This window comes from Caballeronia pedi (assembly GCF_001544915.2).
Lineage (GTDB): Bacteria > Pseudomonadota > Gammaproteobacteria > Burkholderiales > Burkholderiaceae > Caballeronia > Caballeronia pedi.
In genome coordinates this window covers 1-57138 of record NZ_FCOE02000030.1, presented here as the reverse complement: position 1 = coordinate 57138, position 57138 = coordinate 1, and the positions used below count along the sequence as shown (strand labels likewise).

At 58.6% G+C, this 57138-nt stretch carries 51 protein-coding genes and 9 pseudogenes (1 of these 60 only partly in view); 33 read left to right on the top strand and 27 right to left on the bottom strand.

Translation table 11 applies throughout. From position 1 onward, the window contains the following. The 12 genes and pseudogenes from AWB80_RS31285 to AWB80_RS31225 form a co-directional block, all read left to right on the top strand. Positions 1–124: the end of a flavin reductase gene (locus tag AWB80_RS31285; protein WP_061178557.1), read on the top strand. It extends 830 nt beyond the left edge of the window; 124 of the gene's 954 nt are visible here — the last part of the coding sequence; its start codon lies off the left edge, out of view; the stop codon is at positions 122–124. Between the two features lie 90 nt (positions 125–214). Then, entirely contained in the window at positions 215–1258 is a 1044-nt protein-coding gene (locus AWB80_RS31280; RefSeq protein WP_061178556.1) for an LLM class flavin-dependent oxidoreductase, read from the top strand. Between the two features lie 40 nt (positions 1259–1298). Next, complete coding sequence (locus tag AWB80_RS31275) at positions 1299–2771, top strand: aldehyde dehydrogenase (RefSeq protein WP_087131743.1); 1473 nt, start codon at positions 1299–1301, stop codon at positions 2769–2771. A gap of 58 nt (positions 2772–2829) precedes the next feature. After that, a complete protein-coding gene (locus AWB80_RS31270) occupies positions 2830–3957 on the top strand; it encodes a zinc-dependent alcohol dehydrogenase family protein (RefSeq protein ID WP_061178555.1) in 1128 nt (375 codons plus the stop codon). After that, positions 3954–4751: a poly(R)-hydroxyalkanoic acid synthase subunit PhaE gene (locus AWB80_RS31265; RefSeq protein ID WP_061178554.1), complete on the top strand. Its 798-nt coding sequence runs from the start codon at positions 3954–3956 to the stop codon at positions 4749–4751. The genes AWB80_RS31270 and AWB80_RS31265 overlap by 4 nt, the downstream gene beginning before the upstream one ends. A gap of 8 nt (positions 4752–4759) precedes the next feature. Then, the gene (phaC, locus tag AWB80_RS31260) at positions 4760–5869 is read left to right on the top strand and encodes a class III poly(R)-hydroxyalkanoic acid synthase subunit PhaC (protein WP_061178553.1); all 1110 of its coding nucleotides are present in this window, start codon (positions 4760–4762) and stop codon (positions 5867–5869) included. Further along, positions 5859–6761, top strand: a complete 903-nt coding sequence (locus tag AWB80_RS31255) for an alpha/beta fold hydrolase (protein ID WP_208635717.1) — start codon at positions 5859–5861, stop codon at positions 6759–6761. The genes phaC and AWB80_RS31255 overlap by 11 nt, the downstream gene beginning before the upstream one ends. Before the next feature lie 31 nt (positions 6762–6792). Then, positions 6793–8745, top strand: a complete 1953-nt coding sequence (locus AWB80_RS31250) for an acyl CoA:acetate/3-ketoacid CoA transferase (RefSeq protein ID WP_087131741.1) — start codon at positions 6793–6795, stop codon at positions 8743–8745. Positions 8746–8964: 219 nt separating this feature from the next. Then, a complete protein-coding gene (locus tag AWB80_RS31245) occupies positions 8965–10368 on the top strand; it encodes a purine-cytosine permease family protein (RefSeq protein WP_061178552.1) in 1404 nt (467 codons plus the stop codon). Positions 10369–10420: 52 nt separating this feature from the next. Then, the gene (locus AWB80_RS31240) at positions 10421–10807 is read left to right on the top strand and encodes a carboxymuconolactone decarboxylase family protein (protein ID WP_061178551.1); all 387 of its coding nucleotides are present in this window, start codon (positions 10421–10423) and stop codon (positions 10805–10807) included. Between the two features lie 428 nt (positions 10808–11235). After that, positions 11236–11419: pseudogene (locus tag AWB80_RS45620) on the top strand (hypothetical protein); the annotation flags it as partial. Continuing rightward, positions 11419–11611: pseudogene (locus tag AWB80_RS31225) on the top strand (Tn3 family transposase); the annotation flags it as partial. The pseudogenes AWB80_RS45620 and AWB80_RS31225, both read left to right, overlap by 1 nt. A gap of 288 nt (positions 11612–11899) precedes the next feature. Here AWB80_RS31225 and AWB80_RS31220 read toward each other — a convergent pair. The 3 genes from AWB80_RS31220 to AWB80_RS31215 all read right to left on the bottom strand — a co-directional run bounded on the left by AWB80_RS31220 (position 11900) and on the right by AWB80_RS31215 (position 16183). Next, positions 11900–12271, bottom strand: a complete 372-nt coding sequence (locus AWB80_RS31220; protein ID WP_087131740.1) for a BON domain-containing protein — start codon at positions 12269–12271, stop codon at positions 11900–11902. A gap of 477 nt (positions 12272–12748) precedes the next feature. Next, a complete protein-coding gene (locus AWB80_RS43560) occupies positions 12749–13807 on the bottom strand; it encodes a hypothetical protein (protein WP_143328175.1) in 1059 nt (352 codons plus the stop codon). A 42-nt stretch (positions 13808–13849) separates the two neighbouring features. After that, on the bottom strand, positions 13850–16183 hold the full coding sequence (locus AWB80_RS31215; RefSeq protein WP_143328174.1) for a hypothetical protein: 2334 nt from the start codon (positions 16181–16183) through the stop codon (positions 13850–13852). A 497-nt stretch (positions 16184–16680) separates the two neighbouring features. Here AWB80_RS31215 and AWB80_RS31210 point away from each other — a divergent pair, with 497 nt between their 5' ends. Then, positions 16681–17490 carry an MOSC domain-containing protein gene (locus AWB80_RS31210; RefSeq protein ID WP_087131738.1) on the top strand — a complete coding sequence of 270 codons (810 nt, stop codon included), beginning with the start codon at positions 16681–16683 and terminating at the stop codon, positions 17488–17490. 457 nt (positions 17491–17947) lie between these two features. On the opposite strand, the gene AWB80_RS31205 is transcribed toward AWB80_RS31210, so the two are convergent. Both AWB80_RS31205 and AWB80_RS31200 read right to left on the bottom strand, forming a co-directional pair. Further along, positions 17948–18469, bottom strand: a complete 522-nt coding sequence (locus AWB80_RS31205; protein WP_061178546.1) for an RES family NAD+ phosphorylase — start codon at positions 18467–18469, stop codon at positions 17948–17950. Beyond that, on the bottom strand, positions 18466–18870 hold the full coding sequence (locus AWB80_RS31200; protein ID WP_014253220.1) for an MbcA/ParS/Xre antitoxin family protein: 405 nt from the start codon (positions 18868–18870) through the stop codon (positions 18466–18468). The genes AWB80_RS31205 and AWB80_RS31200 overlap by 4 nt, the downstream gene beginning before the upstream one ends. A 343-nt stretch (positions 18871–19213) precedes the next feature. Here AWB80_RS31200 and AWB80_RS31195 point away from each other — a divergent pair. After that, positions 19214–19988, top strand: a pseudogene (locus AWB80_RS31195) (methyl-accepting chemotaxis protein); the annotation flags it as partial. A gap of 99 nt (positions 19989–20087) precedes the next feature. Then, positions 20088–20975 (top strand): PilZ domain-containing protein, encoded by an 888-nt coding sequence (locus AWB80_RS31190; RefSeq protein WP_061178544.1) that lies wholly within the window; start codon positions 20088–20090, stop codon positions 20973–20975. A gap of 37 nt (positions 20976–21012) precedes the next feature. Here the strand turns inward: AWB80_RS31190 and AWB80_RS44125 are convergent, their stop codons facing one another. Continuing rightward, positions 21013–21168 (bottom strand): hypothetical protein, encoded by a 156-nt coding sequence (locus AWB80_RS44125; protein ID WP_160147489.1) that lies wholly within the window; start codon positions 21166–21168, stop codon positions 21013–21015. 675 nt (positions 21169–21843) lie between these two features. Between AWB80_RS44125 and AWB80_RS31185 the strand changes: the two genes are divergently transcribed. Further along, positions 21844–23835, top strand: coding sequence for a putative bifunctional diguanylate cyclase/phosphodiesterase (locus AWB80_RS31185; protein ID WP_061178543.1), 1992 nt, complete (start codon positions 21844–21846; stop codon positions 23833–23835). A gap of 415 nt (positions 23836–24250) precedes the next feature. Here AWB80_RS31185 and AWB80_RS31175 read toward each other — a convergent pair whose 3' ends face one another. From AWB80_RS31175 to AWB80_RS31160, 4 genes are all read right to left on the bottom strand, one after another. After that, on the bottom strand, positions 24251–24445 hold the full coding sequence (locus tag AWB80_RS31175; protein WP_061178542.1) for a hypothetical protein: 195 nt from the start codon (positions 24443–24445) through the stop codon (positions 24251–24253). A gap of 99 nt (positions 24446–24544) precedes the next feature. Further along, positions 24545–24853: a hypothetical protein gene (locus AWB80_RS31170; protein ID WP_143328171.1), complete on the bottom strand. Its 309-nt coding sequence runs from the start codon at positions 24851–24853 to the stop codon at positions 24545–24547. Continuing rightward, positions 24850–25806, bottom strand: coding sequence for a chemotaxis protein (locus AWB80_RS31165; protein ID WP_061178540.1), 957 nt, complete (start codon positions 25804–25806; stop codon positions 24850–24852). Before AWB80_RS31165 ends, AWB80_RS31170 begins: the two co-directional genes overlap by 4 nt. A gap of 310 nt (positions 25807–26116) precedes the next feature. After that, positions 26117–26512 (bottom strand): hypothetical protein, encoded by a 396-nt coding sequence (locus tag AWB80_RS31160; RefSeq protein ID WP_061178539.1) that lies wholly within the window; start codon positions 26510–26512, stop codon positions 26117–26119. A gap of 410 nt (positions 26513–26922) precedes the next feature. Here AWB80_RS31160 and AWB80_RS31155 point away from each other — a divergent pair, with 410 nt between their 5' ends. From AWB80_RS31155 to AWB80_RS45050, 6 genes and pseudogenes are all read left to right on the top strand, one after another. Next, positions 26923–28641: a methyl-accepting chemotaxis protein gene (locus tag AWB80_RS31155; protein WP_061178589.1), complete on the top strand. Its 1719-nt coding sequence runs from the start codon at positions 26923–26925 to the stop codon at positions 28639–28641. 617 nt (positions 28642–29258) lie between these two features. Then, a complete protein-coding gene (locus tag AWB80_RS31150; protein ID WP_061178538.1) occupies positions 29259–30995 on the top strand; it encodes a methyl-accepting chemotaxis protein in 1737 nt (578 codons plus the stop codon). A 312-nt stretch (positions 30996–31307) separates the two neighbouring features. Beyond that, a complete protein-coding gene (locus AWB80_RS45065; RefSeq protein ID WP_143328170.1) occupies positions 31308–32030 on the top strand; it encodes a PAS domain-containing protein in 723 nt (240 codons plus the stop codon). After that, a pseudogene (locus tag AWB80_RS45060) lies at positions 31916–32791 on the top strand (ATP-binding protein); the annotation flags it as partial. The gene AWB80_RS45065 and the pseudogene AWB80_RS45060, both read left to right, overlap by 115 nt. A gap of 63 nt (positions 32792–32854) precedes the next feature. Beyond that, positions 32855–33364 (top strand): response regulator, encoded by a 510-nt coding sequence (locus tag AWB80_RS45055; RefSeq protein ID WP_244206837.1) that lies wholly within the window; start codon positions 32855–32857, stop codon positions 33362–33364. Next, positions 33331–33654: a response regulator gene (locus AWB80_RS45050; RefSeq protein WP_244206833.1), complete on the top strand. Its 324-nt coding sequence runs from the start codon at positions 33331–33333 to the stop codon at positions 33652–33654. Before AWB80_RS45055 ends, AWB80_RS45050 begins: the two co-directional genes overlap by 34 nt. 177 nt (positions 33655–33831) lie before the next feature. Here AWB80_RS45050 and AWB80_RS31135 read toward each other — a convergent pair whose 3' ends face one another. From AWB80_RS31135 to AWB80_RS31105, 6 genes are all read right to left on the bottom strand, one after another. Then, complete coding sequence (locus tag AWB80_RS31135) at positions 33832–34263, bottom strand: response regulator (protein ID WP_160147488.1); 432 nt, start codon at positions 34261–34263, stop codon at positions 33832–33834. Positions 34264–34385: 122 nt separating this feature from the next. Continuing rightward, a complete protein-coding gene (locus AWB80_RS31130; protein WP_061178536.1) occupies positions 34386–34580 on the bottom strand; it encodes a hypothetical protein in 195 nt (64 codons plus the stop codon). Between the two features lie 272 nt (positions 34581–34852). After that, positions 34853–36247, bottom strand: coding sequence for a sigma-54 dependent transcriptional regulator (locus AWB80_RS31125; RefSeq protein ID WP_061178535.1), 1395 nt, complete (start codon positions 36245–36247; stop codon positions 34853–34855). 911 nt (positions 36248–37158) lie between these two features. Next, on the bottom strand, positions 37159–37326 hold the full coding sequence (locus AWB80_RS31115) for a type II toxin-antitoxin system TacA family antitoxin (RefSeq protein WP_341866843.1): 168 nt from the start codon (positions 37324–37326) through the stop codon (positions 37159–37161). Positions 37327–37428: 102 nt separating this feature from the next. Then, entirely contained in the window at positions 37429–37641 is a 213-nt protein-coding gene (locus AWB80_RS45770; RefSeq protein ID WP_482764099.1) for a CppA family protein, read from the bottom strand. 99 nt (positions 37642–37740) lie between these two features. Then, positions 37741–38043, bottom strand: coding sequence for a DUF7713 domain-containing protein (locus AWB80_RS31105; protein ID WP_061178534.1), 303 nt, complete (start codon positions 38041–38043; stop codon positions 37741–37743). 745 nt (positions 38044–38788) lie between these two features. On the opposite strand from AWB80_RS31105, the gene AWB80_RS31095 reads away from it, so the two are divergent. The 3 genes from AWB80_RS31095 to AWB80_RS31085 are packed head-to-tail and all read left to right on the top strand — an operon-like array spanning position 38789 to position 40233. Next, entirely contained in the window at positions 38789–39061 is a 273-nt protein-coding gene (locus AWB80_RS31095) for a hypothetical protein (protein ID WP_087131731.1), read from the top strand. A 37-nt stretch (positions 39062–39098) separates the two neighbouring features. Beyond that, positions 39099–39287 carry a hypothetical protein gene (locus tag AWB80_RS31090; RefSeq protein WP_143328168.1) on the top strand — a complete coding sequence of 63 codons (189 nt, stop codon included), beginning with the start codon at positions 39099–39101 and terminating at the stop codon, positions 39285–39287. Continuing rightward, positions 39280–40233 carry a tyrosine-type recombinase/integrase gene (locus AWB80_RS31085; protein ID WP_061178530.1) on the top strand — a complete coding sequence of 318 codons (954 nt, stop codon included), beginning with the start codon at positions 39280–39282 and terminating at the stop codon, positions 40231–40233. The genes AWB80_RS31090 and AWB80_RS31085 overlap by 8 nt, the downstream gene beginning before the upstream one ends. A gap of 633 nt (positions 40234–40866) precedes the next feature. Here AWB80_RS31085 and AWB80_RS31070 read toward each other — a convergent pair. The 5 genes from AWB80_RS31070 to AWB80_RS45760 form a co-directional block, all read right to left on the bottom strand. Further along, positions 40867–41091 carry a hypothetical protein gene (locus tag AWB80_RS31070; RefSeq protein WP_061178527.1) on the bottom strand — a complete coding sequence of 75 codons (225 nt, stop codon included), beginning with the start codon at positions 41089–41091 and terminating at the stop codon, positions 40867–40869. A 1637-nt stretch (positions 41092–42728) separates the two neighbouring features. Then, entirely contained in the window at positions 42729–43007 is a 279-nt protein-coding gene (locus AWB80_RS31065) for a hypothetical protein (protein WP_143328167.1), read from the bottom strand. A 1-nt stretch (position 43008) separates the two neighbouring features. After that, positions 43009–43185 carry a hypothetical protein gene (locus AWB80_RS44120; RefSeq protein WP_160147487.1) on the bottom strand — a complete coding sequence of 59 codons (177 nt, stop codon included), beginning with the start codon at positions 43183–43185 and terminating at the stop codon, positions 43009–43011. Between the two features lie 257 nt (positions 43186–43442). Further along, positions 43443–44246 carry a sensor domain-containing phosphodiesterase gene (locus AWB80_RS45765; RefSeq protein ID WP_061178525.1) on the bottom strand — a complete coding sequence of 268 codons (804 nt, stop codon included), beginning with the start codon at positions 44244–44246 and terminating at the stop codon, positions 43443–43445. Then, positions 44182–44574, bottom strand: a complete 393-nt coding sequence (locus tag AWB80_RS45760) for an EAL domain-containing protein (protein ID WP_160147486.1) — start codon at positions 44572–44574, stop codon at positions 44182–44184. The genes AWB80_RS45765 and AWB80_RS45760 overlap by 65 nt, the downstream gene beginning before the upstream one ends. Before the next feature lie 444 nt (positions 44575–45018). On the opposite strand from AWB80_RS45760, the gene AWB80_RS45615 reads away from it, so the two are divergent. Both AWB80_RS45615 and AWB80_RS31045 read left to right on the top strand, forming a co-directional pair. Then, positions 45019–45267 (top strand): HU family DNA-binding protein, encoded by a 249-nt coding sequence (locus tag AWB80_RS45615; protein ID WP_087131726.1) that lies wholly within the window; start codon positions 45019–45021, stop codon positions 45265–45267. A 163-nt stretch (positions 45268–45430) separates the two neighbouring features. Then, positions 45431–46267: pseudogene (locus AWB80_RS31045) on the top strand (helix-turn-helix domain-containing protein); the annotation flags it as partial. 269 nt (positions 46268–46536) lie between these two features. Here AWB80_RS31045 and AWB80_RS31040 read toward each other — a convergent pair. Continuing rightward, positions 46537–47665, bottom strand: a pseudogene (locus AWB80_RS31040) (IS110 family RNA-guided transposase). Positions 47666–47795: 130 nt separating this feature from the next. Here AWB80_RS31040 and AWB80_RS31035 point away from each other — a divergent pair. Further along, positions 47796–48496 (top strand): annotated as a pseudogene (locus AWB80_RS31035) (IS3 family transposase); the annotation flags it as partial. 111 nt (positions 48497–48607) lie between these two features. Further along, entirely contained in the window at positions 48608–49633 is a 1026-nt protein-coding gene (locus AWB80_RS31030; RefSeq protein ID WP_061178522.1) for an IS110 family RNA-guided transposase, read from the top strand. 329 nt (positions 49634–49962) lie between these two features. Here AWB80_RS31030 and AWB80_RS31025 read toward each other — a convergent pair whose 3' ends face one another. From AWB80_RS31025 to parS, 3 genes are all read right to left on the bottom strand, one after another. Beyond that, a complete protein-coding gene (locus AWB80_RS31025) occupies positions 49963–50448 on the bottom strand; it encodes a ProQ/FinO family protein (protein ID WP_061178521.1) in 486 nt (161 codons plus the stop codon). A 165-nt stretch (positions 50449–50613) separates the two neighbouring features. Beyond that, positions 50614–51093 carry an RES family NAD+ phosphorylase gene (locus AWB80_RS31020; RefSeq protein WP_244206831.1) on the bottom strand — a complete coding sequence of 160 codons (480 nt, stop codon included), beginning with the start codon at positions 51091–51093 and terminating at the stop codon, positions 50614–50616. Continuing rightward, entirely contained in the window at positions 51090–51530 is a 441-nt protein-coding gene (gene parS, locus AWB80_RS31015) for a type II RES/Xre toxin-antitoxin system antitoxin (protein ID WP_087131724.1), read from the bottom strand. Before parS ends, AWB80_RS31020 begins: the two co-directional genes overlap by 4 nt. 162 nt (positions 51531–51692) lie before the next feature. On the opposite strand from parS, the gene AWB80_RS31010 reads away from it, so the two are divergent. Both AWB80_RS31010 and AWB80_RS31005 read left to right on the top strand, forming a co-directional pair. Next, positions 51693–51893, top strand: a complete 201-nt coding sequence (locus tag AWB80_RS31010) for a CsbD family protein (protein ID WP_061178519.1) — start codon at positions 51693–51695, stop codon at positions 51891–51893. A 226-nt stretch (positions 51894–52119) separates the two neighbouring features. Further along, positions 52120–52674: pseudogene (locus AWB80_RS31005) on the top strand (transposase); the annotation flags it as partial. A gap of 345 nt (positions 52675–53019) precedes the next feature. Here the strand turns inward: AWB80_RS31005 and AWB80_RS31000 are convergent. After that, positions 53020–53286: pseudogene (locus AWB80_RS31000) on the bottom strand (transposase); the annotation flags it as partial. A gap of 26 nt (positions 53287–53312) precedes the next feature. On the opposite strand from AWB80_RS31000, the gene AWB80_RS30995 reads away from it, so the two are divergent. Beyond that, positions 53313–53504, top strand: coding sequence for a hypothetical protein (locus tag AWB80_RS30995; RefSeq protein WP_061178518.1), 192 nt, complete (start codon positions 53313–53315; stop codon positions 53502–53504). Positions 53505–53528: 24 nt separating this feature from the next. On the opposite strand, the gene hisD is transcribed toward AWB80_RS30995, so the two are convergent. After that, positions 53529–54806: a histidinol dehydrogenase gene (gene hisD / locus AWB80_RS30990; protein ID WP_061178517.1), complete on the bottom strand. Its 1278-nt coding sequence runs from the start codon at positions 54804–54806 to the stop codon at positions 53529–53531. A 345-nt stretch (positions 54807–55151) separates the two neighbouring features. On the opposite strand from hisD, the gene AWB80_RS30985 reads away from it, so the two are divergent. After that, positions 55152–55904, top strand: a complete 753-nt coding sequence (locus AWB80_RS30985; RefSeq protein WP_244206829.1) for a helix-turn-helix domain-containing protein — start codon at positions 55152–55154, stop codon at positions 55902–55904. Positions 55905–57138 lie beyond the last annotated feature (1234 nt).

The following is a 57138-nucleotide window of genomic DNA, read 5'->3' as shown; positions in this document are numbered from 1 at the left end:
GCGCGACAGCGCAGTGAAATCGATGCTTCAACGTTATGTGCGCGAGCGAAGCGAAGACGCATTCGGCATCTATGTGGGCGACTCGGAAACAGGAACGGTTCAGTCGCTTGCGCGCCAGCATTGAACGACGAACGAAGTTATCAGTAAAAGAAAGTCGAGCGCGACACGAGGTGAGTGATTGGGCACGACGTGAACAATCAGTGGAGAAGACGAGATGAAATTTTCTTTGTTTTTGCATATGGAGCGATACGACGCCAAGACGTCGCATCGCGAATTGTTCGACCAGATGACTGAGCTCGTGCAGCTCGCCGAGCGTGGCGGATTCGAGACGGCCTGGATCGGCGAACACCACGCGATGGAATTCACGATCGCGCCGAATCCCTTTGTCAATCTGTCTTATCTCGCCGCGAAGACGGACAAGATTCGTCTTGGAACGGGCACGGTCATCGCGCCGTTCTGGCATCCGATCGCGCTCGCCGGTGAAGCAGGAATGGTCGATGTCGCCAGCAACGGGCGGCTTGATATCGGCATTGCGCGAGGCGCTTACTCGTTCGAATACGAACGGCTCTTGCCGGGCCTCGACGCAATGAGCGCTGGCGCGCGCATGCGCGAACTCGTGCCGGCGTTGCGCAAGCTGTTCAAGGGCGACTACGCGCATCAGGGTGAGTTCTGGTCGTGGCCTTCGACCACGCCTGTGCCGCGTCCGATTCAGCAGCCGTATCCGCCGTTGTGGCTCGCCGCGCGTGATCCGAGTTCGCATGCCTTCGCGGTGGCCAATGGCTGCAACGTGCAAGTCACGTCGCTCGCTGCCGGCGACGCCGAAGTCGCGAATCTCATGGAACGATTCAATGCCGCTTGCGCCGCGCATTCCGATGTTCCGCGTCCGCAAGTGATGATGCTGATGCACACGTTCGTCGGCGAAGATGCGGCGGAAGTCGACGCAGGCGTCGAAGATCTTGCGCGGTTCTATCGCTACTTCAGCAAGTGGTTCAAGAACGAGCGTCCTGTGGAACAAGGTTTTATCGAGCAACTCACGGAAGCGGACGTCGATACGTTCCCGCAATATTCCGCCGAGTCGATTCGAAAGAATCTCGTGATAGGGCAAGCCGCCGATGTCATCGCGCGTTTGAAAAGCTATGAAGAACTTGGCTATGACCAGTACAGCTTCTGGCTCGACAGCCATATGAGCTTCGAGCGCAAGAAGAAGTCGCTGCAACTGTTCATCGACAAGGTTATGCCGGCATTCCAGACGCGATAAGGCGAACGCAATCGTATTCTTCAAATCAGGAGTGGCCGACATGGTGCAGCGGTTTCAGCAATATATCGATGGTGCATTCGAAGACGCGAAGGAACACTTCGATAGCATCGACCCGTCCACAGGCGAAGTCTGGGCGCACATGCCATCCGCAAGCGCGGACGATGTGGACCGTGCGGTGCAGGCGGCGCACCGTGCTTTCATGGACCCGGCGTGGGCGAGTCTGAACGCGACCGCACGCGGCAAGCTGCTATATCGTCTCGCGGACCTAGTGGCGCAACATGCGCCCCGGCTCGCGGAACTCGAAACGCGGGATACCGGCAAGCTTATTCGCGAGACGCGGGCGCAGATCGGCTATGTCGCGGAGTATTACCGCTATTACGCGGGAATCGCCGACAAGATGCAGGGCGCGTGGCTTCCCGTCGATAAGCCCGATATGGAAGTGACGGTGCGTCGAGAACCCGTCGGCGTGGTGGCCGCGATCGTGCCGTGGAATTCGCAACTGTTTCTTTCGGCGGTGAAAGTGGGGCCGGCGCTCGCCGCTGGCTGCACGATCGTGCTCAAGGCGTCCGAAGACGGTCCCGCTCCATTGCTCGAATTCGCGCGGCTGGTCCACGAAGCGGGCTTCCCGAAAGGCGTCGTCAACGTCGTGACGGGTTTCGGCAACGAGTGCGGACGCACGCTTACGAGCCATCCGCTCGTGTCGAAGATTGCGTTCACTGGCGGTCCTGAAACGGCACGTCATGTCGTGCGGAATTCGGCGAATAACCTTGCGGCGATGTCGCTCGAACTGGGTGGCAAATCGCCGGTACTGGTTTTCGACGATGCCGATATCGAAAGCGCGTGCAATGCCGTCGTCGCGGGCATTTTTGCGGCGACCGGGCAAAGCTGTGTCGCCGGATCGCGTCTGGTGATTCAACGCGGCATTCACGCTGCTTTCGTGGCGAAGCTCGTCGAGAAGGCGGAAGCGATTCGAATCGGGGATCCTCAGGATATGGCCACCGAAATGGGTCCGTTGGCCACTCGCCGACAACTCGACCATATCCAGAAAGTGCTGAAGGAAAGCGTCGAAGCGGGCGCCCGCGTGGCAACAGGCGGAAGCCAGCCTTCCGATAAAACTCGCGGCTTCTATTTCCAGCCCACGATTGTCGATTGCCCGAACACGCAAGTGCCGAGTGTGACGAACGAGTTGTTCGGTCCGGTGCTGAGCGTCGTGACATTCGATACCGAAGCAGAAGCCATCGCAATAGCCAACGATACGCGCTATGGCCTTGCATCGGGCGTCTTCACGACGAACCTGACGCGTGCGCATCGGCTCTCGCGTGCACTGCGCGCGGGCATCGTCTGGGTGAATACCTATCGCGTCGTTTCGCCCATCGTGCCGTTCGGCGGTTATGGCTTGAGCGGGCTGGGACGCGAAGGCGGTTTCGATGCGGCGATGGAGTACACGCGAACGAAGTCCGTCTGGATTCGAACCTCCGATGAGCCGATCGTCGATCCGTTCGTTATGCGATGAACGTGCTTGAGCCTCAAGCTCGTCCATGCGCTCGTGACTATCTACTGGAACTAACAGAATGAAGATCAAAGCTGCTGTTTTGGAGGCCATGGGCGCGACGGCTCCCTATGCGGTTTCCCGTCCCCTGAAAATCGAAGAGATCGAGCTTGCTCCGCCCGGACCGGGCGAAGTGTCGATCAAGATCGCCGCGGCGGGGCTTTGCCACTCGGATCTATCGGTGATCAATGGCGACCGGCCGCGTCCGATGCCGATGGCGCTCGGCCATGAAGCCGCGGGCGTCGTCCAGGAACTGGGCGCGGGCGTCACCGATCTTCAAGTGGGCGACCATGTCGTCGTGGTGTTCGTGCCGAGTTGCGGGCACTGCGCGCCGTGTGCCGAAGGACGCCCCGCATTGTGCGAGCCGGGTGCCGCCGCGAACGGCGCGGGCACGCTGCTTTCCGGTTCACGCCGCCTTACTCGCGATGGCGAAGTCGTCAATCATCATCTTGGCTGCTCTGTCTTCGCCGAATATGCGACCGTGTCGCGCCGCTCAGTGGTGAAGATCGATCCGAGCGTGCCGCTCGAAGAAGCGGCGTTATTCGGGTGCGCGGTGCTCACGGGCGTAGGCGCCGTCGTGAACACGGCGCAGGTTCGAGTGGGCGCGTCGGTGGCTGTCATCGGCCTGGGCGGTGTGGGACTGGCGGCACTGATCGGCGCTCATGCGGCGGGCGCGCGGCAGATCATCGCGATCGACCTGTCGGATGAAAAACTGGAGCAGGCCAAAAGTCTCGGCGCTACGCATGTCGTCAATGCAGGCCGCGAAGACGCGGTCGCGCACATTCGCGAGTTGAGTTCGGGCGGTGTCGAATACGCCTTCGAATTCGCCGGCTCGATCCGTGCGCTGGACCTCGCGTACAACATCACGCGCCGTGGCGGATCGACCGTCACTGCGGGCTTGCCGCCTTCGACCGCGCGGTGGCCCATGCCCGCGGTGAGTCTCGTGGCTGAAGAGCGCACCGTGAAAGGCAGTTATATCGGCACGTGCGTTCCGTCACGCGATATCCCGCATTTCATCGAGCTATACAAGCAAGGTCGCTTGCCGGTTGACAAACTGCTCACCGGCCGATTGAAGCTCGACGAGATCAATCAAGGCTTCGACCTCTTGCACGAAGGCCGCGCGATCCGTCAGGTGGTGGTGTTCGAATGAACGACACCAACGCAGGCTGGACCGACGGATGGAACGCCATGCAGCAAGCGTTCTTCAAGTCGATGAATCCTTCAGCGGCAGAAACGGCGAAACCGCTCATGCAGGAACAGTTCGCGGACTTGCAGGAAACGTGGAAAGAGTCCATCGAAAAGTGGACTTCGTTCGTCAAGAGCGGCGCTGACTCCGACGCGTGGACGCCGCAGGCGCTGCGCGAAATGTTCTCCCCTGCGCGATGGAGCGGCCGCGGTGCGGGCGCATTCGACGCCAGTTTGCAGCGCGTGATCGAAGGACCGAAGTACGCGACGCTTTGGGACTTCGATCGAAAGGTCGCTGAATTGCAGACGAAGGCGAGAGCGCGCGACCAGGCCGTGCTGGCGTATCAGGCCATCGTGCAACGCGCCTGGAACACGGCGCTCGAACGCTTGATGAAGTCGATGTCGTCTTCCGAAGAAGGCGCACCGTCGACATGGCGTGGCCTGACCGATCGTTGGTTGAAGGTCGCCAACGAAACGCTGATCGAGGCGCATCGGTCGGACGAATTCGTCGAAGCGCAAACCCGCATGTTGCGCGCGGCGTCGGATCATCGGTTGAAGGAACGCGCGATCGCCGAATCATGGTGCGAGGCTTATCACATTCCGACGCGCACCGAAGTCGATGAAATGCAGCGCACGATAACCGAATTGCGCCGGCAGGTTCGCCTGCTGCAACGGCACAACGCGGCGCAACAAGAGACGACGCAGCCGATTCGAAAGACACGCGCGGCATCGAACGCCACACGCCCGGTCCATTCCTGAGAGAACGTATGGCTGCCACCAAGAAATCGACCGCCGCACGGGCGCTCGCCGAATTCAGCGACTTCAACCTGAAACTCGCCCGCGGACAGCAGATGCTCGACCGGATCAAGGACGAGCACGTAGAGATCGCCACCGCCGACAAGGACGTGGTGTTTCGGGAGGACAAGACGACGCTGTATCGATACAAACCCACCGCCGAACGCACGCTCGGCGTGCCAGTCCTCGTCGCGTATGGACAGATCGGCCGGTACACGATGACCGATCTGCAAGAAGACCGGTCGATGCTGCGCAATCTGCTCGCGCTCGGCGTCGACGTGTATGCGGTGGATTGGGGCAGCCCGACGCGCAGCGATCGCTGGCTCACGTTCGAAGACTACGTCGATGTCTATTTGAACGACTGTATCGAGTTCATCTGTCGCGAGCACGGCATCTCGGCGATCAACCTGCTTGGCATTTGCGAAGGCGGCGTGTTCTCGCTGTGTTATGCGGCGCTTTACCCGAAACGCATCAAGAACCTGATTCTGACGATCACGCCAGTGGATTTTCATCAGGACCAGGCCGAGGGCCGCATCAATCACGGCTTGCTGAACCTCTGGACGCGCGGTTTGGGCGAGGAAGACATCAACCAGTTGATCGAAGCGAACGGAAACTTGCCGGGCGAACTGATGAGCCACGTCTTCTCGCAAATGACGCCGGGCGCGACCTTGTCGAAGTACAACGTAGGCTTGCTTGATACCTTCGACGACGAAAAGAAGCTGCTCAATTTTCTGCGTATGGAGAAGTGGCTGGCCGACCGGCCGCATCATCCAGGTGAAGCGGCCAAACAGTTGCTCGTCAACCTCTACAAGAACAACGAGCTGATACGCGGCGAATTCAAACTCGGCGGTCGTACGGTCGATCTGAAGGACATTCGCATGCCGGTGCTCAACGTCTATGCGAAAGATGACCACATCATTCCGCCAAAGACGACTCAGGCGCTCGGCGATGCAGTAGGCAGCGACGATTATCGTGAGATCGGACTCGACGGCGGTCATGTCGGCGTATTCGTGAGCGGCAAGTCTCAGGGCGTGCTGGGCAAAGGCATCGTCGATTGGTTGCGCGAGCGCGATGATGCGTGAGATCGAGCCGCGCTTCGATGCAATGGCGCCGCGCTTCAGAGAGGTCGATGTAATCGGTCGAGGCGGTTTCCACAAGCTCGCGTATGCGGAATGGGGACCGTCGAAGTCCGATCGAACGGTCGTGTGTGTTCATGGCGTGTCGCGCAACGGACGGGACTTCGATGTGCTGGCCGCGTCGCTCGCGGCGCAGGGCATGCGCGTGATTGTGCCCGACCTGCCCGGACGCGGACGCAGTGAATGGCTCGCGGCGCCGAGTCACTACACCGACCGCGCCTATGTGCGGGCGATGTCGACGCTCATCGCGCGGCTCGATGTCGATCAAGTGGATTGGGTGGGTACTTCGCTGGGCGGCCATATCGGCATGCTGGTGGCATCGGAACGCGGCACGCCGATACGCCGCCTCGTGCTCAACGACTTCGGCGCGCGCGTGTCGGCTGCTTCGCTGCGCAGGATCGGCAGCTATCTGACGCGCTCGTGGCGCTTTGGCTCGGTCGAAGAAGTCGAAGCGCATCTGCGTGAAGTGCACGCGCCGTTCGGCAATTTGAGCGATGCGCAATGGCGTCACCTCGCTCTGCACAGCGCAGTGGATGACGGCGCGGGCGGGCTGCGTTTTCACTTCGATCCGGGCATTGGGACGCGCTTCGCGATACCGATTCTGCTCGACGTGATCCTGTGGCACATCTGGGACAAGATCGAATGCCCGGTGCTCATCTTGCGCGGCGAAGACTCCGACCTGCTGGCGCGCAGCACGGTGGACGCGATGCTCAAACGCGGACCGGCCGCCGACGCGGGCCGGGTAGCCGCGGTCGAGTTCCCCGATTGCGGTCACGCACCGGCATTGATGGACGCCGCGCAGATCGATGTCATCCAGAACTACCTCTTAACCGACTAGCCGACGCTCAACCGGCGCACCCGAGACTGCCATGATTCGAGACAAGATCGTTACCGCCGATGAAGCCATTGCATTGATACGCGATGGCGATGTCGTGAGTTGCTCGGGGTTCGTCGGCATCGGCACGCCCGAGGAGCTGATTGCGTCGCTCGAACGGCGCTTCATAGAAACTGAAGGACCGCGCGATCTTACGCTCGTTTTCGCAGCGGCGCCGGGTGACGGCAAGGAACGCGGGCTGAATCGTCTCGCGCGCGAAGGACTCGTACAACGCGCAATCGGCGGTCACTGGTCGCTGGTGCCGAAGCTCGGTAAGCTCGCGACCGACAATCGCATCCAGGCTTATAACCTGCCTCTTGGAACGATCTCGCATCTGTATCGCGACTCCGCCGCGCATCGCGCAGGCACGCTCACGAAGGTCGGACTCGGCACGTTCGTCGATCCGCGACAGAGCGGGGGCAAGATCAACGCGCGAACGACACAGGATATCGTGCGGGTCATGGAGATCGACGGCGAGGAATGGCTCTTCTACAAGGCGTTTCCGATCAACGTCGCGCTGATTCGCGGCACGACGGCCGACGCCGAAGGCAACATCACAATGGAGCGCGAAGCACTCATGCTCGACGCCCAGGCCGCCGCAATGGCCGCGCGAAATGCGAATGGACTCGTCATTGTGCAGGTGGAACGCATTGCGTCGAGCGGGTCTCTCGACGCTCGCAGCGTGGTCATTCCCGGCGTGCTCGTCGATTGCGTCGTTCTGGCGCCGCCCTCGGCTCACAAGCAGACTTACGCCACCGATTACAACGCAGCGTACTCGGGCGAGATTCGCGTTCCGGTGAACAAGATTCCGGCTTTGGCACTCGACGAAAGAAAGCTGATCGCACGGCGCTGCGCCTTCGAGTTGCCGCTGGGCGGCGTAATCAATCTGGGAATCGGCATGCCCGAGGCGGTGGCGGCCGTCGCCGCTGAAGAACGCGTGCTCGATCATCTGACCTTGACTGCCGAAGCCGGCGTGATCGGCGGCATGCCGCAAGGCGGCCTCGACTTCGGCGCGGGCATCAATACACAGGCGTTGCTGCATCAAAATCAGCAATTCGACTTCTACGATGGAGGCGGGCTGGACCTCGCGTGTCTCGGCATGGCGGAAATCGATCGCATGGGCAATGTGAATGTCAGCCGCTTCGGTTCGCGTCTTGCAGGGGCGGGGGGATTCATCAATATCAGTCAGAACGCTCGCCGGCTTGTGTTTGCCGGGACGTTCACTGCCGGAGGAATCGTCACCGCCGTCGAAGATGGTCAGATGCGAATCGTGACCGAAGGGCGGACCCGCAAGTTTGTCGAAGCGGTCGAGCAAGTCACGTTCAGCGGGCCGCTCGCCGCCGCGAAGGGACAAACGGTGTATTACGTCACCGAGCGATGCGTATTCAGGCTTCGACCCGAAGGCCTGCAATTGATCGAAGTGGCGCCGGGTATCGAGATCGAGCACGACGTGCTGGCGCACATGGCGTTTCGGCCGCTCATCGGCGACGTTGCGGTGATGGACCCGCGCATCTATCGCCCGAAGCCGATGGGACTAGCCGCGGTTCTGCAGGATTTGCAACTGACGGACCGCCTGAGTTACGACGAGGAGCGCAATATCCTGTTCGCCAATTTCGAAGGCATGGCGATTCGCGCTGAGAGCGACATCCAATGTGTACGGCGCGTCTTCGAAGGCATGTGCGCGCGCGCGGGGCGGCGAGTGGCGTTGATCGTCAACTACGACGGCTTCCGGATCGAGGAGTCGCTCGCCGACGAGTACTTTGAAATGGTCGCGAGCTTACAGCGCGAATACTATTCGACGACTACGCGATACACCACGAGTGCCTTCATGCGCATGAAGCTGGGCGATGCACTTTCTTCTCGACAGGCCGCCGCGCATATCTTTGAAACGCACGCCGAGGCTTCCGAGTTCATTTGTACCAGAGCACATTTCGCGGGCGCTGCTTAAGCGTCCGTTTGGCCGAATCATTCAGGAATACAGAATACGGCGTTCTGGTGTCTGGACGGTCGCGTTTCATCCGCTGCAATCGTCTGACAAAAATGAGCGGGTTAACGCCGATGGGACGCCGTACTATGGTATGCCATCATATTATCAACGTGCGAGCGTAGCTTTAAGGGTTTTCGAAGCCTTGCTTGGCAAATTCATTTAAGAGCAGATGGAGACAGCATGAAAGATTCAGCGGATGACAACGCCGTTTTTTCGATCGAGAGCGACTCGATCGAGTATGTCGGCCCCGAACATCGACACGGCAAGCCGAATGACCTGTTCACGTTATGGTTCTGCACGAATGTCGCGCCGTTGGCCGTGATCTCGGGCGCCACGTCCGTACTGGTGTTTCATCTGGATCTCAAGAGCGCGATCCTGGCCATTGTGCTCGGCCAGTTTTTCGGCGCGATCTTTCATGCGCTGACGTCTGCCCAAGGGCCGCTCGTCGGCGTCGCGCAGATGATTCAAAGCCGCGCGCAGTTCGGCCGATATGGATCACTGTTGGTGGTCGGATTCACGACGCTTATCTATCTTGGGTTCTTCGTCTCGAACATCATTCTGTCGGGAAAAACGCTTCACGCCGCTGTCCCCGCAGTACCTGAGTCGATCGCGCCGATCGTTGGCGCGCTTCTCTCCACGCTGATCGGGGTCCTGGGCTATAACCTGATCCATCGCTTCAACAAAGTGGGTGCATGGTTCATGGGAGGCGCGCTTCTCATCGGAATGGCGCTGCTCATCCCGAACCTGACCGCTGAGGCGCTTCATCAAGGAAACTTCGATTTTGCCAACTGGTTCGCAATGTTTGGACTGTGCGCAATCTGGCAGATCAGCTTCGCACCTTATACGTCGGATTACTCGCGTTACCTTCCCAAATCGACTGGCTTCGGCAAAGTCTTCGCGTTCACCTACTTCGGCACCTCGCTCGGGACGATCTTCGCTTTCATATTCGGCGCGGTGGCGGTGTGCGCGGGGCAAGGCACGGACGCGATGCAGGCCATTCAGACTCAAACGGGCGCCTTCGGTCATATCCTGATCTTCTTCTTCCTGATTAACATCATCGGCCACAACGGGATGAATCTTTATGGCGCGGTGCTCTCCGTCATCACGGCCGCGCAAACATTCAGCCCGAAATGGCTTCCGGGGCGCAACGTTCGGATCGTTGTATCGACGGTGCTGCTGATTGCTTCGACCGCAACTGCATTGTGGGCGTCGAACAACTTCCTCTCGATTTTCCTGAATGCAATCTTCGCGCTGCGTATCGTGCTGGCTCCGTGGATTGCGATCAATCTTGTCGACTTCTATTTGATTAACAATAAAAGCTATCAAGTTGAAGAGATCATCAGTAGCACCGGCGGCGCATATGGATCTTTCAACTTCAAGGCGATCGGTGTCTATGTCTTCGGAATCGCGATTCAGATTCCGTTCATGGAAGAGTATTTCCACGGCGTATGGGCAAACATCGCTGGTGGCGCCGATGTCTCGTGGATGATCGGTCTGGTTGTCTCCGCGCTGGTTTACTACGCGCTTGCATCGAAACGCAGTGCTCACTCGCGACGTGGCGCTCCTTCGCATACTCGCGCCTGATAGTGAACACGCCGCTTCGTAACTTCCAGATCCACGATTCAAAGGAGCCAAAATGAACGACGACGATGCGCTGTTTGAAAAGGGCATGCCAATCCGGCGCGCGGTATTGGGCGCTGAATATGTCGATGCGTCGATGGCGAAGGCCGACGACTTCATGATGTCGTTCCAGCGCGCCACCACATCGTGGGCGTGGGGATGGGCCTGGGGAGATCCAACGCTCGATAACAGAACGCGCAGCCTCATGAATCTGGCGATGCTGACCGTGACCGGACACACCGAAGAGCTAAAGCTGCATGTCAAAGGCGCGCTGAACAACGGTCTTACGGTCGATGAAATTAAGGCCGCGTTGCTTCACGCAACTGCCTACTCCGGCATTCCATGCGGACTCGGAGCATTCAAGGCGGCTCACGAGGTTCTCAAACGAGAAGGCGCCATCTGACGAAGCGCAAGCGAGCCGGTAATGCCTTGGGTGGCGGGTACAGCGCTAAGTGTCGGTTGCGCTGACGCTGCTGAACGATCCCGTGATCTGGCTGCTCGACGAGAGGCCGGCGACCTGCAGGGACGTATGGGATGCCCGGACGCACGCATCGAGATCCGCGCTGACGTCGATCCTGCACAGCACTGACGTGCCCGATCCGTTCATAATCGGACTGTGGATGGTGCTGCCGAGCGCGGCCGCCATGTCCAGGCTACTGCGGTGCCCACGCAGCTCCGAACGTTGGGCGAACGTCGATGGCATATGGCGGTGCCATGTCAGATGGCAGGCTGCGTGGGGTCGTTGGCCGCGTTCACGTCTCACACTACCGTCGCGACGGTCGGGCCTTTTTCGCTCATCAACGCCGGTGCCGCAGCGGCCATACAGACAACTGGCCGGTCGAATGCAACGACGCCATCGTCCGTCACTATGCACGTCGTTGCGCAAATCGGCCGGCGATCGATCAGCAAGAGAATCGAGCCGCGGTGCCGAAGGCTGGAAGCAGCTTGTTTCATGCGCTATGTCCTGTGTACGGCGACCGATCAGGTGCTCACGATGCTTCGCCGTTGGGTGCTGTAGACGTCTGGGACGAGTTCGTCAGGATCGTCGCATCTATTCGCTCAGGAAAATGCACAGCAGTTGATGCCCTAACGCGCTTCGGCTCAGCAGCCAGAGACCTACGACGGTGGTGTTCAAATCGGATGGCTTTTCAGAAGCATCTTCTTAATCGATTACTTCACTAACACGGCCTTCAGATCAGAGCTGCAACAGTTGCGGCTGACCAGAGCGTCGCACCGCCATCATTAGCTTCTTCGCTGGACTCGGTGCCGCTGCACGTCAAATGGACAAATGCGACGCGTGAAGCACGATGCGAACCGAAATAGGGCATTCAGCCCCGAGTAGATCAAGTACGGAGACTGCCATCCTGATTGCGAATTAACAGAAGTGAGGGCGCCCGATAGGCAGTTGCGCCCGGTGAGTTGAAATGAGAGGCGAGTCGAACGAATCATGCGCCCGCTTTCGCGAGGATGAGGTCGAACGATGGAAAGGGAGGGATCAACGTCCCGCCTCTTTAGTTGTGAGTGCATTTTTAACCGACGAGACACCCGATACGCCCTTCGCGATCGAGCCGGCTTTCTCGACCTGAGAGGCGTCGGGGACGTGACCCGCAAGGGAAATTGCACTGCCCTTGACGAGTACATTTACGCCAGCGGTGTCAACACCGCCTTTCGAAAGTGCTTGGCGCACTTTCTTGCTTAATGCACGATTCGCCTTTTTGGTGGCCGACTTAGACGTCCCTTGTGTTGCTGCCGAAGTACCCGGATCTGCCGACGTAGCCGCTGGCTCGCTGCTCTGTGACCATGCATTGACGGATGCTGCCAGAATCAGCGCACCACCAATCAGTTTGAGTGCTTTGTTTGCGTTCACTGCTGCTCCCTCCGGTTGTTGATGCGTTAGGGAAAACCCGTGTGCAACCTTTGCTGGTCGCACAACTGCCGCGCCATTCAAGTGTCATCGATACTGCTTACAGTCTACAATGAATCGGAAGGTCCACGGGGTCCACGAGCCGCAGGCTTTCAATCAAGCGAATACGCAAAGAGCCCCGTCGCAGGCAAATCTCCGTAAGTCTATTAGGAGTACAAATATATGGTGAGGTCGTGTTGTCTCGATCGGAGTCGCAGAGTGACGACATGCTAACGACCTGATGGCTTGAAGGGTCGCAAAGACCTGTTCGAGGTGGTCGTTCTGGACGCGGCGTATTAGTGACGGGTGCAGTTCGCTCGGCCGTCTGGGCAATGCGACGGCTCTAGGCTGATTGCTGCTTCCCGCTCAGCTTACGATTATCTAACGACATTGCCTAGTCAATCACTTCGATGCAGTGAAGACGTCAGCGCTCTTGGTTCGTCAGCGGTGCAAGCACTGACGCATCTCTTGAATCTTCTCGTCGCTATAACCGGCCTTTCTCGCGACGAGTTCAATTGAAGCCGGCGTGACCTCTTCCAGCACACCGTTTGAACCTCGCGGAAAGTCTGCTTCCCCTAAGACGACGAAATCGAGGTATTCGTCTATTCCCTTGTATGCTCGAATGTCGCTCACGCTCGTCGGCGTGCGTCCCGGTCTGCATGCATCGTTCTTTGAGTCGGGCCTCGATATGAAAGGAGCCTTCAAGGCGAGCTCGGGCTGCTGACAGCGCATCCCAACCGGAATGGGACCAAGCGATTGAGTGGTCACAGATCCATCACGAAGCAACTGATGAAGCGCAATTGAACCTTCTCCAAAGGCAGGACCGACGTCGCCAATTAGACCAAAGGTCCCATGGAGATCTTGTCCGCCGACCCATACGATCTTCCGCAACAGAGATGAATCGTTTGTGACAAGTACTGGCAGGCTCTCTGAATCCAGATATGCAGCTTTTCCACCTGACATGTGCCGAAGCGATGTCGTTGATGCATACGTTTGAATGGTGGTTCCTGCTACGGTCTGTCGCTCAGTACCAAATTTGATTCTTCCCTTACCGTTTCCTGCAATCGTTCCCTTGGTACACGCGCTCAACGCTTGGTTGGGCGATAGCGGCTCAACCACCATGGCGAAAACGCAAAACTCCTCGCCAGCGGAGGCAAAGCCAGCTGCCTCCGCCTTTGCGAACTCGGTCATACACGCCGCGTCACAAGCTACACGCCGTCCGGCTCGCCAGGCATCCAGACCATTCTGAACGTATGTGAAGCCATGATTTCCAACCGTGTATGAACCCGATCCTCCATCAGGATTGACCGCGAGCGGAGCGCGCACAGCGATCGATCCATCACGAAAAACTCTACTGGGGTATGACACCGGCTTGTTGTCCACCTTGCCGACAATCTTGCCAGCCGATCCGCAGGCTTCGGCTGCCAGCGCCGTCGTGCTACAGAGAACAGCAATCGGGAGCCCGCATACGAGGCTTCGCACCCACGTGACTCTGTTCATCGCAATCTCCTTCGCGAGGTTGAGAATTCGACAGTGATGCTGCTACGGGCGCGACGCCTGAATCGTGCGACTTCTATATATCCCGTCCAAACCAGCGGGCCGACGATTCGGCGCTCGCTTGAGTAACGTTGCCAGTCGGTTGTCGGCGGTCAACAGATCATTAGCGTACAACCACCCAAGGTCCCGGTATGCGCGAAAGAGGTAGATGCTGTTGCTGTAGGTGGTGAACGCAGTACTATTCTGCGGGAACACCCACTTCCCGCTATCTTCTGCAATCACACGATCCTCAGGTGAGAGGCCGTCTTCTCCACCAACGACAGACGAAACCATCGTGTCGTGGACGTACTCTAGAAGAGTGCATGAGTAGGTCAGGCCGTCGCTCTGCCCCGTCGTGACACCCTGGCACTTTCGGACCGGACGGCCCGTGCCGTCCGGGGCTGCCTGATACCACTCCCGCACTACCTTGATCCAAGCCTTTTGATCCAGTGCGGACATCAGGTAGTAGATCTTGACGCTGTCGAGCCCCGGTGGCGTGTGCGCTGTATCGGGACCGGCGTGATTCAACGTCAACGTTTCCGTGGCTCCGTGCTTGAGCTTCACGATATCGGCAATCCACACACGACGCCGCCAATTGAATGGCGTGATGTTCGTTGTATCTTTAGCCGGGTTTTCACTCGACGCCGTCACATTGGGGATTGATATGCTTCGGTGCTTATCGTCCCACTGACAACTTTGGGATAGATCAAACGGCGTTGTGGGCCCGGTGCCGGGATCGCGAGGGTCCGCTTCAAAAACCATCGTGTAACCGTGTTGGACCAAGTAGTAGTTGACGGAGCACAGCGAAGACAGTGAAATGAAACCGTCGCTTTTCTCGTCTCGGTGCCAGTCGTTCTCTCCAGCAACGACGACGATGTTCTGCACACTACGTCTCAACAACGAGATCATTCCGAGGTTGTCGCCGCTTTGGCCTCCGTCTGATAGATGAATCGTCGGTCCCTTGGGCGTCGTGACGTCGTCGTCGAGGAAGTAAAATGGCCAGATCAGGAATGAATGCTTCACCCGGCTCAGATTTGACTGATTGTAGTTCGGGATGTCCAGCCCCCAGCGAATGTTCAATCCTTGGAGCAGCGCGTTTACTGCTGCTCTCGGATACTTAAGAGAGCGCTGAGCGGTATCAGCAAATGCGGCCGACGACAGCACCGAGAGCGGAACGGTCAAACCGACCAATTCTGGCGAGCCTCTTACGTAGCCGTATCGACCTGAACCAAATTCGTCGAATGTGATCTCGAAGACGTCCGTCGCAAGGTCGTACGGCGCCCGTGAAAGATCTACGCCGACGTTTCCCGAAGCACCGGTTGCCTGCAGGATCCACTTCGGCAGGTAACCTCCGACGGTTGCATTGGTCGCCGCCTCATCGCCGGTGTAGATCGTCGAGAGGTCGGCGAACGTGAACTGCTTCACCATCTGGCGAAACCGATCTTCGTGGGGACCGACTGGCAACTGCGTACCTGGCTCAGGAATGTAAGCATACGTTCGCTCTATTCCATATAGATAGTCGTACTGCGATGGCGACAGCGGTTTGCGCCAGTCGAACAGCAGGTTCGAGAAGTAATGCAATGGAAGCGAGATGACCGACTCGGTCACCATCGAAGCGAAAGTCCCGCCCAAGTTCCCAATGTCTCGCTGAGATGTCGACACCGGAGAGTGCTTGGACATCAGGAGGTCCTGATAGCACTCCACCCAGCCTTGGTAGTTCGCGTAATGACGATCAATCACGCCAGGTGATGGTGGATGCCCGTCCGGCTCCGCATAGTTTTGTACGGACAATCGTGTACAACCATCGTTCGACTCCGCAACGCTCTCGACATCATTGACGCCTCGCAGGTCTTGCGATCTGACGTCGACGAAGTACGGCGCGTCGATGTTGCTATTCAAGCGTCGTGAGTCGACAAAAAAGCGCTGCAACCCTGGGAATGCCGGATCGTACGCGTATTTTCCATGCGCGAGCTCATACGCCTTGTAGTACATGTAGAAGGCGGCGTATCCACTTCCAGAGACCGAGGACAGATAGTCGGTCTTGTAGATCCACTGCTCGCCGGCCGGACCGTCAACGAACCGCTTGAGCACACCCATCGCAAAAGGGGCGGCTTTTGAGCCACCACCGGACATCGCCAGCCCAAGTTGCGGATACAGGTCGGATGTTGGGCGCAATTCCTCGACATGCGCCGAGTCGTAGTCAATGATGCAATTTACCGAGGTCAAGTCTCCGCACGGATGCAGAGGGAGTGATGCACTCGTGCTGGGCGAAACACCACCTACCGCACATCCGTACAAAAACGGTACTGCCCCAACGCAGATCGCAATCGTGGAGCGCATGGCCGTCTCCGCATCAAGAGCTATTGAAAACGTTCTCTATCCGTCGCTTCTGAAAACTGGAAAACTTCACGAGCGGTCGTGCCGAAGCGAGGCTGGCTAGGCTTCGAATGGTGATCATCGACCCGCGTAACAAATCCGCAGGCACTGGTTCAGGAAGGACCGAAGGCCGACGCCGCGCGCGTCCTGCCCAAATGGTGAAACGGTCTTGCCAATCTTACTGACGAGATAGTCTCTAGTAGTTGAATCGACTGTACGCTAACGAACAAAAACTTTGAGGTGGCATGCAATGAGTGGGCGTCAGCACCAAATCGGGAGATTAGAAACAACATTGAGCGCACTCCGGGACCTCGTTCAGCCGGACACTCAATCGTCTCACCTGTGATACCTTCATCGGTGACACGTGTGCACCGTCAAACGATGCTGCGATTAGCTCTGATAGCAACCATTGTTGCGACGAGAAGAACAGTCATTTTGCGTGTCTGAAGTCCTCGATTTTCGTGTTGGAGGCAACAGTGTTCGTCGCGTCTCTGCATCGTTATCCAGTCAAAGGCCTGTCCCCTGAGGAGCTCCCCTCGGTGGAACTGAAGTCCTCACAGGGTTTTCCGCTCGATCGCGCGTTCGCCATCACTGACGGCTCATTTCAGTTCGACCCCAAAAATCCCGTTGCGCAGCCGAAAACGAAGTTCCTAGTATTGGCGAAGTATGAGCGCCTTGCCAATCTGAAAACCAAGTACTCGAGTGAGAGCGGTCGACTCGAGATCGCCTACAAGGGACTCGCGCGTGTCTACGACCTGTCGAGAAAATCAGATCGAGTTGATGTTGCGCTGTTTACGAAGAATTTTCTCGATGTGACGCTGCCGGGTGAGCCCGAGCTGATTAACGCTCCTGGGCACCAATTTACTGACGTAAGCGTGCACTCTGCGAGCTTGATGCGCAGTATTTCACTTATTAATCTGGCCACGGTACGGGATCTACAACAGCGCGTCGGAGTTTTTTTAGATCCTCTTCGGTTTCGCGCGAATCTGTATTTTGACGACGCTCCCGCCTCGAGCGAACTGGAATGGCTAGGTCGAGAGATCACTATCGGAACCGTGAAGTTGCGAATCGCTCGACGCACAAAGCGTTGCCCGGCCACCAGTGTCAATCCCGAGACTGGTGAGCGAAACATTAACGTTCCCATCGCTATTCGCGAGTATGTCCAGCATGGCGACCTTGGCGTATATGCCGAGGTTTTGGAAGGCGGAACACTTACGCCACGGGATTCGATGCATCTTGAGGCGCAGACGGTTTCGCCCGGCGGGCCGTAGAAAAACGATTGATGGGTTTGAAGATCGTCTTTCATGATTTGATCGGCGAGTCGCGCGGCGCCCAATGATGTGGTCGCGCCTTTAACCACATCGAGTCGCTTTCTCATCGGACATAGTAAGCTGCGGCTCCGTTACGCTAATTTCTAATAGATGCGCGGTGAATTAGACGACGGAGCGAATATACCGCAAGCAGCCACGCCGCCGCGACATTCCGCAACTGAGCCTGACGACCGAACTGGAAGCACGTTGAACTGACTCCGTTTTCTGCGTCAGAACCGACATTTGACATAGGTAACATGATCGTTCGTGGTACGAAGTACATTCCCGTGCAACCCTTGGATCCTGCCAAACCGTCCACCACATCAGGCATAGTCGACCCGAGATGTAGTATCGATATTGATTCCGTCGGCGAGGCGAGGACGCCCGATGTCCCGATTTTCCGTCGAGCTCTCCAAGCTCAACCCCACGAAGACTGGTTTTTCGGCAGAGCGTTATTTGGATCGTAGACGTCGAGGTGGTCCGTCGAGTCAAGACGCTCTGTGTACAGAACGAGATTTGTACCGTCAGGCGTCAAGCGCGATTTGAAGAGGATGCCCTTGGCACCGCTCGAGACGACCTCATCGCCAAGGATCCAGCTGGGCGGCTCGATCCGTTCATTGAACCAGCAGCGGCGCCAGTCGCAATAGAAATCCTCCCACAGAGAAGACCACTTTCCGCTTTCGTATCCGCCCGTGAAGTCGACTATCGGAGCGGCCGTGAGGTTGTAGCTGACCAACGTCCCCGGCGGCATCAAAGACGATAGCTGCTGATACTCTCGGATGGCCGTGTCGTGGTCCAGGGCCAGATAGAGCGCATTCAGTCCGACACGATTCGCGCGACCGCCATGCGTTCCTGCTCCCGCGCCGCTGGTCGGCGCAACAGCCCACCGGGGAACATGCATACGATAGACAGTTACCCCGGCCAATTCTGTGAGTATCATCCTGCCGCGCCCGCCTCGAGCGACGAAACGTAGCGAAGGACGTCATCGGCCCGACCTTCGGACACCAATTGCTCGGCGGTTTTGTAGGTGAACACGGGCAGCGGTTCGTTTCGATACCAGAACAGCGCCTTCGTGACGTCGCCTGAGATATCCGTGGCCGCGCGAATGACCCGCAGAGCGTCGCGGAGGAATCGTTGTACGCTCTCGGATGCAGGCTGCCGGCTGATCGTGTTCCGATGTACGTGTGCTTGCTGGGCAAGGGTTTGCAAGTCGATATGCAAGGCTTCGCCGAAGCGTCGAGCGGAGACAATCGGAGCCGGGTCTTCGGGATCGCGTAATGACGCCATGAAACGGTCAAAGCTCACATCCGCACTGGGAATGGCACCGGTATCCGAATTCATGGTTCGCTCCAAGCACATAATTAGCACAATTTTAGCATAAATATCGATCCCACTTTCTAGCACGAAAGCTGGCGTTTCTGTTATCGACCGGCACCTGTGTACACCGCGGCGAGGCATCCGGCGAGATCCATGGTTAAAAGGAATTGATCAGTGCACTTTTTGTGCATTTTCGGCGCGTGAAGAGTGACATTTCACGTGAAACCATGCACGGTCAACGGAACAGTCGGACTATACATCTGCATACTTAATAAATGCGATAATACTATTTATGTCAGGTGACAGATTGACCATTCCTTATCGTTAATCGTTGACGATGAGTCCTTGCCTATCAATGTTGTCTGGCAGGCAGATCGCCGCCGGCAACGTCGATTTGTCCTCGCGCGCGGAGAAACAGGCCGCCGCGTTGCAAGAAACCGCGTCGAGCATGGAGGAACTCACCAGTACGGTGAAGCAGAAAGTGGAGAACGCCCGGCACGCAAGCTCGCTCGCTGCGCTCGAAGCCGCACGCGCGGGCGAAGAGGGGCGTGGCTTTGCCGTGGTTGCGGGCGAAGTGCGTACACGCACTCAGCGCTCGTCGGCGGCCGCGAAGGAGATCAAGGAACTGATCGAAGCCTCGGTGGACCGCGTTCAGAATGGCTCGGCCCTCGCCGACGAAGCGGGTCACACAATGGCGGAAGTCATCGGTGCCGTGCAGCGGGTCCCGACATTGCGGGAGAGATCGCGGCGGCTTCCGAAGAGCAAAGCAGCGGCATCGAGCAGGTCGGTCGCCGCGACCCAGATGGACGAAGTCGCGAAGCCTGAACGCCGCGTTCGTCGAGGCGGCCGCGGCCGCCGCCGCCGCCCAGTCGCTGGAAGATCAGGCGGGTGCGTTGCGTACTGCCGTGGCAGCCTTCCGCCTAAACGGCGACAGCGCGGTCGCCGCGCTCGTTGGCATGCGGCCGTGGCGACTGTTCTCGGTACGGACTCGCGGGGGCTGCGACGCGCTGTGTGCTCGAGACAGACGATGCTCGCGTGGCGGGCTTTTTCTCGACAATGGGCGCGAAACCATTACCGCCCTTCCAGGAACCCGTCCTTCCGCGACTCCGCTTTTACCCGGCCCACGCACATCCGTCAGATGAAAGCGTGGCGGCGCACAGAGCCTCCCAGGCTCGCCGCGTTAGTCTAAAAGCACTAAGCCTGCTTATCTCAGGCGGAGCATTCCAGACGCGAACGGGGAGATGATGGCACTCGTCAAGGTTACGGCAAGAGACATAAAAATCGGCGCGCCGATTGATTTCGCCATTTACTCTGCGAGCGGTCGGCTGCTGCTGACGAGAGGCCACTGTGTTCAATCGGACAGCCAGCGCGAGAGGATCCTCGCTGTGGGATTCCGCGACCCGGACGTGGGACGCGCCGAACAGGTTGGCGCAGCCGGGAAACTCCTGATTTCCACCGGCAAGCATGCGGCGGCTGCGATGGACAATTCCGTCACGACATCGATACCCGCGGCTTTGCCCAAGACCCTCGACGGTCTGCAAGTCACGCTGATCGGCCGCGAAGGCCGTCCCCTGCGTACCGGGTTCGTGGGCGCTATCCGTGGAGATGCACTCATCCTCACGCCCTCGAGTGAAAACGAACCGATGACCATAGGCGCCGAGGTCGAGTGCAAGGCGCTCCTTGGGAGGAAGGTATATAAATTCTCAAGCAAGGTGATCGGCACGAGCGAGACGCCGGTAAAGCTCGTGTACCTCGCTTATCCCAACGTCGTCCAAACGCACGTCGTGCGCAAACACGTGCGTCTGTCGACCGATCTGGCCGGACGGCTCATTCGCAATGATGTCGTTGCGGCCGGATTCGACGCCGTCGTCGAAAACGTGAGCCTGGGCGGGGTCGCGCTGCGCCTGTCGGACGCACTTCTTAACGTCGGCGAGCACTTCAAACTGGCGCTACGCTTGAGAGCTGACGGCAAGCTCCATGCCGTTGTGTTCAACTGCATCGCGCGCAACACTAGGCGTTGTGCCGACGGGGCCATCCTGGTCGGCGCGGAATTCAGCAGCCAGACCGTAGAGACCGTCGCCTTGCTCAGACTGCACTTGCTCGAGACTGCCACAGACAGCGCCGGTTAGCGATTCGCCGAACGGAGTTCTTTCGTTCGACGAAATCTCAACTCTTCAACCGCTTGATCGCTGCGAGAATCTCGGGCGCCCCAAACGACGGGTTGCGACGCTTCTTTTCGGCGAGGCCGTTCGCCTGCGTGTCGCTCACGCGCAACGAGCATAGGACCGAAAGTTCGTTATAGCCGAACAGACCAACCATCATAGGACGATTCGCGAATCGTTCACTCACGCGCCTGCCACAGACGCAGCTTCATGATGCTCGTCAGTTCAAAGCGCTGACCCACGGCATCGTGAGCGGCCATGGCCGCGCGATCCCAATCGACCACCGATGAAAAATGCTGGAAGCGACCTCTAGCAACGCGAGACTGATTTCGTTGCCGGCCTGAATGGAGCTGCAGACCGCTGGATTGTCGGGACGATGTGACTTCACCGAGAATGTCCCCGCCATATCGGTCGCGACCACCAAACCCTTAGTAAAGTGCGAGCGACCTGTGGCAGTCGGTCGCGACCGATTTGTAAGTCATCCGAACCATGCGCGATCGGTTGCAGCATCACCGTTCGCTTTTAGCAAAAAAGAATGAATTTAGTTTGCGGATTATTGGGTTCGACGATCCACTCATTTTGACGCAATTTCGTTCATGCGTTCTGACTTTAGTCATCGCCAAATGATTTATGGAACGCCATTAACTTTCTAAATCTTCCCGCGTTTCAAGTTTTTCAACCAAATGCCGATGATATTCGTTAGAGTATATATTGGCTATTTAATTATCTGCTTAAGAAAGCGGACGCCGTCGTATTGAAGTTCGCCGGGACTTTAGTTGCGATAACCCGGCTATTGAACTCGGCTCGAACAGACGAACGGATTTTTTGCAAAGCTATGAGTTTTCGCACCCGCTTTGACGTTGGGTCCCCATTTTCTCGGCGAGCGTCCGATCTCGCGCGCTCGCAGTTCGACGCATTCTCGCGGCAACTGCCGTTGCTATACCTGATCCTCGTGATCAACAGCGTGGCCGTCGCAGTGACGCATGTCGATAGCGCGCCCGCATGGCTCGCGATCTACGTGCCCCTCGCTATGTGTTCGGCCTGTGTAATCCGGTTGCTCGTGTGGCTCGGAAGGAGGAAGGATCTTGCCGCACGAACCGATGCCGAACTCGCAGCCCGCCTGAAGACCATGATGCGGCTGCTTGTCGTGTTGGGCGTGAGTTTCACCACGTGGGGGTTGATGCTCTATCCCTACGGCGACCCTTACGAGCAAGCGCACGTCGCCTTCTACATGTCGATCACCGTCATCGGCTGCATATTCTGTCTGATGCACATGCGCACAGCAGCCCTTCTGCTGACAGCGATCGTGATCGTCCCATTCACCATTTTCTTCTTGCAGACGAATAACGGGGTCCTGATCGCAATTGCGATCAATGTGCTGTTGGTGTCGATTGCGATGATCGTGATCTTGCTGACCTACTATCGCGATTTCGCCAGCCTCGTAGAGTCGCAGACCGAGTTGCGCGCCAAGCAGGCCGAACTGCAGATGAAGCAGGCGGAATTGCAAGCGCAGCAGGTGAAACTGCAAAAGCTCAGCGACGAAAACGTCCGCCTCGCCAACTTGGACAGCCTGACAGGCCTGCCCAATCGCCGGCGCTTCCTCTCCGACCTGGAGGCGTTGTTCCAGTCGCAGACCGGCCGGCCCACGCGCTTCGCGGTGGGCGTCATCGATCTGGATGGGTTCAAGCAGATCAACGATCTGTATGGTCACGGCGCGGGAGACCGGGTGCTTGAAGAGGTGGGCCAGCGACTTCAGCGATTCTTGACGCCTGCGATGAGTCTCGCTCGCCTGGGCGGTGACGAATTCGGTCTGCTCGTCACTGAGGTTCCCGACAGTCAGCACTTGCTCAGACTTGGAGACGCGATCTGCGAGGTGCTTCGCGCGCCGTTTGAGTGGCACGGCATCACCGCACGATTGTCGGGCTCCATTGGCTTTGCGACCTATCCAAAAGCGGGACGTTCACCAGCACAGTTGTTCGAGCGCGCGGATTACGCGCTCTATTTCGCCAAGGAGAATCGCCGCGGCAGCACGACGATTTTCTCGGGTGAGCACGAAGACACGATCCGCGAGCTCGGCCAAATCGAGCAAGCGTTGAGGCACGCGGACCTGGAACGCGAGATGACGCTGCACTTTCAGCCGATCGTTCACGTGGTTCGTCACCATGTCATCTCGTACGAAGCCCTCGCGCGGTGGAACAGTCCCTCACTCGGGCCGGTGGCGCCATCCGCTTTCATCAAGGTAGCGGAACGCAGCGATCTGATCCATTCGTTGTCGATCGTGCTACTGCGCAAAGCGCTCGAAACCATGCGGGGCTGGGACGCGACCACCCGAGTCTCATTCAATCTCTCGGCACGGGATATCGGATCGGCCGACGCGATTGGCGATATCGTGACGCTTATCCGACAAAGTGGCGTGGCGCCGGCGAGATTGACGTTCGAAGTGACGGAGACCGGCGTAATCCGGAATTTCGAACGGGCCGCGCTGTCGCTGCAGACACTCAAGCAGCTTGGCGTGCGCATCTCGCTGGACGATTTCGGCACGGGCTACTCGAGTCTCACCTGCATCCATCGGCTGCCACTGGACAAGGTCAAGATCGATCGGGGCTTTCTGGAAGATATCGAGGCCGACACCGCCGCTCAGGACATCGTGCGAAGCATCCTCGAGTTGTGCCGATCGCTCAAATTGACTTGCGTGGTCGAGGGTGTCGAAACTGTTGCCCAGATGAATATTTTGCGTAGTCTCGGATGCACGGTGATGCAAGGATATTATTTCGGCCCGCCAATGCCGATGGCTGAACCACAACCGGCGACGCACGAAGTCCTGTAACACCCAACTATTATTGACGACGCTCCCCGCGAACCTCAGTGTTGATTTCGCCTCTGCACAAAGGATCTTCACCACAGAGGTCGTGCCGGCCCGGTGGACGTGGCCTCCGGATCTGCGTGGCTCGAGCTAGCCGACATCTGATGCGCGCCCCAAACTAGCTAGACCGAGGAAAGATTGATCGATGAAATGCTGGAGAGCCTGTCGGAGACGGTGGCGGGGCGAACAGCCTGGAGGCGCTCACTCGACCGCTGCTGGAAATGCTCCAGGTAGTCACCGGACCCTAATCGACCTACCTGACGTCAATCGACCAGAAAAATGCGGTTCAGTCGATCACGATTGCCCGCAATACAGGTGAACTGTTGATTCCAGAAGGGCTAACAGTGTGTCGGCTTCAAACGGCAGCGACCACGTGTGCTCACGAGTCTGCTTCGGGTACGGCGTGATAGATTTCGTCTAAGCCTGCGAGCATTCTCTGCAGACGGGCTGCCCGTTCTTGCAACGCGAGATAGTTCTCTGAGCTTGGCTCCAGTTCTTCAAGCGTGTTGCCCGTCGCGATGATCTCCATCGACAGCGACGCTAGAAAGAAGTCGTACGCCTGCTGTTTGTTCATGTCGACCCTGCGCAGACGGAATGTTTCGGCTCACGCAGAATGGATGTTCGGATCCGGCGTGCCTGGTTGCGCAATAACGGCAAGTGGGAAGAGCGTAGGCTACCTTTCATACAAGCACCAGCGCTTGTTTCGCGCGCCATCGACCGACTGCTCGAAGCCACTTTCGAAGATCCACTGCCAGGTAGGCTGTGCCGGGGTTTCTTCGGGTACGGCCTCAAGTCGCTGGACGAACGCAGTCACCTGATCAGCGTTGGCGAAGAAGCGCAAGTTGCCGAGAATCACGTTGTAGAGTGGTACCGACTGATCTACGACGAACAGCGTAAGTTTTCGTCCGCAGTTCAACTGCCACGCGGTGGTGGCGCCCAGCCCACTCGGGAAGCGGCGAGGCATGCTCGAAACTTGGGTCATGCAGCAACCCCCATGGCCCGTCGCATGACGGCGGCGAGCTCTGCGGCAACGAACTTCGATACATACGCGTTCGCGCCGACCTTGCGCACGTGCTGCTCGTTGGCCGCCCCGGACAACGAAGAATGGATCACGACCGGAATCGCCTGCAGTTCGGCGGCCGTCTTTATCTTGCGCGTGAGCGTGAACCCATCCATCTCGGGCATCTCCAGGTCCGTGAGGACCAGCGCAATGTGGTCGGTTACCTTTTTGCCTTCCTTTGCGGCCCTCTCGCTGGCCCGCTCGAGCACTTCCCACGCCTCTTGTCCGGTCTTGGCCATAATGAATGGCACACCCATAGCACTCAGGCTCTCTTCGATCAGCGCCCGGGCGACGCCCGAGTCATCGGCCGCCAAGACTTTCGCGCCCGGAGGAAGCGGAAGACGTCCCGTGTTCTCCTGGTTGATTTCCGGTTCGCTTGGAGGCAATACGTCGCGCAAGATCTGCTCGACATCGAGCACTTGGGCGAGCCGGCCACCGGGCTGCGCATCGAGCCGCGCGATGCTGGTCACGGTCTTCCCGCTGCAATGCCCCTCGGCCGACAAGACCCGATTCCACTTCAGACGCACAATATCGTCGACCTCGTCGACCGCAAAGCCTTGCGTCGTACGCGCAAACTCCGTCACAAGAAGGATCCGGTTGCCCTCGCGAGGCACGCAGCCCGTTACCTTGGCCAGATCGATCACAGGGATGATCTCGCCACGCACATCGGCTACACCCAGGATCTTGTCCGAGGAGCCAGCCAACTCGGTCAACACGGGCATGGCGACGATTTCGCGCACCTTGAACACGTTGATGCCATAGAGTTCTCGTGCGCCCGTGCCGGGCGTGCTACCTAGGCGAAAGAGCAGCAGTTCGAACATGTTGCTGCCCGCCAGCCGCACCCGCTGCTCAATATCGTGCTGATCGTTGCTCATTCAGTTCTGGTCCTTGTAGAGAGCGGGGGCATCCTTTGCGCCGCGCGGGTCGTTTTAGCGCCGACAAGGCGAGTGACCGCCGCGTCGAATGTAACGGTTCATTGTTGCTGCGGCGGCTTGTTTTTAACCATAGCGGCCTTCAGTGATCCTGCTTACGGCAAGATCGGATCGTTCTGAAGGCTAGGTTTACCTCGGCGGACGCAGCAAAATGGATCGTACCCGGGAGTTTCTTTAAGCGGAGAGCACACGAGGTGGACTGCCGGTGATCAGCAAAGGAGCTGGAACCGAGTTCGCTTCTACCGCGCTTGGATCAGCTTGTTGCCGTTCGTTCCGCGTCGGCGAGTCGCATGGCAATCGCACGCCGTTGATCGAGTCGCCGTGTCGCGGCGGCGATTTCCGCCAGCCGGACCTCGTGCAACTGGCGGTCGTGTTCGTTGACGATGATCGTCAGAGGCTCAATTAGGGATGAGGGAAAGCCCCATTCGCCAGTCGCCTCGCCGTGCTTAAGCACCCCCGCCAGCTCTCCCTCGACCTTCCGAAGGTATGCGGCGTCCAGCAGCCCGTGGCCAGCCTCAGTCAGAAAGAGCGTGAAAAGGACCACGTGCGCCATGCTGACCGCATCGCGACGCTCTGCTCGTTGGCATCTGACGGCTTCCAAGATCAGCCGGTATTGCAAGGCGAGGGCATCGGCGTCGCGTCGCGGCATAGGCAGAAAGCGAGCCTTGGCGTTGCGGGAAGAGTCCTTCCGTGCACCATATCGTTCGATTTTCCGGGAGCGCGACATAGCTTGAGCGAGGTTCTGAACTCTTCAAATGCTGCCACACAAAAAAACGATCCATCGTCTATTTTCCCGCACGGATTCGTCAAGTTTTTTCTAGCCGCGTTCGAAATGATTAGTAGCCGGACATTTCCATGTGACGACGAAATACCTGCGAGATTGCGTACCATGCAAGCTCTCGCTGAGCGTTTGCTGCGCTGGTTGTGCCGCAAACCCTAATGCAAACGATAACGCGTTAAAGGATCCTCACGCCCGACGGTTTGCTGCCGATAGAGCGATGGATGCTCAGATTTCGGGATGAGCACGTGAACAACAAATTTGTGGGAGAGGGGTGAATGTTGAACTTCAAACAGATGACTGTCCGCGCTAGGTTGACCGTCACTTTTAGCGTGCTCGTCGGGCTCGTGCTAATAGTGTCTGGTTGGGCGTTGAGCGCGCTTGGCGAGTCGAACGATCGTTTTATACAGTACGTGAAGGGTATCAGTGCACGTGCCCAGCAAGCGGATCTGGTGCGTATGGCCGTGGATCGCCGTGCGATCGCGGCACGCAATCTGGTGCTCGTGACGAAACCCCAGGATCTTGAACTCGAGAAGGCAGCCATCAATCAGGCCCACGAGGACGTCCAGGCCCGGCTGCGGCAATTGAAAGAGATGGTCACTAGCGCGACTGACACGACAGAGAAGGCGCGTAGTCTGGTCGCGGATATGGATCGCATCGAAGCTCAGTATGGTCCCGTGGCATTGGCGATTGAGAATGCGGCACTGAATAACCGACATGAAGAGGCCATTTCAATGATGAACGAGCAGTGCCGTCCCTTGCTCGCCTCCCTCATCACCGCAACCAACGCCTACAGCACCTATACGCGACAGCGCGAAGAGGAACTGCTGCGCGCGTCTGAAGCGCAGTACGCACGTGCGCGCATGCTGCTCATTTCGATCTGCATGGGCGCCGCCATCGTGGCGGCAATCGCAGGGTTTCTGATTACTCGCAGCCTTACCCGCGCACTGGGCGCTGAGCCTGACACATTGAGCCGTGTCACGCGCCGCGTGGCAGAAGGCGATTTGAGCCATGTCGACGGCGCGCAGACTGCGCCGGCGGGCAGTGTTATGGCGTCGATGGGCGTCATGCAGGCGAGCCTCGTCAAACTCATCGGCGAGGTTCGGATCGCCTCGGACAATATCGCGACGGGTTCGAGCCAGATCGCGTCGGGCAACCAGGACTTGTCTTCGCGCACCGAGCAGCAGGCGTCCTCGCTGCAGGAGACCGCCTCCAGTATGGAAGAACTTACGTCGACGGTGAAGCAGAACGCGGAGAACGCTCAGCAGGCGAGCGCACTGGCCGCCAATGCATCGGAAGTTGCGCAGAAAGGAAGCGAGGTGGTGAGCAACGTGGTTCAGACTATGGGCGACATCAACGAGAGCTCGACGAAGGTCGCCGAGATCACGGGCATCATCGAAGGCATCGCCTTTCAGACCAATATCCTCGCGCTGAACGCAGCGGTCGAGGCGGCCCGTGCAGGAGAGCAGGGCCGTGGCTTTGCAGTGGTGGCCAGCGAAGTTCGAAGCCTCGCTCAGCGGTCCTCGAGCGCAGCCAAGGAAATCAAGGACCTGATCAACGCCTCGGTGCAGAAGATTCAAGACGGGTCGGTGCTCGCCGGACAAGCAGGCACGACGATGAACGAGGTGACGCAGGCGGTGGCTCGCGTGACGGACATCATGGGTGAGATAGCGGCAGCATCGGATGAACAAAGCCGGGGCATCGAGCAAGTCAATCTGGCGGTCACGCAGATGGACGAAGTGACGCAGCAAAATGCGGCGCTCGTGGAAGAGGCGGCGGCCGCCTCCCAATCGCTCGAAACCCAGGGGCGCCAACTGACGCAGGCGGTGGCGTTCTTCCGCCTCGATGAGCGAGACAGGGTTGAATCGGCAATGCATGCGCAGCCGACGAACAATCAGCCGCGGTACCCGCGCGCGTTGGCTCCGGTTAAGCGTGTGGCTCGGCCGGCGGTCTCGATAGCGGCCGGAGGCGCGCATGGCGGCGACTGGCAATCGTTCTGAACGCCCACTGACTGATCGCTGATCGGAGGCCCGATGGGCTCGCGCCACGCTCGCGCGCGCTCGCGCCGGGCTGGTCTCGTAACGTTCTAAGCAGGCGCACCTTTCTGCTGTCGGCCACGGCGGCGGAAAGGTGCGCCTGCTCTGCAGCAAGCTTGAGCGCCCCTCAAACTGATAAAAACGATCTGGTCCTCCCTCGCTTGAACAAAGCAAGTGAGTTGGCCGTTGCTTGCATCGAGGAGGACGGCCCGCAAGCCCGACACTTCGCGTCCGTAGGGACTTCGACAGCGTCGATGCAACGTTCCTCATGCAGTTATTGCCCCAGACGTGTCGTTGTAGGCCTTGAAATCATGAATAGCCCGACGAGCGAAGGCCTTTGGTAAGGTCCCCGATATTGGCAGTCCGGGCGGGGCATCAGGCCGGCGACATGCGAATTATCGTTTGCGAAAAAATAAGTCGCACTGCCAATGAGCAGACGGAGCACTTTCCGAAATAAGAACGATTTCCGAGCCGCGTGACTGATCGTACCGAGTTGGACGGAAGGTGAGCAAAATAATTGTTGCAGGCGCACTTAGTCGAGGCCGTTATAGGAGTTTGTCAACAACCGTTCGGAACTTGAAATGCTTGTTTTAAGAAACATCCGCATCGGAGCCAAATTGGGCATTGGCTTCGGCATAGCGTTGCTCTCCCTTTGCCTCATCGGCGCGCTGGCGCTATTGCAGGTTTCCCGCGTTTATAGGAGCACCGATGATCTTGCGACGAACTGGCTGCCAAGCGTTCAGGCCCTCTCTGAGGTTCGCGCAGCGACAAATGCAGTCAGGCGTGGCTCCATGGGGGCCCTTCTTGCAACGAACGCGCAGGAGAAAGCCGCTCAGAAGAAGAAGCGAAGCGACGCGCTTATCAGTCTCGACGCAGTGCTCACCAAGTATCAAAACGGCCTGATTTCATCTGCTGAGGAGAAGCAGATCTTTGACGAATTTAAAACTTCGTGGTCGTCTTATCTGGCATCCGATGAAAAGATTAACGCGCTGAGCGAAGCAGGCGAAGAGCACTTCGCCGAGGCCAGAGAGCTTGCCTCGAACGGTTCCTCCCATCTGTTCGCAGCAGCGGCGCAGTTGATCGAACGTGATATCGCCCTTAACCGTAAGGGCGCCGACGCCGCGGCCGAGGCTGCCGCCAGCGACTATCACAGGACGTTGGTGCTGACCGCAGTCTTGATCGTTGTGGCAGTCGCGCTGAGCGTATTCGCTGCCGTCTTGATCACGCGCTCGATCGTCTCGCCGATTCGTCGTTCGCTCGAAGTTGCAGAGACGGTCGCCCGCGGTGACCTGACCTCCGTGATCGTCGACAAGGGAAAGGACGAGACCGGCCAGCTGCTTCGTGCGCTCGGTCACATGAATGAGCGCCTTGCCGACGTTGTCGGTCGTGTTCGCAACGGCAGCGAAAGTATCGCGACAGCGTCGGCCGAGATCGCCGCGGGCAACACTGATCTCAGCCAGCGCACTGAAGAACAGGCTGCCTCGCTCGAGGAGACGGCCGCCAGCATGGAAGAATTGACGGCTACCGTTAAACAGAACACTGAGAGCGCACTGCAGGGCAACTCGCTGGCGGCGAATGCGTCGGAAGTGGCTGCGCGCGGCGGCGCAGTCGTCGGTCGTGTGGTGGACACGATGAAGGACATCAGCACGAGTTCCGCAAAGGTCACCGAGATCATTTCGGTGATCGAGGGCATCGCCTTTCAGACAAACATCCTCGCTCTGAACGCGGCCGTGGAAGCGGCTCGGGCCGGAGAGGAGGGCCGAGGCTTTGCCGTTGTCGCTGGTGAAGTTCGTACGCTTGCGCAGCGAAGCGCGACGGCTGCAAAGGAAATCAAGGATCTGATCGACGAGTCAGTTCAGAAGGTGAACGTTGGCTCGGAACTCGTGGAAGAGGCAGGGCAGACGATGCAGGAGGTGGTCCAGTCGGTCAAGCGCGTGGCGGACCTGATGGGGGAGATCTCCGCCGCTTCCTCGGAGCAGCACACGGGGATCGAACAAGTGAACGTCGCTGTGTCGCAGATGGACGAGGTGACGCAGCAAAACGCCGCGCTCGTGGAACAGGCGAGCGCGGCCGCGCAGTCGATGGCGCAGCAGTCGAGCTCGCTGCGAGAAGTCGTTTCGATCTTCCGGCTCAGCGGGGTTCATCGCGAAGCGCCTGGATTCGCGTCCGAGCGGGTGCGGGCAACTTCGTCAAAGAAGGCGGCCGGACCCGGGCGTGCACAGGCAACGAGAAAGCCCCTTGCGTCGTCGCCACGGACCACCGCTCTGACCATCCCGGCGGTCGCCGGAGCAGCCGCCCGGGACTGGCAGGCATTCTGAGTGGATCAGAATGCCAGGGCGCGTCGCTCTCACGTTGGCGGTAGGCTGCCGGATGATCGACCGGTTCGTCTTTCCGCCGATGTCACACTCCAATAGGCTCCTGAAGCCGGGCGGGCCTACTTGCACGCCTGGCTCACCTACGCCACATCGAAACACCTTATCGCTCTGGGTACGACGTCCGTGTCAGACGTCCTGCCAGAGTGAATGGGTATCAGCGGTCGGTACTTCTTTTCCTCGCGGGACGTATCGACCGATGAGAAATTCGTCATCTAAGGCCGTTACGGCGGGAGTTTGCGTAAAATTCGGTGACTGATGGTGCCGCGTCATTTTCACGGAAGCGACAAACCGTCTCGTAACTCTTTCGAAAGCTTAAGGCGGGTTCCGCGCGGGCAATCCTTCACGCGAACATCACGCCACACCTGCTCGTCTATGCCCAGCGAAGAACTTCAATCCCCGGCAATTATTTTCTTGTCGCCTGACTTTCGTATCTTGTCATGGAGCGCGGCAGCGGCAGGCCTTTACGGCTACAGCACGCAGGACGCTATCGGTCTGCACATATCGGCGCTTGGACTGAGCCCATCGGCTGTCTCTCGTGGCGGCGTCCTCGGGGTGATCGAGCACCGAAACCAAGATGGTTCGATCGTTGCGGCCGAACTTTCTTGCACATGGATGGAAGGCGAGTACACGGGCGTCTGCGTCGTCGCACGATTACCCCGGTCGCAATGCATCGCCGAGCACGCGGATAACGAAAGCGACGTGCAGTTCCGTACGTTGGTCCAGGGCGTGACGGACTACGCGGTGTTCATGCTGTCACCAAGTGGGCGCGTGGTGACCTGGAATCCGGGCGCGCAGCGCATCAAGGGCACAGGAGAGAAGACATTGTTGGGCAGGATTTCTCTCGCTTTTACGAGGCTGAGGATGTTGCACATGGCGTACCCGCTAAAGCGCTTGCTACGGCGGCCGAGCAAGGGCGGGTCGAGATGGAAGGTTGGCGGTTGCGCAAGGATGGCTCGCGCTTCTGGGCGAGCGTCGTGATCGACGCGATTCGAGACGCGTCGGGTACGCTGACCGGTTTCGCCAAGATCACCCGTGACATCTCCGAGCAGCGCGCGACGCGGCAAGCGCTCGAAGACGCCCGTAACGCGCTCGCTCAGGCTCAGAAGATCGAAGCGATTGGCAAGCTGACCGGGGGCGTTGCGCATGACTTCAACAACGTCCTGCAAATCCTGCGCGGCAATCTGGAGTTGCTCGTTCCACGACTGATTGGCGACGCGTCCGCCACCCGCCGTCTGGCAACGGCGATTGAGGCAGTGGACCGCGGTGCAAAGCTGGCCTCACAGCTTCTTGCCTTCGGGCGTCGTCAGCCGCTTCGCCCGGATGTGGTCAACCTCGGCCGCCTGCTGCGCAACATGGATAGTCTGTTGCGCGGAGCGTTCAACGAGACCATCAAGCTGGAGACCGTCGTCGCGGGAGGACTCTGGAACGCGTGCGTCGACGTTTACCAGCTGGAAAACGTGATCCTGAATCTCGTGATAAACGCGCGCGACGCCATGCCTGATGGCGGGAAGCTCACGCTCGAACTCTCGAATGCGATGCTGGACGATCTGTACGTGGCGTCACAGTTGGATGTCCAGCCGGGGCAATATGTGTTGCTAGCCGTTACCGATACCGGTTCCGGTATGTCGAAGGATGTGATCGAAAAGGCCTTTGAACCGTTCTTCACCACGAAGCCCGAAGGCGTAGGGACGGGGTTGGGACTGAGTTCTGCACACGGTTTCGTCAAGCAAAGCGGCGGTCACATCAAGATCTATTCCGAGGCCGGCGAGGGAACGACGATCAAAATTTATCTGCCTCGGGCGATGGCCGCCGACACGGAACCGACACGCCTGACCGAAGCGAAAGTGGAAGGCGGCACAGAGACGATCCTGGTGGTCGAGGACGATCCGCAGGTTCAGTCGACCGCGGTCGAGATTCTCACGGAACTCGGTTACCGCGTGCTGAAGGCAGACGATGCCGAAGGTGCCCTGACTATTTTGCGAAGTGGCCTGCCGATCGATCTGCTATTCACCGACGTGGTCATGCCGGGAAAAATCCGCAGCCCCGAGCTCGCCCGGCAAGCGCAGCGACTGCTGCCCAAGCTGCAGTGCTGTTCACCTCCGGCTACACGCAGAACGCGATCGTCCATGGCGGACGGGTGGATGCAGGCGTCGAACTGTTGGTTAAGCCCTATGGACGGAGCGACCTGGCGCGCAAGGTCAGGCATATGCTCAACCGCAACATCGCGGGAAGCATCGCGGCGGTTCCGGCGGCCACCGCGACGGGCAAACGGATACTGGTGGTCGAAGATCTCGAAGATTCACTCGACGTAACGTGCGAACTTTTGGAGGCGCTGGGTAATACCTGCAGGGGCGTTCGCACGGCGGAAGAAGCGTTGACGCGGCTGCACGATGAGAAGTTTGATCTGCTGTTCACTGACCTTCAATTGCCCGGCATGTCCGGCATCGACCTGGCGCGCCACGCCCGCGAGTTGTGGCCTTGCATGCGCGTCGTCGTGTCGAGCGGAGATGCGATCTCCCGGGAGATCGTCGCTGAAGTTGGCTTCGGGGTTTTGCGCAAGCCGGTCTCGATGGAGATGCTTCGAGCCGTCGTCGAGAGCTGAACTCTACGCACTTTCCACCATGCAAACCTTGCACCCGAAGGAGAGAGCTTTGCTCCTTTGCCAAATAACGGGCAATCGGTGAAATATGCCGGTGCGGGTGCTGGCAGCTCCGAGTGCCGGTCGAAGTGCTCGAGCTGCTTCTCGAGGCAGCCACCGCTCGTGTATCGATTAACCTGACTAATCGCGATGCCGTCGGTTTGAGCAGTCCGAGTCGGGTGGGGAGGCGATTCGATTTTGCGCCGGTGCGAGATGCTCGATCATCCGGAATAGACCATGAAGCGGCTCACCCTTGCGGTAGAAAGCGTCGATCTCGACAGCTTTCCCGCGTGCAATGACGTCTTCTTCGGGTAACGAAGTGTGCGCGATGATCGGCACTGTCGCGAACCGGGTCGAGCCGCGCATGGCCTTCGCAACGGTAAATCCATCGCATTCGGGCATTTCGATGTCGAGGATGACGACATGTGGCGTCATGGCTTGCGGAGCTTCGAAAGCTGCAAGGCCGCCACCGACGGCGACAGCGGTATATCCATAGGCCATAAGGGCTGCCGCAAGCGCGGCGGCCATTGCTGCATCGTCGTCAACAATCAGCACGGCGACGGGCGGAGTCACGGCGTCGAAGACACGCGTGGCCCATAGGCCGGGAAGGCAAGGAGAGCGGGATAGCATGGCAGTCAAGCGGATAGCGTTTTCTTCCGCGTGTGCAACGCGCGTGCCAATATGGCCCCGGTATGCTATCCAGGTGGCGATACGCTGCCGAGCGTATCCATTGCGTTTATCGCGTCAATCAGCGCCTCCTCGTGGGTCGAAAACGCCTCTCGCGATTGCGCCAGCACAATGACGGCACCGCTCGCATCGCTTGACGACAAACCGATCCATACCCATCCGCCAGCCTGACGCTCGATTTGAATTTGTGCTGAGCCGGTCATTTCTCGCCTCTTCGCGGTACATTCAAAATATAGACCCGGACGCCGCGCTCGGCATAGTTTTCGCGTCTCTCTTAAGGCGTGCCCGCGGTCGAAGGTGCCCGACTTTGCCAAAGTTTGATCGGCGATGCCAGATGAAGGAAAATACCAGCGAGGGCCGAAGGGCCCTCGGAGATGAGAAAGGGTATTGGTATCGGTGCTCAGGGCGTTAAAAACACATCGGCAGATAGATGCCCACGATGAGCGGGCATCCGGTTAGGTCATAGTTATCTGCGCTAGGCCGCTGAACGTTCAGAGGACGTCAAGTCGTTTGGGTCTTCGAGCACGGCAGGGCGCAGACCGTGCGAATTCAGCAAGCGGTAGAGCGTCACGCGCGAGATCTTGAGCTCGTGCGCGGCCTCGCCGAAGCGGCCGCGGTGACGCAATAATGCCGCTTCGATGGTTCGACGTTCGGCCGCTTCGCGCGCTTGCGCGAGGGTCATGGGGACGGCCGCGGTATGGTCGTCCAGTTCCAGGTCATGGGCGGTGATCTGGCGTCCTTCGGACATCACGATCGCACGGCGCACGCGGTTGATAAGTTCGCGCACGTTGCCCGGCCACGTGTAGGAGTGCAGGGCGGCGATCGCGCAGGGAGAAAAACCGCGCAGACGCCGGCGCGCGTCCGCCTTGAAGCGCGCGAGCATGTGCTTCGCGAGCAATTCGATGTCCTTGCCACGCTCCCTGAGCGGCGGTTCGTTGACCTGCAGTACACAGAGGCGGTGATAAAGGTCGGCTCGGAAACGCCCTTCGAGAATCGCCGTGTGCATGTCGACATGGGTCGCCGAAATGATGCGCACGTCGACCGGCGTAGACTCATGGCCTCCTAGGCGCTCGATCTTGCGCTCCTGTAAGAAGCGCAACAGGCTCGCCTGGCTTTCGAGCGGCAGATCGCCGATTTCGTCGAGGAAAAGTGTCCCGCCGTTGGCCGCCTCGACACGCCCGATCTTGCGCTGATTGGCGCCCGTGAATGCGCCACGCTCGTAGCCGAACAACTCCGATTGCAGCAGGTGCGCCGGAATAGCGCCGCAGTTGATGGTGACGAACGGCTGACTGCGTCGCAGCGATCGTTCGTGAATGGCCGCGGCGGTCAGTTCCTTGCCGGTCCCCGACTCACCGGAGATAAAAACAGGTGCATCAGTCATGGCGACTTTGCGAATCGACCGGAAGAGGGCGAGCATCGCGTCGCAGGAGCCAATCATTCCGCCAGCGCCTCCTTCGGCAACTGGCTGTTCTTCATAGGACGCCTCGTCGTGAAGCCTTACCATGCCGTGGGCATGCCCGACGGCGTTGACAATACGCTCGCTTGAGCTCGGCAACGTCACGTAGTCGAAGCAATATTGGCGGATGAGCCTGCGCACCACAGCGTCGTTGAGCTGTTCCGGATATCCGATCGCTACCCATCCCACAGTCGAACCAGCCAGCAACTGTTCGACAGCGCGGAGATCGTTCGGAAGGCGAACGCCCGAAAAGTCGACGATGCCCGCACTTCCGCGGGCGTGCTGCCGGGCAGGACTGCGAGGTCGGTGGAGCTCAATAACGTCGATGGACCACCGACGCTCTACTAATGCAGACCGGAGGTCAGTGGGTATGTCCACCCCCACGTACCGAAGGTCGCGAAATTCCCCGATCATGGCCTTTTCTCTCTATTTTTGTAACAACTCCTTACAAATTATGCGCCCCCTTTCGAAAACATCAAATGCACGGCAAACGTTAAACAGTTTTGAATATTTCTAATGAGTCTACCGAACCAATGAATTGTTCAAACGTAATAGTTTCTCTAAATTTGCTGGCCCTCCTTTAGTAGAAGTAGCGATTTCCAACAGGGCTGACTGCCGGCAAAAAGGTGCCCCAAGGGAGGGCTGTTTTTGCCGAAAGTTTCCGATGTTGGAGGTAATTCGCGCCTGTTATCCGAAACAAAGTATTGGATCGTTTGCGATGGGGGCGACGAGCTGACGATGCAAAAGCTGCTGAGATAACGGGACGAAACACGACGGTCTGACGCGGTGACGCTAAAGCCTCCCTGCGGCCCTCAGCGCGCTTTCGAGCGTCTTGAGAGGTATAAGCAAAGGACCGGAAAATTCGCCGATATGCCGGTTAATCTCTCCACCCCTCTCTCTTCATGCCACTTTGCGGCGCGCTCGGTTTTGGCGTCGATGAAAAGCGCAACGCCGCCGACCTCGTCGGCGACCCTGATGCATCGCAAGGCTGCCGCGAGCAACAGTTGCGTGCCGAGCCCCTTGCCGTGCTGGCCTCGATCGGTTGCGAGACGGACGAGGCGAAAACCTTGCACTGCGTGCCCGAGGCAAACCCCTTCGCGCACTTCCCGGCGTCTGTTCGTAGTTGGCCGAAGTCGGCGCAAGCGAGTAGAAACCAAGCACTCGGCCGGTCGAGTCATCGATCGCGAGAAATGTCTTGGCGCCTCCGTTTTTGTGGTTCTGGCGCGCGAACTTCCGCAGATATTGGTTCAGGTCATAATCGTTGCAGTCAAACGCATTCCGGTCGTGTGCCTTTTGAATGGGCTCTTCATGCCAGCTTGGTACTGTCATACGGGCTTCGGCAGCGCATTGGCGGCAGCAAGGAGCTTGTCGTTCGGCGCGGGCGGATTTTCCAGCAACGCCAGCAAGCGCATGTAGCTGTCGTCAGCCAGTTTGATCTGCTCGACGGCGGCGATGACCGCATCGGCTTCGCGTAGTGCGGCCTGGGTCACGATGCTGGTCAGGTCCTAATGGCGTGCGAGATCTTCCCGCATGGCTGCTCAACGACGACGGATAGTCCCGCATCAATGCCAATTGCTGCCCACCATCTACCGCGTCTATATAGCAACCCGTCTCGCTGCTGTTGTTCGCGCTGCGAGGATGCTCCGAATGGTCGCCAACGCGTCTTGGGCGATTGGGCTCGGCGTTTGCGGGCGCGGCACGGCGAAGTCCGGTGTTTGAACGCCCAAGCGTCGGCAAACCGCTGACAGAAAAGGCTTGCCGGATTCTGTGCATCGTTGGACGGCGAGGGCAATCGCGGCATCGCCCACGTGTCTGCGCAGCAATCGAGTGTTTGCCGATCCTTTTCGTTGCAAATCCTGACCAAGTGCGCCACCTCGCTCTCCGTGCTGTATGCAAACACAGTACTGTTAATTTATACAGTATTTGCGCGGCTGGCAAGCGCTGTTGATCCAATTCTGGTCGCGCAAAAAGGGCGAAAGCGGAGCAGGCGCGAGCTTGGAAAATGTAGCTTGGCAAAACTGCGCATGCGGTGGGCTTGACGCCTCGTCGCTTGGGTCAAGCATCTCGAGTCGGAACTGCCATCCTTCGAACGCCAAAAGCATCGCGCCCAGGTCGTTCCATTCGACGCGCCGTCCATCGATGATCACGCATGGCTGATTAGCGCCTTTTTCGCCGGTCCATTCAACGCGGCCTCGAACGGTCACGTCCATGATCTGAAAGCGGCAGGCAGATCGTCGCAGCAAGTGATTTCAATGACGTCGTCTGGGAGCCCTTTGGTGGGCTCATGCCAGCCACGGTCGCCGCTGTCGGCGCCGGCCGCCGCGCTCATGCGGCCGAGATCAACAAGGAATTTTTCGAGGCTGCGGCCATTCGCGTTCGCCAGGAAAATCAGTCCCAAACGTCGAAGGTGGCTTCACGACGAATGCCGCGCCGGTGCGGAGCAACGGTCCCGACGCAGCATGGAAACGCCGGCTGGCGATTATGCGTACAGAGCCGGAAAAGGCGGGATTGACGCAAGAAGGCTTGGAAGCTTTTGATCAAATCCAGGAAGGCCTGCGCGACCTGATTTCTCGCAGCTAACAGGCCTCACCTTAATATTGAATATCGCCTCGTTTCCGCATACGAGCATCAAGCCTGCCGTGCGCAAGTCAACAGACGATCAAGGGGTGACCATGGCAACGGGTAGGAAAGCCGCATCGGACGCCGCAAAGATTTTGCGCGACCCGAAATCGAGCAAGAAAGAAAAAGAGGTCGCGGCATAATATCTCGCTTAGCGCAAGGGCGGGGGAGTCGCTAAGCCTAAGAAGAAGTAACACAGTCTGCTTCCGCCAGCATGGCGCGAAAGCGGTTTCTCATGTCTCGTTACTATTGATAAAATATGTTATCAATAGTATGAGAAGTTAGTATACTTGCGCGGATGGATGCTGACCGGCGTCTCGTTCTCACGGAATCGCAATGCCCCTAACCAACCTCCCAGAAAATTGCACCGGCGCGTTCGGCGCCATGCACTTGCTTGCCGAATATGACGATGAGAAAAAGCTGTTGCGCAGCGTGCGCGTCGAAGCCTCAACCGATACGCGCGGCGTCATCATGATCGACCGTGACCTACGCAAGCTGGGCATCCAGCGTGAAACCCGTCATGAAATCAACCCGTCCGAGCTGATCGCGCTGATCCGTACGCACGGAGCGGAGCTGCCGGGGGAGAACCAAGTGCGTGCGGATGTTTGAGCGCTTGCGGCGGTGGTACGAAGGAAAAGGGAAGATCATGGAGTTCGAAAACGATCCAACTAGCCGGTTCATCTTCCTTCCGGGCTTCACCATTGAATATCACTGGACTGCCCGTCTGGCGCGAGCGCTGGTCGGCTTTTACCAGCGCAACTGGCAGTTTCTCTGGGCAACCAGCATTGCGGTGATTACGGCTTACATAGGCTATCTGGCGATTCCTCATGGCTGAGCAGCTTCCTTCCGTCGCCGGCAGCGCCCGCAAACTGACGGCGGCCGAGTTCCACCAGCTGGCGGCCGTGCCAGCGGAGGCCGAATGGTTCGCCAAACTCGACAATCCGCGCACCCGCCGCGCCTACCGCGCCGACCTGCAGGACTTTATGGGCTTTGCCGGCATCGCCCGGCCGGAGGAATTTCGAATCGTCACCCGCGGGCATGTGCTGGCTTGGCGGGCGACGATGGAAGAGCGGGCGCTATCCGGCGCGACCATCCGGCGCAAGCTGGCCGCGCTGTCGTCGCTGTTCGAATACTTATGCGAAAAGAACGCCGTCGAAACCAACCCGGTCAAGGGCGCGAAGCGGCCGCGCGTCGAAAGCGGGGAGGGGAAGACGCCGGCGCTCGGCGATCACCAGGCGCGGGCGCTGCTCGATGCGCCGGACCCGGCCACGCTTAAGGGCAAGCGCGATAGGGCGCTGCTCTCGGTGTTGCTCTATCACGGCCTGCGACGTGAAGAACTGTGTTTGCTAAAGGTCCGCGATATCCATTCACGGCGCGGAGTGCCGCATTTGCGGGTGCATGGAAAGGGCGACAAGCTACGGAACCTGCCGCTGCATCCGGGGAGTGCGGAACGCATTCATCTTTATCTGGAAGCGGCCGGCCATGGCGACGCGCCGGCGGCGCCATTATTCCAGCCGGCGCGGCGCAAGACCGGCGCAGGGCTCACGGCCGACGGTGTCTACAAGACCGTGCTCGCTTATGCGGCGCAGGCCCGGATCGACCTGCAGGGGTTCGGCGTCCACAGCCTGCGCGCGACGGCCGCGACCAACGCCCTTGAGCACGAGGCGGATATCGCGAAGGTCCAAGAGTGGATGGGCCACGCCAACATCGCCACCACGCGGATCTACGACCGGCGCAAGAGCCGGCCGGAGGACTCGCCGACTTTCAAAGTGGCGTATTGAAGTCCTTCCTTGCGTTTACACAGGAGGCCTAAGCGGTCCCGCCCAGCGCGCATCATCCGGAACGGCTTCCACGGAATAAAGCCCTTTCTGGTTGAAGTGAGCATAGACCCACTCGTCAAAACGCTGGAATACGCGCAGCGCCTCGGGTTCCCCTTGGTCTATCTCGAGCCAGTAAACTCCGGGCTCTCTAGGCCGGTCTTTCGTCCATGTCAGCATGGCGGTTTCTCTTTCAGTTGTGACTCATTCCGCCTCGAATTCCACGTGATCCGGGAACAACCCGGTTTCGCGCGCAGCGTCCTCGACCGCTTGGGGTGTATCGCAGGCTGCAATACTGCCAATTTCCTCATCGCCGACCAGGATTAGGCCGTCCCACTGTCCAGAGGACGTGCGGTGGATGCGCAAAGTAATAGCGTCGGGATCGACGCATGAATGAGCCTTAAGCGGAAGTTTGAGAACCCCCTTGCACATCCTGTTCCAAGTTTTGTCCGCCCCTGCTTGACGATTTCGCAAAACCGCCGATACTGAGTGCGGGGCGCTGTAACCACGCGCTCTTCCCCTCGGAAGTAGGTAGGTGTTTGGCCCGTTCCAGCAACGGGCTTTTTTCCGCCTCCGCGTCATGCGCTGGAAATTCTTTCAGCTGATGAAGACGACGCGGTTCTCTGTTGCACTCGTGTGGAAGAAGCAGGCAATCCTGCCGGCGCGGACACTCACCAGCACGCTCTCAACACCGTTGATCTCGCAGCCGTCTTTGCGGCGGCCAACGACAGTTGCCAACGGGTACCCCGCTCCCATCATCTCGCGCTTGATCTCGATCAACCGCCGGATTGCGCCTTGGCGGGTCGTGAAATATTGGTTCATGAGGTCCCCGGAGGTTCGTAGCACAGGCAAAGCGTATAAGTAACCATCTGATCATTATGTTATGTAGCAAACACTGAACTCAAACCAAATGTCGGCCAACCGCTTGCGACTTGTTGTGGCATGTGAGGATCGCATGGGCCGCTGCCAACGGCATAAAGAATGCTCAGAGGAAACATCCCCAACGCCAGCGAGAGGTTGGCATGAGTCACCCTATGGTAGAAATTAACGCCGCTGAATGGCACCACGAACGGTCGTCATTGCGGATATCTCGGTGCGTACGGGCCAGGCTGGCAATGCTCGACCGGACCTCTCTCCGCTATGATCGCATGATCATCTCGGGCACGATCCTGATTGTCCTGGCGCTCGGCTGGCTGGTCACGGTGGCTTGGGCCTTGGGTCGGGGAGAAATACTATGAGCGACGCCCGAGACGACGCAGCAGGCTTGTCCGAGACTGGGTTTCATGATCTGGCGCGGGCGCTCAATTTCACGCTCGCGACCATCCGCAAAGCCCGAGGCAAGCGCAATCCAAGTGAGCTGGAACGGGACCAGCCGATTGGCATGCGGCGGTGGAGGATTTCGCCGATGACCTCATGCGCTACAGCTTCATAGCGCAACTGGCCGACGAAAAGCCCGCTTAAGCGCCGCGCTCAAAGGGACTTGGAGCCTTAAGCTGATGAAAACGACATGATTTCCGTCGCAGTCGCATGGAAAAAGCGCGCGAGCCGCCCAACGCGGACGCTTAGGAGGATGTTCTCAATGTCGATGATTTCGACGCCATCTCTACGCCGGCCGATCACCGTTCACGGAGAAAGCTTCTGCCCTTCCACACTTGATTTTCAAGAGTCCGTGGATAGCTCCTGGTCGTGTCGTGAAATATCGATCCATGATACCTCGGCTCTCTCCCGACAGAGGCAAAGCGTACCGGTATTAGCTTATTAATATGCCGCGCAAGGATATGTAATATTAAAGAAGCCCTTCAGGTTACGCGCTGATATACTTCAGAAGGAATTGTTGCGTTGCAGCGTCGAACACGCGTGGTTGCGATGATTATTTGCCGACAGCGGCATGAACAATGCCCAGAAGAAACGTTACCTTGCCAGCAGCCGGTGATATGAGTCATCCTCTGATGGAATTATCCGTTCCGGAGGGACGCAGGCAGTCTTCGCTGCGTCTCTCGCGGCGCGTCCGAGCCAGACAAGGGGGATTCGACCGGGCCACTCGCCGCTACGATCGCATGATCGTTACTGGCGTGATCCTGATAGCCCTGACTCCAGCTTGGCTGATCACAGTTGCGTGGTTCCTCGGCCGAGGAGGACTGCTTTGATCAATGCCCGAGATCGCGCGGCCGATCCTGTCACGCTCAGCTCTCACGACATGGCGCGGATGTTTAATCAAACGCTCGCGTCCATCCGCAAGCGCGGGACAAAGCCAATCCAAGTGATTTGGAGCCCGGTACGCCAGCCTGGCGAAAGGTGCCCGATGACTTCGCCGATGATCTGATCCGCTGATCCCCTCCGGCGACATAGCGAAGCTGGACAAGAAAAAGCCCACTCAAGCGGATTCAAACGGATCTGAGTTACCGCGGACATTAGCAGTTCGCCCCGGATAAGCTGCCCTCAATCAGGAAAGGCGAGCGTTAAAAGGCGATTTCTACGATTGAGTCCTGGGCGGGTTGATTCTTCGCGTCGATTGGTTCATCGAGCACAGCAAAGGGCCGGCCGTAAGAGATCTTGCTAGGCGTATTGTCAAGGCAGGATACATCTGCGCCACCGCGCCCAATCGTAGCGCGACACGTCTCCTTAACAGTCAGCGAAACTCTCATCTGGCTGTCCTTGGTCGTCGCGGTGACCAATGGCGTCGCGACGATGACTATCGAGAACGCTACCACGCGCGTGCCGAACAAGTTGCGTCGCATTTCATTCGCCATTTTTCAACCACCGCTGGCTGAGCCGCAGGAATAGCGTGCGCTCCTGCTCAAGCGCTCGCTGGTGGTCTTCGTCGTTTTCATAACCTAAATCGAAAAATCTGAAATCGTCGCGCATGTCGTCCCGATTGGCGAGAATGGCGATCAGCAGGTCGTTCGCGAACTCCATATTTGCCTGGCGCCATTCATCAGAATTGACCGGAAAGTCTCTGGCGCTGCTCTTGCCCTGAGCCTTGCGGATGATTGCAACCTACCGAGCGATAGCCTTCGCTTCCTGATGCAGCAGACTGCCGGGCGTGATTTCAGATGGGTCATCATGTTCCATGAACGTATTTTCGGCGATTACTTACAAAACTTTAGCACGTCCGGCTGAAATGCCTTTCACAACTCCGAATAGCCAGGTATTCAGCAAGCCGTTAGCCGTTGTCACACAACGACCATGAAAAAACCGATAATCTCTCCAAATTCGTCGCGCGCTGGGGCCACATTTACTTGGCATGGAGTGGACGTCCCCCGTGTCAAATGGTAAGTCGCCGTAGATAACGCGGTGCCATATGCGTCCCGATCTCGCTCAAGGGCCGCGGTTGCGGCAGGAAAAAACTCCGATAGGCTTCTGCCCTCCAACATTTTGGTAGCAAGCATCCCCGCAAATCGTGGATTCGTCTTCAGCACGCGGAGCTGCCGATCGACGAAACATAGTCCAATCGGCGCGCCGGCGTAGATCGCCTCGAGCTCAGCCAAACATTGATTTGTCGAAAGGTCGACAGGAAGCGGCTCTTGGGGCCGCTGACCGCGCTGACTCAGAATGCTCTTGGCATTTACTGGGCGTCCAAACAACCAACCCTGCGCGAGATCACAGCCGAGATGAACCAGCATGTGAGCTTGTCGCTCAGTCTCGACGCCCTCCGCCACGACCGGCATGCCGAGACTGTGGCCCAGGCCAATGACCGCACTGACGATTTTGCGGCTGTGGCGAGACTCGAGCATCGAGTGTATGAAGCTCGCATCGATCTTAAGCTTGTCGAACGGCAGCGCCTCAAGGCGCGTCAAACTCGAGTAGCCGGTTCCGAAATCGTCGAGCACGATGCGCACGCCCTTTTCTCGGAGTCGATTTATGGTTTCGCGGGCCGCCTCGACGTCATCAATGATCGCCGTCTCCGTAATTTCAATCTGCGTCCTGGAGAGAGGAAACCCCGAGGCCTTCACGGCCCCTTCGAACAGCTCGGGCATCTCGCCGTACGAAAATCCGCGGAAAGATGTTGATCGCCAGACGGAAATTGCCTTGAATTCCGACCGCAGAGGAACACGCATTTTGAATCAATGCTGCCGTGAGCTCGCCGATGAGATCAACCTGCTCCACGAGCGGAATAAAGACGGTCGGACTGATTTCTCCGTAATCTTGATGACGCCAACGTGCCAGGACTTCGAAGCTCGAAACCTCCGCTGTCTGAAAATGAACGATGGGTTGATAAACAGGTATTATCGCTCCATCTTTTACGGCATCACGTAAGGTCAGTATTTGACTCGCATCGGACAGCGCGGAAAAATCGTTTGGCACCAGACCCCCACGTCTTTTATGCTGCTAGAATACTTCTGAGGAATCACCTTTGATTCTGACATAGAAACCGAACCAAGTGGCGATTCAGACGACTTGCAGCTTCCAGCGAATAAACCGGGCTAGCAGTCGCCGTGGGCGTCGATAAAGGGAGCAAGCGGAAGAGTATCGACTTCACGGCCATCGTTTTTTCCGAAGGACGCAAAATCTATGTGGCGGAACGAGTAAAGACTACCTTCGGCGCGGGGAAATGCGCCAGCCTACGTAAAATCAAGCGCCGCCGGACCCGCGTGGATGGGTGCAGTAAAAAATCGATATTCTAAGCCGACTGCTTGAATCACCTAAGAATCACAACGCCTTGATCGACCGCACGGCGGATTCATTCCACGCTACATCGTCAAAAATGTTTGGCTGGATGTCCGCTGGCTAATCACATTGACGTAGAAAATGAACAAACAAAATCTCGTCGAGACTGTATCAATAAATGCTCGGATTCCACGCAGAACCGCTATGCTAATTGTCGATTCGGTTTTCAATACGATAGTTAATTGCGTAGCAGAAGGAATAGCCGTTGACATCGACGGTTTCGGGATCTTCACGATCGGCGCTCGCACAATAAACGGAGCCGATGTAGCGCGAAAGAGGGCGGTCGTCACATTCATAGCGAGCAGCGATCTCCGCACGGCTCTGAGGTAGGCTGGTCGCCCCTCATTCATTGGTGAACTGATACCCTCAGAGAAAAGGCTTTTGCGAGCGGCCGACGCAGAGCCCATCAATGTCAATGTCAAAAATGTCACGGCCAGATTGAAATGTTGGGTGGGGGGTGCGGCGGAATTTTTGGACTATCAGGAGCTAGTCCATGTATTCGTACGAAGACCGCATCCGAGCAGTGAAGCTCTACTCGAAGCTTGGAAAGCGCCTGACCGCGACCATTCGTCAATTAGGCTATCCGACAACGAAATCTCTCGAACGTTGGTATCACGCGTACGAGCGATGCCTGGATTTGCCGAGGGAACGTATTTGCTTGAAGCCGCGCTACTCGCTGGAACAAAAGAAGGCGGCCACGGACCACTACATGAGCCACGACCAGTGGCTGGCAACAACGACAAAGGCCTTGGGATATCCGGGACGTGGGACGCTCGTCGCCTGGCTCGACGAGTTGCATCCTCAACGAAAGAAATGCGCTCTCGGGAAGACTTCGGGTATTCGTTACGCGCCAGAGCTCAGACAGACAGCGGTCATCGATCTGTGCACTCGACGAGAAAGCGCTGAGGCAGTTGCCAAAAAGATTGGCGTGAGCCGCCCAACGTTGTACAACTGGAGAAATCGGTTACTCAGTCAGGAGGCTGTTTCAACCATGACACGTCGCAAGGATCCGCCGCAGACCTCCGAGCAGGCGACGCTGGAGCAGCAGGTCGAATCGCTCCGACGAGACATCCGAAAGCTCCAGATCGAACACAACATCCTGAAGAAGGCCAATGAAATATTAAAAAAAGGCCTGGGCGTCGACCCGCAACTCCTGACGAATCGGGAGAAGACGGAGCTGGTTGATGCCCTGAAACAGACTTACACGCTGCCGGAGCTTCTTGCTGAATTGGGGCTCGCCCGTAGCTCCTATTTCTATCACCGGGCGCAGATACAGACTGCCGACAAGTATGCTGGCGTACGAGTTGCCATTGTGGATATCTTTGAACTGATATGACTTTCCTTGTCAATCGCGATCGGTTCTCGGTTTTTGGTTTATCTGAATTTCCTGAGGGCGACGTAGCAGTACGTCTCGACGGTTGGTCACACTGATATCCGCGGGTTGGTTACCGCATTACTGTGGTCCGCCCTTTGAGCCTGCCGCTACCTAAAGTCGCAAGTCGCATGAGATGTGTTGCATAGTCCAATCGCGGGTTACTCGGGTGCCGGGCTACGCCGCCTTTAGGAAACTCTCCGTGTTCTCGATAAGGTATCGTGGTGTCAAGGTCTGGCATCCTTCGGTATGGCGAGGGACATCGCCAGTCTGCTGATGTCCCAGATGAACCCCGGCGAGCTCTCGCGCCACGGCAACCACACCGATGTTCACATTCTTGCCGCGCGCTGCGAACTTGCGATATCGCCGACACAGTCGCAGTTGAGCATCCCATGCGCGGTCAATGATCGGTCGCGGGATTCCTTCATGGCGGCGTTGGATGTCCGGGCTCACCCGAGCGGGGTATCTGTAACTCCACGCAGCCTCCACGAGCAGCTTTCTTGCATAGCTGTTTCCGTTTTTTGTAATGCTGCCTTGACGGCGGCGATCTCCTGAAGAGTGTTCGGAGGGCGTCACCCCGAGCCAAGCCATCAGCTGGCGCGGATGCTCGAATCGCGAGAGGTCGCCGAGTTCGGCGAGCATGCCTACTGCCGTGGTGAACTGGATCCCCCGCATTGCCTGCAGCCCCAGTACGGCCGGATAGAAGCGCCACTTGACCACAGCCTCGCGTAGCGCCGCCTCAAGGCGGTCGCATTGCCCGAGCCTGTCTTCGATCGTACGACGGCACTCGTCAAAGGCAAGTTGTTGCCAGTGGTTGGGGAACGCAAAGGTGCTGATCCACCTTCGATGTGCCGGCCCCCAGTTCGCACTGCCGGTGTAACGGATACCATGAGAGAGCAGAAAGGATTTGAGTCGCTGGCGCGCGTGCTTGAGATCCGCTTTGGCGGCGGCCCATGCGCGGGCCAAGTCCCGGAATGCCTCATCTTCGACCCCAGGTACGTAGACTGGCGAGAGATCACCTGCGCGCAACGAGCGCACGAGTTTGATCGCGTCTCGGCGGTCGGTTTTGACCCGCTCGCCCGGTTTCTTGGGAATCAGCGACGGGGCACATACCATGCAGTCGAACCCCTTCTGCACCAATTGCCGGTAGAGGCCGTAGCCGCACGGCCCTGGTTCGTAGACGATGCGGACGTGCGTCGCCTTGGACTGCATGCGCTGGCAAAGGCGATCGATGTCTGTCTTCGAGGTGCCGATCTTGCCCAGCAATTCGACCTCGCCTATGTCGACCGCGTAGGCTGTCGTGATCGATTCCTTGTGGACATCCAGACCGACATACACCGTGCTATCGTGTCCCATGCTGGCCTCCGTACTGGAAATCGCCGGGTGTCGCCCTCGTGCACACCATGCGGCTCTGGCAGCAATGCTAACCCGCGCCTGATTCAGCACGGCGGGCCAGCCACTACCTCACGGAAAGTCATACTGCCTAAATCACCGCTGCTACGGATATCGCCGCATGCGCGCGGCACTTGGCAGGCAGAAAGTATTCATCTCGGAGAAGGTCGTTCGGCGCCTGATGAAGCAGGAACATCTCAGCGCGGTCACGACGAGGCGACGTCGATACGGCTCCTACGCTGGAGCAATCGGTCCTGCTCCAGATAACCTTATCAACCGGGACTTCCAGGCCGCAGCACCGAATGAAAAGTGGCTCACGGACATCTCGGAGTTCCAGATTCCTACCGGCAAAGTCTATCTATTGCCGGTCATTGACTGCTTCGATGGGCTTGTGATCAGTTGGTCGATCGGTACGCGACAAGACGCCGAGCTTGTGAACACGATGCTCGATGCTGCCATCGAAGCAATGGGCAATAGCAACAGCCGACCTGTGGTCCATTCAGATCGCGGTGCGCATTATCGCTGGCCAGGCTGGCTTACCCGAATACGTGAGGCCAATCTGATTCGTTCAATGTCGCGCAAGGGATGCTCGCCCGACAACGCGGGTGCGAAGGCTTCTTTGGACGGCTGAAAACGGAACTGTTTTACTCTCGGGACTGGCAGGCCATCAGCACCGACCGATTCATTGAGATCGTTGACTCGTACATTCGCTGGTACAACGAGAAACGGATCAAGATCTCGCTTGGCGCACTCAGTCCGATTGAATACCGGGAAAGTCTCGGGCTGACGACATAGACCAGTCCGAGAATTCCGCCGCACCCCCAAACGCGACATAATGGAATGGCCAGCCCGATCCCAGCGATCGTCCTACGATGAGAGGTTCGATCCACGTAGAAGGAGGGTGACATGGACGAAGTCACGCTGATCGGCATCGATCTGGGCAAGCATGTGTTTCACGTTCACGGGCAGGATGCGAAGGGCCATGCGATCTTTCGCAAGAAGCTTTCGCGTCAGCAGTTGCTTTCCTTCTTCAGCAATCTCAGAGCAGTTACTGTCGTCATGGAAGCCTGTGCTGGCTCGCACTGGCTAGCGCGCAAGCTGAACGCGATGGGGCATGTGACCAAGCTGATTTCGCCGCAATACGTGCGGCCGTTCGTGAAGAGCAACAAGAATGACTACATCGATGCTGAGGCGATTTGTGAAGCTGCGTGCCGACCAGCGATGCGCTTCGTCGAGCCTCGAACAGAAGCCCAGCAACTTCTAGCCGCGTTACATCGAACGCGCGAGGGTTTGGTGACTGAACGTACGGCCACCATCAATCGAATTCATGGCATCTTGCTCGAATTTGGCGTCGTGGTGCCAATGTCCAAAGCAACCTTGCGTCGTTTGCCTGATGTCATCGCGATCCATGATCTTCCGGTTAGGCTTCTCCAAATCATTCAACGACTGCACGAACACTATAAATATCTCGACGCGCAAGTTGTCGAGACCGAGAAGGAACTGGTCGCGCAGCTTCATGGGGACGAGAACGCCGCTCGATTGCTCTCTATCCCAGGGATCGGCACCATCACGGCCAGCTTGCTCGCATCGGAGATCGGAAGCATCGCCCAGTATGCGGGTGGAAGAAATTTCGCTGCATCGATCGGACTGGTCCCACGCCAGAAGAGCACGGGCGGACGAGCGAAGTTATGTGGCATCAGCAAACGTGGTGACAAACATCTGCGTCATCTGCTCGTGCAAGGCGCACGTGCCGTCATACAACGCGTGCACAAACGTAACGACAGGCTCGGGGAATGGATTCGTTCAATGTTGACTCGACGACACTCGAATGTCGTTGCATGCGCGCTCGCCAACAAGCTTGCTCGGATTGCGTGGGCAGTTCTCACAAAACACACGGAATATCAAGGTTCGTTGTTGGTCCGCACAAGTTGAGATTTTGCTAATCAGGTTTTGCGACTGCTGAAGGTTGATGGTCAACGGCTCAGCGACCGGACGAATACCCTGACAAGTTCTACAGCTCACCAGCAGCTGCCGACATTTTGAGGTTCGACCGGTGCGGTTTTCATCTCGGAACAACGGACGAGCGTCCGGCACGATTCCGGATAGATTTGCGCAAGCCACACACTGTCAAAACCAGAGGTTGCAAAATTCGGGCTGGCCATAGATTTGAACTTGGGACCTACAGCAAAAACGTTGATCAGTAGCGCCACTATTTATGTCAAATGTAGCCGCGATTGGATTATGTTTTCCGCTCGACGGGGTCAAGCGCGACGCTTGTTTGCAATCTGTTCCCGCCTGCGTGCGAGCCGAGTCTTTTCCTGTCTTATCCCGTACTCTGCTTCGGCAGCGGTGACAGCACCAGCGACTGCGCCAGCAAGGTCCACGCGGACATCGCCTTCGACGAGACACGTCCAATAGCGTTGGCCACGACACCAGAGCTTCACGCCGTTTCGAGCGTCTCGTTCGCTGAGTCCAAGCGACGCCGCTCTCGCAAGCACGTCCTTAAGAATCCCGACCTTGAGCGGGACCTTTGGCGTCGGACTGCGCGGAAACGCCCGCGGGAAATGTCGTTGCAGCGTAGTGACCGCGCGCGCGGCTGCGTCGGCAGACGTGCGCCGAGGCTTCGGTGGCTGCTTGATTTCCCGCGCGACGTCCACTGGCTGTGACGTCGAGCCTGGCGCCACCTCTTTGCCCTTCGCGCCCTGGTTCAGCAGCGCCTTAAGCCCAACGAGCTGTTCGAATCCCATTGTGCATGCCTGAAATCAGTCACCAGATTTTACCAGTCGCCTTCAAACATCGCCGTTCAGCGCCCGTGGCGGTCCTCCCAGGCGGCGGAGCCGAACGCGGTCGAAACTCTAGCTCAAGCCCGTTTGCGAAAATCAAACTGCCGGTTGCGCGGCGACGACACGTTGTCATGAGTCGTTTCGAGCGGCGCGCCGCAACAACCGCGGGTCAGTTTCCCATTCATCGCGCGCCCCAAGCGCGATTTGGGCGAAGTCTGGATGACTGGGGTTGAGCAGATAGTTAGTTTCGGCAGGGACGACCGCGCTCGGCACCGCAAGCACCGCGCTCGTTCGCTTCTGGGCCCACATAGCACCAATCTGTTGAAGCTCGGTCCGTGCACTGAGCTCTCTCCAGTCGGGCGGCAGAGTCGCAGCATCGACGCGCTCGATCAAGGTCTCAGGAATTCGAGCCGGGATCATCACATACCGGGCACGCAGTGGTGAGTCCTGCACGAGCATCTCGAGGAGCGCGAGCGATTGTGTCTGTGCTGTATATACGAGCGCCACCCCTTTCGGGTTCCATCGTCCACCATAGAGGCGCGCACCTTCGCCGGAAAAGGCGCTATCAGCATACCGCTCTGACACTACCCGCCATGCCATCAAGGTCATGCAAAAACACCATGCTCGATGCGCCCGAGCGTATCCATCACGCTATCGGCACCAATGTCCGTATCGAGAAGACTGAGCGGAGTAGCATCGCCTAGTGCCGCTGCCGGCGCCTTGAGCCACGCGATCGCCAGATCGAGATCTTCAAATACTTCCGCCGCGCGCGCCGCGACACGCGCGAGTCGTAGTAACTTGGCCGACTCCTCGCGGCTGAAAACGCCTTCGCGCTTGCGCCGCGCTAAGGTCCGCTCGGGAATATCGAGCGCCTGCGCCAGTTCTGACTGCGAAATCGCGATGGATTTGAGCATTGAGTCGAGCGCCTGGGAGGAGATGCCGTGACGGACGATATCCACCCATTCGAGGCCCGACCGAGGTGCGCGGCGCAAAACTGAGCGTCCGCCCAACAATGAATCCGCCGAAATTTTGCCGATGACCGTCATAGCACCTCCTGCCATTTGGCATCTATGTTACACCAAATTGGCAGCGTCGGGCGCTGGTGCGCTTCGCCGCCCAGAACGAGTTGACCGAAGTCGCGTGCGATACGTAGGTATGGCGGTTGCGTGACAGACCTCGCGGAGCTAACAAATTTTGGGAGACTGGAAATGGACACGACCGAGGCGAAAGGAATGTTGAACGAGGCGACAGGCAAGGTACAGGAGGCCATTGGCAGCGGTGCAGGCGACGCGATGAGCCAAATCAAAGGTAGGGTCGGGCAAGTAGCCGGGACCACCGTTGCGATCTCGAGCTTTTGGCTAGGTTTGCTGATCGGCAGTGCAGGCGCGACGAAAAATTTAATTCGGTGAGGACCCGCGCTCGCCCATTGATTGAGTCAGAGGGGTCACGCGGCGCTCGCCGCGCGCCTCAATACAGTCCGCATGCTCCCTGATTGAACTATCCACACGCAGCCGAAGGGCCTACGCACCACGCAGTTTGGGCCATCAACCGATCGTGACCGGCTGCTTCAACTTGGCGGATTCAACCGATCGATGCAGCACAATGATTGCTGCATGAGCAGCGGGAGTGTTGCAGATGAAGTGCAGAACGCGGATCTATTACAGCGAGAGTCAGAAGGCGTTGATGTGGGAGCGCTGGCGTGCTGGTGAGTCGTTGCAGCACATCGCCGAGCTTTTTAATCGCAATCATTCGTCGGTAGAAGGAATTCTGGCGCAAACTGGAGGAATCCAGCCTGCGCCGCGGCGACGATCGAGGCTCGCGCTCACTCTTGCTGAACGCGAGGAGATCTCGACAGGCCTGGCGGCGGGAGACTCGATCCAGTCAATCGCACGGCGACTATCGCGATCGCCGTCAACGATCTGTCGGGAGATCAAGCGCAACAGTGGAGAGAAAGGCTATCGGGCCAGCCACGCGGACGAGCTTGCGTGGGAACGGGCGCACCGACCCAAGGTCTGCAAACTGGTCAGGCATCGGGTTCTGGCACGTATCGTTGCCCACAAGCTCCAGTTGCAGTGGTCACCTCAGCAGATTGCTGGATGGCTTAAACGCTCCTGGCCGCGCGACGAGGATTATCACGTGTCACACAAGACCATCTACCGTAGTCTGTTTATTCAGGCACGGGGTGCCCTTCTATGAGCGGAACGTTGTCAAGGTCGTTCTCAGCCTGACTTGTGAATCGTAGGCACGTTCCTCCTACACCTCGACGAAGCGAGGCGATCCTACGGCAGTGAATCTACCGGTCCGAAGCCGATCGTTGCGCTCGTGAGACTCTGCGTCTCACCACCTTCTATCCGCTGGCGGTTGGCCAGCTTCATCCTGCATGCGCATTACGCCGGAATTTCGTTCCGGGAGCATGCCCCATCTCAAGAATCGGCTACGTCAGTAACCCGGGCACCCCACGGGCATGTTCACTTCAGACCGTCCCTGCATCCTGTATCGTGCCGTTCAGAACGGCGTTGTACCGCACGCTTCGAATCAGCTTGACTTCAGTTGCGCTCCCTCGGGTATAAGACCATCTTTCAGATAGCGCCACAGAGCTATCGCGAGACGTCGTGCAACGGCGACGATCGCAACGCGTCGGGACCGGCGATTCAGGTGCGTTCCCTGAGTGCGTTGATAGAACCACTTTGTCAGCGCACTGCCGGGCTGGTAGCGCAGCCATGACCACGCCAGCTCGGTCAACAGCGCGCGCACGCGCCGGTTGCCCTGCTTGCTTATGCCCTGATCCACCCGGCTCTCGCCGCGACGATCCCGAATTCAAGAAGATCGTGGATGACGCGACCGCCGATCTCTACAAGAGCCCGCAAATGCAGGCGCTGTACGACCGCTGGTTCGTGACGCCGATTCCGCCGAACAGCGCGGTGCTGAACTTGCCGATGTCGAAGGCGCTCGCGAAAGCGCAGCCGCTGGATGGTTCGCATGATTGCCCTTTGAGGTGGGTTTCGAACGGAGCGTTGTGAACGCTTCTCTTCTTGCAATGCGCGCTACTTCGCGAAGCGGCGCACGCGGATATCGGCTTGTTCCTTGTGGCCCGCGAAGCCTTCCATCGCGCATAGACGCGAACAGATTTCGCCGATCATCACGGACGCCTCGTCGGTCAGCACGCGCTGATACGTGCAGGTCTTCAGGAATTTGCCCACCCACAAGCCGCCCGTGTAACGCGCGGTTTTCATCGTCGGCAAGGTGTGATTCGTGCCGATGACCTTGTCGCCGTAGGACACGTTGGTGCGATCGCCGAGAAACATCGCGCCGTAGTTCGTCATGCGTTCGAGGAAGTAGTCGGGGTCGCGCGTCATCACCTGCACATGCTCGGACGCGATGCGATCGGCTTCCTGCACCATTTCGTCGAGCGTGTCGCACAGAATGATCTGGCCGTAGTCGCGCCACGCGACCGAGGCGATCGGCGCGGTCGGCAGCGTCGAAAGTTGGCGTTCGATCTCGGCGGCCGGTCCTTCGGCGAGTTGCGCGGAGTTGGTGAGGAAGACCGTCGGCGAATTCGTGCCGTGTTCGGCCTGGCCGAGCAGATCAGCGGCGACGATTTCGACGTCCGACGAATCGTCGGCGATCACGAGCGTTTCGGTCGGTCCCGCGAAGAGATCGATGCCGATCCTGCCGAAGAGCTGACGTTTCGCTACGGCGACGTACGCATTGCCCGGTCCGACAATCATGTCGACCGGCGCGCACGACGGCGTGCCGAGCGCGAATGCGGCGACTGCCTGCACGCCGCCGAGGCAGTAGATCTCGTCGGCGCCGCCGAGATGCATCGCGGCGACGATCGCCGGATGCGGCCGTCCGCTGAACGGCGGCGCGAACGCGACGACACGCTTCACGCCCGCGACCTTCGCCGTCAGCACGCTCATATGCGCCGACGCGATCAGCGGATACTTCCCGCCCGGCACATAGCAACCGACCGAATTGACCGGAATGTTGCGATGGTCGAGCACGACGCCCGGCAGCGTCTCCTGTTCGACATCGGTCATCGACGCTTTCTGAATCTGCGCGAAACGGCGCACCTGTTCCTGCGCGAAGCGGATGTCGGCGAGTTCGCGCTCGCTCAGCGAGTTCACGCATGCGTCGATCTCATCGCGCGTCAGGCGGAAGGAGGGCGGATTCCACTGGTCGAAGTGTTCCGAATACAGTCGCACGGCGTCGTCGCCGCGCTTCGCGACATCCTCGATGATCTGCTCGACGCCGCCGCGCACCTGCGCGTCGATATCGTGTTGCGCCGCGACGGTCTTGCCTTGCTTCAGATGACGGATCACACAGCCTCCAGGCCTGTTGGCTCGATTCATGGTTTGGTTGGAGGCATTGTTGGCAGCCGATATGCCGATGACAATTTCGCAGACCGCTCAAACATGACGCAAAGCGACGCACGCATGCGACGCAAATCGCGACGATGACAATGGAATCGGCCTGGCAGGAATCGCGTGGGTCGCGTGCGAAAGCGTCCGCGGCACGGAAAACCCCGACGATGCGCGATCGTTTAGCCGATGCGCCGGCCCCCAGTCGCGCGGGCAGCTCGCGGTCGAGTGAAGCGAAGCGACGCACATTGACGCATTTTTTGGCGTCGTCCAGACTAGGCACACCCTTTCCCGAGAACTTTCGACGTGACGAGTGCCGACCGACGACGCGACGCGACCCATCTCGCTCCGAATCTCGCCACGCTGCTGGCTTCTTTCGATTCGGTCGCCGATTTTTGCCGCAAACTCGACATCAACCGGCAGCAGTTCAACAAGTATCTGGCGGACTTTCACGTGCCGTCGCAGCACGTGCTCTCGAAGCTCGCGCGCTATTTCATGATGGAGCCCGACGATCTCTTTCGCGTGCCCGCCGATTTCAAGCGCTTCTACGAAGGGCTGACATACGAGTTGCCGTTCGATCTGCGCGACGCGCCGAGCCTCGTGCGCTTCCTGCCGCTGCTGAAGTCATCAGCGCGATCGCTGCAGGATCTGTGCGGCGTCTACTATCGCTATCACAATTCATCGATCTACAAAGGCGCGATCCTGCGCTCCGTCACGTGTCTCTATGAGCGCGATTCGGTCGTGCAATACGTGACCGTAGAGCGCTTTCCGCTGCTCGACGATTCGGGGCGCGTCGGCTATTCGTTCACGTATCAGGGCTTTTGCACGCTGCTCGGCGATCGCTTCTTTCTGATCGACTTCGAAGCGAAACAGCGCAACGAACTGAGGTTCTCGGTGCTCACGCCGCAGCATCGGCGGCCGGTGCGCTTTCTGTATGGCGTGGTGACGGGCGTCGCGTCGACGTCGTACCGGCAGCCGTTCTCGACGCGCCTCGCTCTGGGTTTCGTGGAGCGCGGGATGATCCATAAGCGCCACCTGCGGCAGGCGACCGCGCTGTAACCCGGTGACCCGTCGCTGCCCAGGGAAATTCGCGACTACATGTGTGGGGAGCGCGCGTCGTTCGTGTAGGGCGGGGAAGGGTGAATCGTTCCAGTCTCGGACGGGGCCTTATCTCACCTCGAAAGGATAATTGCCGTGAGTGCGATGCCCGTCGTCCGCGACGGCCGCCTACTGCACCATGTGGCGTCCCGCGGGTTAAGATGGCAGAGCGCCCGACATGACTCCGTGGTGCCGCGCATCCACGGCGGATTTCCTGCTCGCCGTTCGCGTCCGTGAGCGTAAGCGACGAGAAGGTGGGCTCGAGCGGACTATCGAAGACGATTCGAACCTGAGCGGTGGGCTGACCGTCCCGCCAGCCCGGAAAATGATCCTTGCCGTTGATCTCAATGGCGAAAATCAGCCCGTCATGCTTCCAGCGATTCAGCTGTTGGCGAGGATTGCTGCCGCTAAGCTCCGCTAACTGTGCGATCTGCGTAGCCGTCAACCAGTGGGCTAAAGGGGCATTCGCGGGAGCACCGCGCAGTTTCGCATTCTCGCGCCATCGTTCGTCGCTTACGCTACCAACTCAGGATAAGTGAGTCGAGGGCTTTCGTCTTTGATCGGCCAAAGGGGGACATTCATGCGGTCTCGGAGTCGGACTTTGGCAAGGCAGGTTCGCATAGCAAACAATCACTCGTCCATAGATGGCAGGCGTTGAGTTACCGGTCTTTGCGGTCATTGCGACGGGCCGGTTCTACGTCAGCAGCCTGCATGATTACCGACGGTGCGGCCATCATGCATGGAGCCGCCGCGTTTCCAAGGAACGAACTGATATTCCTCGCGCGAGCCGCCAGTCGGATTCGTGCCAACGGGAACGTTGCCTTTGGACAGTTACTACGACGGTCGTGCGAATGAATCAAGCGGATCGTTCGATCAAGGTGCTGGGCCTTGTCGAGACGGGACACATCCGTGATTTTGCGAGTTCCCGTCCGATATCGTGTTAATGAACGCAGCGTGGGAGCGGATCGGTCGAGCGAAGATGTGGGCGCTTTTCGCGTGGGACGCGCACGCCGCCCTACGCGGCGGCGGACGGACTAACCGAGGCCACCCACGACTATTCCACAGTCACGGACTTCGCCAGATTCCGCGGCTTATCCACATCCGTCCCGCGCGCACATGCCGTGTGATACGCCAGCAACTGCAGCGGCACGACGTGCAGAATCGGCGACAGCGCCCCGTAGTGCTCCGGCATACG

Excerpts from the sequence above, each read along its gene's own strand:
- AWB80_RS31280 (WP_061178556.1), top strand. The coding sequence starts at position 215 with ATGAAATTTTCTTTGTTTTTGCATATGGAGCGATACGACGCCAAGACG.
- AWB80_RS31275 (WP_087131743.1), top strand. The coding sequence starts at position 1,299 with ATGGTGCAGCGGTTTCAGCAATATATCGATGGTGCATTCGAAGACGCG.
- AWB80_RS31270 (WP_061178555.1), top strand. The coding sequence starts at position 2,830 with ATGAAGATCAAAGCTGCTGTTTTGGAGGCCATGGGCGCGACGGCTCCC.
- AWB80_RS31265 (WP_061178554.1), top strand. The coding sequence starts at position 3,954 with ATGAACGACACCAACGCAGGCTGGACCGACGGATGGAACGCCATGCAG.
- phaC (WP_061178553.1), top strand. The coding sequence starts at position 4,760 with ATGGCTGCCACCAAGAAATCGACCGCCGCACGGGCGCTCGCCGAATTC.
- AWB80_RS31255 (WP_208635717.1), top strand. The coding sequence starts at position 5,859 with ATGATGCGTGAGATCGAGCCGCGCTTCGATGCAATGGCGCCGCGCTTC.
- AWB80_RS31250 (WP_087131741.1), top strand. The coding sequence starts at position 6,793 with ATGATTCGAGACAAGATCGTTACCGCCGATGAAGCCATTGCATTGATA.
- AWB80_RS31245 (WP_061178552.1), top strand. The coding sequence starts at position 8,965 with ATGAAAGATTCAGCGGATGACAACGCCGTTTTTTCGATCGAGAGCGAC.
- AWB80_RS31240 (WP_061178551.1), top strand. The coding sequence starts at position 10,421 with ATGAACGACGACGATGCGCTGTTTGAAAAGGGCATGCCAATCCGGCGC.
- AWB80_RS43560 (WP_143328175.1), bottom strand. The coding sequence starts at position 13,807 with ATGAACAGAGTCACGTGGGTGCGAAGCCTCGTATGCGGGCTCCCGATT.
- AWB80_RS31215 (WP_143328174.1), bottom strand. The coding sequence starts at position 16,183 with ATGCGCTCCACGATTGCGATCTGCGTTGGGGCAGTACCGTTTTTGTAC.
- AWB80_RS31205 (WP_061178546.1), bottom strand. The coding sequence starts at position 18,469 with ATGATACTCACAGAATTGGCCGGGGTAACTGTCTATCGTATGCATGTT.
- AWB80_RS31200 (WP_014253220.1), bottom strand. The coding sequence starts at position 18,870 with ATGAATTCGGATACCGGTGCCATTCCCAGTGCGGATGTGAGCTTTGAC.
- AWB80_RS31190 (WP_061178544.1), top strand. The coding sequence starts at position 20,088 with ATGATGGCACTCGTCAAGGTTACGGCAAGAGACATAAAAATCGGCGCG.
- AWB80_RS44125 (WP_160147489.1), bottom strand. The coding sequence starts at position 21,168 with ATGATGGTTGGTCTGTTCGGCTATAACGAACTTTCGGTCCTATGCTCG.
- AWB80_RS31185 (WP_061178543.1), top strand. The coding sequence starts at position 21,844 with ATGAGTTTTCGCACCCGCTTTGACGTTGGGTCCCCATTTTCTCGGCGA.
- AWB80_RS31175 (WP_061178542.1), bottom strand. The coding sequence starts at position 24,445 with ATGAACAAACAGCAGGCGTACGACTTCTTTCTAGCGTCGCTGTCGATG.
- AWB80_RS31170 (WP_143328171.1), bottom strand. The coding sequence starts at position 24,853 with ATGACCCAAGTTTCGAGCATGCCTCGCCGCTTCCCGAGTGGGCTGGGC.
- AWB80_RS31165 (WP_061178540.1), bottom strand. The coding sequence starts at position 25,806 with ATGAGCAACGATCAGCACGATATTGAGCAGCGGGTGCGGCTGGCGGGC.
- AWB80_RS31160 (WP_061178539.1), bottom strand. The coding sequence starts at position 26,512 with ATGCCGCGACGCGACGCCGATGCCCTCGCCTTGCAATACCGGCTGATC.
- AWB80_RS31150 (WP_061178538.1), top strand. The coding sequence starts at position 29,259 with ATGCTTGTTTTAAGAAACATCCGCATCGGAGCCAAATTGGGCATTGGC.
- AWB80_RS45065 (WP_143328170.1), top strand. The coding sequence starts at position 31,308 with ATGGTGCCGCGTCATTTTCACGGAAGCGACAAACCGTCTCGTAACTCT.
- AWB80_RS45055 (WP_244206837.1), top strand. The coding sequence starts at position 32,855 with ATGGCCGCCGACACGGAACCGACACGCCTGACCGAAGCGAAAGTGGAA.
- AWB80_RS31130 (WP_061178536.1), bottom strand. The coding sequence starts at position 34,580 with ATGACCGGCTCAGCACAAATTCAAATCGAGCGTCAGGCTGGCGGATGG.
- AWB80_RS31125 (WP_061178535.1), bottom strand. The coding sequence starts at position 36,247 with ATGATCGGGGAATTTCGCGACCTTCGGTACGTGGGGGTGGACATACCC.
- AWB80_RS31105 (WP_061178534.1), bottom strand. The coding sequence starts at position 38,043 with ATGGACGTGACCGTTCGAGGCCGCGTTGAATGGACCGGCGAAAAAGGC.
- AWB80_RS31095 (WP_087131731.1), top strand. The coding sequence starts at position 38,789 with ATGCCCCTAACCAACCTCCCAGAAAATTGCACCGGCGCGTTCGGCGCC.
- AWB80_RS31090 (WP_143328168.1), top strand. The coding sequence starts at position 39,099 with ATGGAGTTCGAAAACGATCCAACTAGCCGGTTCATCTTCCTTCCGGGC.
- AWB80_RS31085 (WP_061178530.1), top strand. The coding sequence starts at position 39,280 with ATGGCTGAGCAGCTTCCTTCCGTCGCCGGCAGCGCCCGCAAACTGACG.
- AWB80_RS31070 (WP_061178527.1), bottom strand. The coding sequence starts at position 41,091 with ATGAACCAATATTTCACGACCCGCCAAGGCGCAATCCGGCGGTTGATC.
- AWB80_RS31065 (WP_143328167.1), bottom strand. The coding sequence starts at position 43,007 with ATGCGACGCAACTTGTTCGGCACGCGCGTGGTAGCGTTCTCGATAGTC.
- AWB80_RS44120 (WP_160147487.1), bottom strand. The coding sequence starts at position 43,185 with ATGGAGTTCGCGAACGACCTGCTGATCGCCATTCTCGCCAATCGGGAC.
- AWB80_RS45765 (WP_061178525.1), bottom strand. The coding sequence starts at position 44,246 with ATGCCCGAGCTGTTCGAAGGGGCCGTGAAGGCCTCGGGGTTTCCTCTC.
- AWB80_RS45615 (WP_087131726.1), top strand. The coding sequence starts at position 45,019 with ATGAACAAACAAAATCTCGTCGAGACTGTATCAATAAATGCTCGGATT.
- AWB80_RS31030 (WP_061178522.1), top strand. The coding sequence starts at position 48,608 with ATGGACGAAGTCACGCTGATCGGCATCGATCTGGGCAAGCATGTGTTT.
- AWB80_RS31025 (WP_061178521.1), bottom strand. The coding sequence starts at position 50,448 with ATGGGATTCGAACAGCTCGTTGGGCTTAAGGCGCTGCTGAACCAGGGC.
- AWB80_RS31020 (WP_244206831.1), bottom strand. The coding sequence starts at position 51,093 with ATGACCTTGATGGCATGGCGGGTAGTGTCAGAGCGGTATGCTGATAGC.
- parS (WP_087131724.1), bottom strand. The coding sequence starts at position 51,530 with ATGACGGTCATCGGCAAAATTTCGGCGGATTCATTGTTGGGCGGACGC.
- AWB80_RS31010 (WP_061178519.1), top strand. The coding sequence starts at position 51,693 with ATGGACACGACCGAGGCGAAAGGAATGTTGAACGAGGCGACAGGCAAG.